Origin of the sequence: Paenibacillus sp. Pae15, assembly GCF_024519685.1 — a bacterium.
Lineage (GTDB): Bacteria > Bacillota > Bacilli > Paenibacillales > NBRC-103111 > Paenibacillus_G > Paenibacillus_G naphthalenovorans.
The window spans coordinates 288,357-346,027 of the sequence record NZ_JALJRM010000001.1 but is presented as its reverse complement, the minus strand read 5'-3'; the positions used below and the strand labels follow the sequence as shown (position 1 = coordinate 346,027).

63 protein-coding genes (2 of these 63 cut by a window edge) are annotated in these 57,671 nt (G+C 50.7%); 62 read left to right on the top strand and 1 reads right to left on the bottom strand.

Going from position 1 to position 57,671, the window contains the following annotated elements; translation table 11 throughout:
• From fabG to NR121_RS01565, 25 genes are all read left to right on the top strand, one after another.
• A protein-coding gene (fabG, locus tag NR121_RS01685) for a 3-oxoacyl-[acyl-carrier-protein] reductase (RefSeq protein ID WP_054818955.1) crosses the window boundary here: on the top strand, positions 1-399 show its 3' portion. 342 nt of this gene lie to the left of the window's left edge; 399 of the gene's 741 nt are visible here — the last part of the coding sequence; the start codon falls outside the window, past its left edge; the stop codon is at positions 397-399.
• Positions 400-565: 166 nt separating this feature from the next.
• Positions 566-799 carry an acyl carrier protein gene (gene acpP, locus NR121_RS01680; protein ID WP_010501107.1) on the top strand — a complete coding sequence of 78 codons (234 nt, stop codon included), beginning with the start codon at positions 566-568 and terminating at the stop codon, positions 797-799.
• Between the two features lie 127 nt (positions 800-926).
• Entirely contained in the window at positions 927-2,165 is a 1,239-nt protein-coding gene (gene fabF, locus NR121_RS01675) for a beta-ketoacyl-ACP synthase II (RefSeq protein ID WP_074728128.1), read from the top strand.
• Between the two features lie 87 nt (positions 2,166-2,252).
• Positions 2,253-2,957: a ribonuclease III gene (gene rnc / locus NR121_RS01670; protein ID WP_054818956.1), complete on the top strand. Its 705-nt coding sequence runs from the start codon at positions 2,253-2,255 to the stop codon at positions 2,955-2,957.
• 120 nt (positions 2,958-3,077) lie between these two features.
• Positions 3,078-6,653, top strand: a complete 3,576-nt coding sequence (smc, locus tag NR121_RS01665) for a chromosome segregation protein SMC (RefSeq protein WP_256830269.1) — start codon at positions 3,078-3,080, stop codon at positions 6,651-6,653.
• A 73-nt stretch (positions 6,654-6,726) separates the two neighbouring features.
• A complete protein-coding gene (gene ftsY, locus NR121_RS01660; protein WP_062407914.1) occupies positions 6,727-7,731 on the top strand; it encodes a signal recognition particle-docking protein FtsY in 1,005 nt (334 codons plus the stop codon).
• Positions 7,732-7,887: 156 nt separating this feature from the next.
• A complete protein-coding gene (locus tag NR121_RS01655) occupies positions 7,888-8,238 on the top strand; it encodes a putative DNA-binding protein (protein ID WP_062407917.1) in 351 nt (116 codons plus the stop codon).
• A 29-nt stretch (positions 8,239-8,267) separates the two neighbouring features.
• Positions 8,268-9,635 carry a signal recognition particle protein gene (gene ffh / locus NR121_RS01650; RefSeq protein WP_054818957.1) on the top strand — a complete coding sequence of 456 codons (1,368 nt, stop codon included), beginning with the start codon at positions 8,268-8,270 and terminating at the stop codon, positions 9,633-9,635.
• Between the two features lie 32 nt (positions 9,636-9,667).
• Entirely contained in the window at positions 9,668-9,943 is a 276-nt protein-coding gene (rpsP, locus tag NR121_RS01645; RefSeq protein ID WP_054818958.1) for a 30S ribosomal protein S16, read from the top strand.
• A 22-nt stretch (positions 9,944-9,965) separates the two neighbouring features.
• A complete protein-coding gene (locus tag NR121_RS01640) occupies positions 9,966-10,196 on the top strand; it encodes a KH domain-containing protein (RefSeq protein WP_062407918.1) in 231 nt (76 codons plus the stop codon).
• Between the two features lie 70 nt (positions 10,197-10,266).
• Positions 10,267-10,791, top strand: a complete 525-nt coding sequence (gene rimM / locus NR121_RS01635; protein ID WP_054818959.1) for a ribosome maturation factor RimM — start codon at positions 10,267-10,269, stop codon at positions 10,789-10,791.
• Entirely contained in the window at positions 10,788-11,552 is a 765-nt protein-coding gene (gene trmD / locus NR121_RS01630) for a tRNA (guanosine(37)-N1)-methyltransferase TrmD (RefSeq protein ID WP_054818960.1), read from the top strand. The genes rimM and trmD overlap by 4 nt, the downstream gene beginning before the upstream one ends.
• Positions 11,553-11,840: 288 nt before the next feature.
• A complete protein-coding gene (locus NR121_RS01625; protein WP_171005856.1) occupies positions 11,841-11,981 on the top strand; it encodes a hypothetical protein in 141 nt (46 codons plus the stop codon).
• A gap of 15 nt (positions 11,982-11,996) precedes the next feature.
• On the top strand, positions 11,997-12,146 hold the full coding sequence (locus tag NR121_RS01620) for a hypothetical protein (RefSeq protein WP_160327349.1): 150 nt from the start codon (positions 11,997-11,999) through the stop codon (positions 12,144-12,146).
• Positions 12,107-12,304 (top strand): hypothetical protein, encoded by a 198-nt coding sequence (locus NR121_RS01615; protein ID WP_054818962.1) that lies wholly within the window; start codon positions 12,107-12,109, stop codon positions 12,302-12,304. Before NR121_RS01620 ends, NR121_RS01615 begins: the two co-directional genes overlap by 40 nt.
• 9 nt (positions 12,305-12,313) lie before the next feature.
• On the top strand, positions 12,314-12,784 hold the full coding sequence (locus tag NR121_RS01610; RefSeq protein WP_171005858.1) for a hypothetical protein: 471 nt from the start codon (positions 12,314-12,316) through the stop codon (positions 12,782-12,784).
• Positions 12,785-12,966: 182 nt separating this feature from the next.
• Positions 12,967-13,308 (top strand): 50S ribosomal protein L19, encoded by a 342-nt coding sequence (gene rplS, locus NR121_RS01605; protein WP_054818963.1) that lies wholly within the window; start codon positions 12,967-12,969, stop codon positions 13,306-13,308.
• 71 nt (positions 13,309-13,379) lie between these two features.
• Entirely contained in the window at positions 13,380-13,958 is a 579-nt protein-coding gene (gene lepB / locus NR121_RS01600) for a signal peptidase I (protein ID WP_062407920.1), read from the top strand.
• A 43-nt stretch (positions 13,959-14,001) separates the two neighbouring features.
• Positions 14,002-14,886: a ribosome biogenesis GTPase YlqF gene (gene ylqF / locus NR121_RS01595; protein ID WP_174350629.1), complete on the top strand. Its 885-nt coding sequence runs from the start codon at positions 14,002-14,004 to the stop codon at positions 14,884-14,886.
• 152 nt (positions 14,887-15,038) lie between these two features.
• The gene (locus NR121_RS01590) at positions 15,039-15,398 is read left to right on the top strand and encodes a hypothetical protein (protein WP_054818964.1); all 360 of its coding nucleotides are present in this window, start codon (positions 15,039-15,041) and stop codon (positions 15,396-15,398) included.
• Between the two features lie 342 nt (positions 15,399-15,740).
• A complete protein-coding gene (locus NR121_RS01585) occupies positions 15,741-16,841 on the top strand; it encodes a DUF3626 domain-containing protein (protein WP_256830263.1) in 1,101 nt (366 codons plus the stop codon).
• 117 nt (positions 16,842-16,958) lie between these two features.
• Complete coding sequence (locus NR121_RS01580; RefSeq protein ID WP_256830262.1) at positions 16,959-17,654, top strand: ribonuclease HII; 696 nt, start codon at positions 16,959-16,961, stop codon at positions 17,652-17,654.
• Positions 17,655-17,763: 109 nt separating this feature from the next.
• The gene (locus tag NR121_RS01575) at positions 17,764-19,362 is read left to right on the top strand and encodes a hypothetical protein (protein WP_256830260.1); all 1,599 of its coding nucleotides are present in this window, start codon (positions 17,764-17,766) and stop codon (positions 19,360-19,362) included.
• Entirely contained in the window at positions 19,359-19,655 is a 297-nt protein-coding gene (locus tag NR121_RS01570; protein ID WP_054820183.1) for an EscU/YscU/HrcU family type III secretion system export apparatus switch protein, read from the top strand. Before NR121_RS01575 ends, NR121_RS01570 begins: the two co-directional genes overlap by 4 nt.
• Positions 19,652-20,026, top strand: a complete 375-nt coding sequence (locus NR121_RS01565; protein WP_235594267.1) for a YraN family protein — start codon at positions 19,652-19,654, stop codon at positions 20,024-20,026. The genes NR121_RS01570 and NR121_RS01565 overlap by 4 nt, the downstream gene beginning before the upstream one ends.
• Here the strand turns inward: NR121_RS01565 and NR121_RS01560 are convergent.
• Complete coding sequence (locus NR121_RS01560; protein WP_074728487.1) at positions 20,023-21,603, bottom strand: YifB family Mg chelatase-like AAA ATPase; 1,581 nt, start codon at positions 21,601-21,603, stop codon at positions 20,023-20,025. The genes NR121_RS01565 and NR121_RS01560 overlap by 4 nt on opposite strands.
• Positions 21,604-21,777: 174 nt before the next feature.
• On the opposite strand from NR121_RS01560, the gene NR121_RS01555 reads away from it, so the two are divergent.
• From NR121_RS01555 to NR121_RS01375, 37 genes are all read left to right on the top strand, one after another.
• Positions 21,778-22,035 (top strand): hypothetical protein, encoded by a 258-nt coding sequence (locus NR121_RS01555; RefSeq protein ID WP_054820182.1) that lies wholly within the window; start codon positions 21,778-21,780, stop codon positions 22,033-22,035.
• 366 nt (positions 22,036-22,401) lie between these two features.
• Positions 22,402-23,562 (top strand): ADP-forming succinate--CoA ligase subunit beta, encoded by a 1,161-nt coding sequence (gene sucC / locus NR121_RS01550; RefSeq protein WP_062407934.1) that lies wholly within the window; start codon positions 22,402-22,404, stop codon positions 23,560-23,562.
• Positions 23,563-23,620: 58 nt separating this feature from the next.
• Positions 23,621-24,553 (top strand): succinate--CoA ligase subunit alpha, encoded by a 933-nt coding sequence (gene sucD, locus NR121_RS01545; protein WP_062407936.1) that lies wholly within the window; start codon positions 23,621-23,623, stop codon positions 24,551-24,553.
• Positions 24,554-24,659: 106 nt separating this feature from the next.
• Complete coding sequence (gene dprA / locus NR121_RS01540) at positions 24,660-25,763, top strand: DNA-processing protein DprA (RefSeq protein WP_062407938.1); 1,104 nt, start codon at positions 24,660-24,662, stop codon at positions 25,761-25,763.
• 41 nt (positions 25,764-25,804) lie between these two features.
• Complete coding sequence (gene topA / locus NR121_RS01535) at positions 25,805-27,904, top strand: type I DNA topoisomerase (RefSeq protein ID WP_062407940.1); 2,100 nt, start codon at positions 25,805-25,807, stop codon at positions 27,902-27,904.
• Between the two features lie 51 nt (positions 27,905-27,955).
• A complete protein-coding gene (gene trmFO / locus NR121_RS01530; protein ID WP_062407942.1) occupies positions 27,956-29,284 on the top strand; it encodes an FADH(2)-oxidizing methylenetetrahydrofolate--tRNA-(uracil(54)-C(5))-methyltransferase TrmFO in 1,329 nt (442 codons plus the stop codon).
• Positions 29,285-29,408: 124 nt separating this feature from the next.
• A complete protein-coding gene (gene hslV / locus NR121_RS01525; protein ID WP_062407945.1) occupies positions 29,409-29,954 on the top strand; it encodes an ATP-dependent protease subunit HslV in 546 nt (181 codons plus the stop codon).
• 20 nt (positions 29,955-29,974) lie between these two features.
• A complete protein-coding gene (gene hslU / locus NR121_RS01520) occupies positions 29,975-31,372 on the top strand; it encodes an ATP-dependent protease ATPase subunit HslU (protein ID WP_054818878.1) in 1,398 nt (465 codons plus the stop codon).
• A gap of 23 nt (positions 31,373-31,395) precedes the next feature.
• Complete coding sequence (codY, locus tag NR121_RS01515; protein WP_062407947.1) at positions 31,396-32,169, top strand: GTP-sensing pleiotropic transcriptional regulator CodY; 774 nt, start codon at positions 31,396-31,398, stop codon at positions 32,167-32,169.
• A 239-nt stretch (positions 32,170-32,408) separates the two neighbouring features.
• Positions 32,409-32,807, top strand: coding sequence for a flagellar basal body rod protein FlgB (gene flgB, locus NR121_RS01510; RefSeq protein WP_054818879.1), 399 nt, complete (start codon positions 32,409-32,411; stop codon positions 32,805-32,807).
• Positions 32,808-32,810: 3 nt separating this feature from the next.
• On the top strand, positions 32,811-33,266 hold the full coding sequence (flgC, locus tag NR121_RS01505; protein ID WP_054818880.1) for a flagellar basal body rod protein FlgC: 456 nt from the start codon (positions 32,811-32,813) through the stop codon (positions 33,264-33,266).
• Positions 33,267-33,289: 23 nt separating this feature from the next.
• Entirely contained in the window at positions 33,290-33,589 is a 300-nt protein-coding gene (gene fliE, locus NR121_RS01500) for a flagellar hook-basal body complex protein FliE (protein WP_062407951.1), read from the top strand.
• 54 nt (positions 33,590-33,643) lie between these two features.
• On the top strand, positions 33,644-35,236 hold the full coding sequence (gene fliF, locus NR121_RS01495; protein WP_054818881.1) for a flagellar basal-body MS-ring/collar protein FliF: 1,593 nt from the start codon (positions 33,644-33,646) through the stop codon (positions 35,234-35,236).
• A gap of 13 nt (positions 35,237-35,249) precedes the next feature.
• A complete protein-coding gene (gene fliG / locus NR121_RS01490; protein ID WP_062407953.1) occupies positions 35,250-36,266 on the top strand; it encodes a flagellar motor switch protein FliG in 1,017 nt (338 codons plus the stop codon).
• Entirely contained in the window at positions 36,259-37,080 is an 822-nt protein-coding gene (locus NR121_RS01485; RefSeq protein WP_062407955.1) for a FliH/SctL family protein, read from the top strand. The genes fliG and NR121_RS01485 overlap by 8 nt, the downstream gene beginning before the upstream one ends.
• A 4-nt stretch (positions 37,081-37,084) precedes the next feature.
• Positions 37,085-38,404, top strand: coding sequence for a flagellar protein export ATPase FliI (gene fliI / locus NR121_RS01480; RefSeq protein ID WP_062407957.1), 1,320 nt, complete (start codon positions 37,085-37,087; stop codon positions 38,402-38,404).
• An 8-nt stretch (positions 38,405-38,412) separates the two neighbouring features.
• The gene (gene fliJ, locus NR121_RS01475; RefSeq protein WP_054818883.1) at positions 38,413-38,853 is read left to right on the top strand and encodes a flagellar export protein FliJ; all 441 of its coding nucleotides are present in this window, start codon (positions 38,413-38,415) and stop codon (positions 38,851-38,853) included.
• 24 nt (positions 38,854-38,877) lie between these two features.
• Positions 38,878-39,789: a MotE family protein gene (locus NR121_RS01470; protein WP_256830250.1), complete on the top strand. Its 912-nt coding sequence runs from the start codon at positions 38,878-38,880 to the stop codon at positions 39,787-39,789.
• 22 nt (positions 39,790-39,811) lie between these two features.
• A complete protein-coding gene (locus NR121_RS01465) occupies positions 39,812-41,425 on the top strand; it encodes a flagellar hook-length control protein FliK (protein WP_256830249.1) in 1,614 nt (537 codons plus the stop codon).
• A 41-nt stretch (positions 41,426-41,466) separates the two neighbouring features.
• Positions 41,467-41,910 carry a flagellar hook assembly protein FlgD gene (gene flgD / locus NR121_RS01460; protein ID WP_062407963.1) on the top strand — a complete coding sequence of 148 codons (444 nt, stop codon included), beginning with the start codon at positions 41,467-41,469 and terminating at the stop codon, positions 41,908-41,910.
• Positions 41,911-42,288, top strand: coding sequence for a TIGR02530 family flagellar biosynthesis protein (locus NR121_RS01455; protein WP_054818885.1), 378 nt, complete (start codon positions 41,911-41,913; stop codon positions 42,286-42,288).
• Between the two features lie 98 nt (positions 42,289-42,386).
• Positions 42,387-43,220 (top strand): flagellar basal body rod protein FlgG, encoded by an 834-nt coding sequence (gene flgG / locus NR121_RS01450; protein WP_062407966.1) that lies wholly within the window; start codon positions 42,387-42,389, stop codon positions 43,218-43,220.
• A 57-nt stretch (positions 43,221-43,277) separates the two neighbouring features.
• Positions 43,278-43,499, top strand: coding sequence for a flagellar FlbD family protein (locus NR121_RS01445; protein WP_062407968.1), 222 nt, complete (start codon positions 43,278-43,280; stop codon positions 43,497-43,499).
• A gap of 24 nt (positions 43,500-43,523) precedes the next feature.
• Entirely contained in the window at positions 43,524-43,979 is a 456-nt protein-coding gene (locus NR121_RS01440; protein WP_171005859.1) for a flagellar basal body-associated FliL family protein, read from the top strand.
• A gap of 51 nt (positions 43,980-44,030) precedes the next feature.
• Positions 44,031-45,029 carry a flagellar motor switch protein FliM gene (fliM, locus tag NR121_RS01435; protein WP_054818887.1) on the top strand — a complete coding sequence of 333 codons (999 nt, stop codon included), beginning with the start codon at positions 44,031-44,033 and terminating at the stop codon, positions 45,027-45,029.
• Positions 45,019-46,338, top strand: a complete 1,320-nt coding sequence (fliY, locus tag NR121_RS01430) for a flagellar motor switch phosphatase FliY (protein ID WP_062407970.1) — start codon at positions 45,019-45,021, stop codon at positions 46,336-46,338. The genes fliM and fliY overlap by 11 nt, the downstream gene beginning before the upstream one ends.
• 30 nt (positions 46,339-46,368) lie before the next feature.
• Positions 46,369-46,731, top strand: a complete 363-nt coding sequence (locus NR121_RS01425; protein WP_054818888.1) for a response regulator — start codon at positions 46,369-46,371, stop codon at positions 46,729-46,731.
• A gap of 221 nt (positions 46,732-46,952) precedes the next feature.
• A complete protein-coding gene (locus NR121_RS01420) occupies positions 46,953-47,432 on the top strand; it encodes a flagellar biosynthetic protein FliO (protein WP_062407972.1) in 480 nt (159 codons plus the stop codon).
• On the top strand, positions 47,429-48,190 hold the full coding sequence (fliP, locus tag NR121_RS01415) for a flagellar type III secretion system pore protein FliP (RefSeq protein ID WP_054818889.1): 762 nt from the start codon (positions 47,429-47,431) through the stop codon (positions 48,188-48,190). The genes NR121_RS01420 and fliP overlap by 4 nt, the downstream gene beginning before the upstream one ends.
• Before the next feature lie 23 nt (positions 48,191-48,213).
• Entirely contained in the window at positions 48,214-48,483 is a 270-nt protein-coding gene (gene fliQ, locus NR121_RS01410; protein WP_054818890.1) for a flagellar biosynthesis protein FliQ, read from the top strand.
• Positions 48,484-48,493: 10 nt separating this feature from the next.
• Entirely contained in the window at positions 48,494-49,273 is a 780-nt protein-coding gene (fliR, locus tag NR121_RS01405; protein WP_062407974.1) for a flagellar biosynthetic protein FliR, read from the top strand.
• Between the two features lie 20 nt (positions 49,274-49,293).
• Positions 49,294-50,385: a flagellar biosynthesis protein FlhB gene (flhB, locus tag NR121_RS01400; RefSeq protein WP_062407976.1), complete on the top strand. Its 1,092-nt coding sequence runs from the start codon at positions 49,294-49,296 to the stop codon at positions 50,383-50,385.
• A 24-nt stretch (positions 50,386-50,409) separates the two neighbouring features.
• Entirely contained in the window at positions 50,410-52,443 is a 2,034-nt protein-coding gene (gene flhA / locus NR121_RS01395; RefSeq protein WP_062407978.1) for a flagellar biosynthesis protein FlhA, read from the top strand.
• Positions 52,440-53,726 carry a flagellar biosynthesis GTPase FlhF gene (gene flhF, locus NR121_RS01390; protein WP_054818891.1) on the top strand — a complete coding sequence of 429 codons (1,287 nt, stop codon included), beginning with the start codon at positions 52,440-52,442 and terminating at the stop codon, positions 53,724-53,726. The genes flhA and flhF overlap by 4 nt, the downstream gene beginning before the upstream one ends.
• Positions 53,723-54,598 carry a MinD/ParA family protein gene (locus NR121_RS01385; protein WP_054818892.1) on the top strand — a complete coding sequence of 292 codons (876 nt, stop codon included), beginning with the start codon at positions 53,723-53,725 and terminating at the stop codon, positions 54,596-54,598. The genes flhF and NR121_RS01385 overlap by 4 nt, the downstream gene beginning before the upstream one ends.
• A 50-nt stretch (positions 54,599-54,648) precedes the next feature.
• Positions 54,649-55,731, top strand: coding sequence for a protein-glutamate methylesterase/protein-glutamine glutaminase (locus NR121_RS01380; protein WP_062410877.1), 1,083 nt, complete (start codon positions 54,649-54,651; stop codon positions 55,729-55,731).
• A 46-nt stretch (positions 55,732-55,777) separates the two neighbouring features.
• Positions 55,778-57,671, top strand: partial view of a chemotaxis protein CheA gene (locus tag NR121_RS01375; protein ID WP_062407980.1) — the 5' portion only. The gene runs 161 nt beyond the window's last position; only the first 1,894 of its 2,055 coding nucleotides appear in the window; it begins with the start codon at positions 55,778-55,780; the stop codon falls past the right edge of the window.

Sequence of the window (57,671 nt, the reverse complement as noted above, 5' to 3'; positions counted from 1 at the left end):
AAGGGCGTGTTTAACTGCCTCAAGGCGGCAAGCCGTCCGATGATGAAGCAGCGTTCCGGACGGATCATCAATATTTCGTCTGTGGTCGGAGCGCTTGGCAATGCCGGTCAAACCAACTATGTAGCAGCCAAGGCAGGGGTTATCGGCATGACGAAAGCAGCGGCCAAAGAGCTTGCCTCCCGCGGAATTACAGTAAACTGCGTGGCTCCCGGATTTATCGAAACCGATATGACCGACAAGCTGTCGGGCGAGATGAGAGATCAACTGCTTCAGCAAATCCCTCTTGCCCGGCTGGGTCAGCCGGAGGATATCGCCAAGGCGGTTCGTTTCCTGGCTTCCGAGGATTCCTCGTACATGACCGGTCAAACGATTCACGTCGACGGCGGCATGTATATGTAACCCTTCCCGGGGCAACTACTAGACAGTGCGACCTGTGAAATTTCGGGTGGGTTGAACCCGGTTGAAGGCGGGAAAAGGCGTGAAATTGTTTTTTTTCGTGTCCCCAATGCTGACTATGGCAATTTGTCCATAAGTTAAGTATAATACCAAAGAGGAGGTGAACCGGATGTCCGATGTATTGGATCGTGTAAAACGTATCGTCGTTGACCGTCTTGGTGTGGATGAGGCGGAAGTGACGCTTGAAGCATCTTTTAAAGATGATTTGGGTGCCGATTCTCTCGATGTCGTAGAATTGGTTATGGAATTGGAAGATGAGTTTGATATGGAAATCTCTGATGAGGATGCAGAGAAAATTACTACTGTAGGTCAAGTAGTTGAGTACATAAAATCTCATACTTAATCATTCTAAGTCCCGTTTCTTTATGTGACGGGACTTATCTCCATTCCGAACCCCGGGAAGCTTCTCTTTACGCTTTTTTATAAAGAAATAAATAACGAAAGTTATTTTAAAATAGAGGTGGGTTAAAGTGAAACAAAGAGTCGTAATTACGGGTCTCGGCGTGATGTCCTCGCTCGGGCGCGATCTTGAAACGTTTTGGGCAAGCCTGCTCGCCGGCAAGTCCGGAATAAGCCAGATTGAGTCCTTCGATGCATCCGAATATCCTACTCGAATTGCTGCGGAAATCAAAGACTTTAATCCTGAGGAATACTTCGACAAGAAGGAAGCCCGCCGAATGGACCGATTTGTGCAGTTTGCCGTGGCGGCCACTCTGATGGCATTGAAAGACTCGGGACTGAATATTAAGGAAGATACCAATCCCGAACGTGTAGGCGTTTATGTAGGATCGGGCATCGGCGGTCTGTCCACTTGGGAGGAGCAGCATAAAATCCTGCTTGAAAAAGGACCGAAACGCGTGAGTCCTTTCTTCATTCCGATGATGATCGCGAATATGGCTTCGGGTCAAATCTCCATGATTACGGGAGCCAAAGGGCCCAACAGCACGGCAGTCACCGCCTGTGCCACAGGTACGCACTCCATTGGCGACGCATTCAAGAAGATTCAGTACGGCGATGCGGATGTCATGATTTGCGGAGGTGCGGAAGCTACGATCAGCCCGACCGGGGTCGCCGGCTTTTGCGCGCTGCGCGCGATGTCGACACGCAATGACGAGCCCGAGAAGGCGAGCCGCCCTTTTGATACCGGACGCGACGGCTTCGTTATGGGCGAAGGCGCAGGCATCCTCATTCTTGAATCGCTTGAGCATGCTTTGAAGCGCGGCGCCCGGATTTACGGCGAGGTTATCGGTTACGGCATGAGCGGCGACGCTTACCATATGACAGATCCCGATCCGAACGGCGCAGCCCGCTGCATGGCAGCAGCGGTGAAAGACGCAGGCATTTCGTTTGAAGCGATCGATTACATTAATGCGCACGGCACCTCGACACCGGTCGGCGATAAATCTGAAACCACTGCGATCAAGACAGCTTTTGGCGATCACGCTTATAAGCTGGCTGTCAGCTCCACCAAGTCGATGACAGGCCATCTTCTTGGCGCTGCGGGCGGAGTGGAGGCGCTGATCTGCGCGCTTGCATTGAAGCACGGAACGATCCCGCCGACGATCAATCTGGACGATCAGGATCCGGAATGCGATTTGGATTATGTTCCGAATGTGGCGCGTCAAGCGGATCTTCATGTCGTGATGTCCAACTCGTTCGGCTTTGGAGGCCATAACGCCACCGTCATTCTCAAGAAATTCGAAGCATAAAATGTTCTCGTGGTTGTCTATACTAAAATATTGTTTCGTGGAACCACGGTTCCACGAAGCCATCCGCCCACACGAAGGTGATAAGATATGCATCGCAACCTGAAGCAGCTCCAGTCGGAATTGCGCTTGCCCTTTAATAATCCTGATCTTCTTCGACAGGCATTTACGCATTCCTCTTATGTGAACGAACACCGCGTAGGTCATTACAAGGATAACGAACGGTTGGAGTTTTTAGGGGATGCTGTCCTGGAACTGACGGTATCGGAGTACTTGTTTGAGAAGTATCCTGACCGTCCGGAAGGAGAACTGACCAAATTAAGAGCTTCGATCGTCTGCGAGCCCTCGCTTGTCGGCTTTGCCGAACAGCTCGATTTCGGATCTTATGTGCTGCTCGGCAAAGGAGAAGAGCTGACCGGAGGAAGAACCCGTCCGGCCCTGCTCGCAGATGTGTTCGAATCGTTTATCGGCGCCTTGTATTTGGATCAGGGGTTGGAAACGGTAAGGACGTTTTTGCAAAAGCATATGTTTCCTCATCTGCCTCAGCAGGGGCGTTTGCTTACGGCTGATTTTAAAACGTTTTTGCAGGAGCATACGCAGCAGCGTAATCTGGGTCCGCTGGAATATAAGATCGTAGACGAACGGGGTCCGGCGCATGAGCGGGAATTTGTTGCGGAGGTTTATCTTCACGATCAACTGCTGGGTCAAGGGACCGGGCGTTCCAAAAAGGAAGCGGAGCAGCAAGCGGCGGCAGAAGCATTAGACACACTGCAGGTAAAGGTTCAGAAGCCATAACGGAAATGGGAGTGGAAGTGGCGGCCGGTGTAACAGGTCGTCGCTTTTTTTATGCGTTAAAGGCAACTGTATCTACTAAGTCTAGGGAATATGTTACAATAGCCGTAAGAGGTGAGCGAATTGTTTTTGAAACGTATCGAGCTTTCGGGCTTTAAATCGTTTGCGGACCGCACCGAACTGGAGTTTGTTCAGGGGATTACCGCGGTGGTCGGACCCAACGGCAGCGGGAAAAGCAATATTTCCGACGGCATTCGCTGGGTGCTGGGGGAGCAGAGCGCCAGGTCGCTGCGCGGAGGCAAGATGGAAGACATCATTTTTGCCGGCAGCGACGCCCGCAAAGCGGTTAACTACGGGGAAGTGTCGCTGACGCTGGATAATACCAGCCAATCGCTGCCGCTCGATTATAATGAAGTGACGGTGACCCGCAGAGTTCACCGAAGCGGCGAGAGCGAATACCTCATCAATAAGCAGCCTTGCCGGCTGAAAGATATTACCGAGCTGTTCATGGATACGGGGATCGGGAAAGAAGCCTACTCGATCATTGGCCAAGGGCGAATCGAGGAAATTTTGAGCACGAAGTCGGAGGATCGCCGGGGGATATTTGAGGAAGCTTCGGGGATTGTGAAATATAAATCGCGCAAGAAAGAAACGGAAAAAAAGTTGCAGGAAACCGAACAAAATCTGCTGCGGATACACGATCTCGTGACGGAGCTGGAGGACCAATTGGAACCGCTGCGAATTCAATCGGAGAAGGCTGTTCGATTCAAAGAATTGAAAGAGCAGCTGAAATCGAGCGAAATCGCAATGTATGTATACCAGATTGAGCAGATCCACGCAACATGGTCTGAAACCAATGCCAAGCTTGAAGAGCTGCGTCAGGCCCAGCTGGAGTTGTCCGGCTTTGTAAGCGTGCACGATGCCCAGCTTGAAACCGACCGTCTGGAAATGAGAAAGCTGGAGGAGAATATCGAGCAGCTTCAGCAGCAGCTGCTGAAGCTCAGCGAGGACTTCGAGAAGTGCGAAGGTCACGGAGAAGTATTAAAGGAGCGGAAAAAGAACTACGCCGCCAACCGGAATCAGCTTGAGCTGACCATAAGGCAGCAAGAACAGCGTCTTCTCGAAAAAGAAGCGGAAATTACTGCGCTGCGGGACAAGCTTGGGGAGATTGCCAGCCGTCTGTCCGAAACGGAGGCGCTCCTGAAGGCGGAGGAAGACCGTCTGCTGGGCGTTGCTGGCGGAACCAGCAACGCCGAGGAGGACAGGCTCAAAAGCGAGCTGCTGGAGGTGTTGAACGCTTCGGCCAACGCGCGCAACGAAGCGAGGTATGCCGAGCAGCAGCTTGAGGCACTGACCCGCCGGATGGACCGGCTGGGCGACGAGCATAGGAAGTGGGCCGAACAGCAGGAGAGCATTGCCGAGCGCAAGGCGAAGCTGGAGCACAGATTGCAGCAGGTCGTCGATGGAATTGCCGAAGTGCGCAACCGGTATTTAGATTTGAGCCAAGGTCTGAAAGAAAAGCAGACGTTGTTGGAAGAGGCTCAGGCGACCGTGCGCAAATGGGAGCAAAAGCTGGACGCCATGGTGTCCCGGCGCGATACGATGCGTGAGATGGCAAACGATTACGACGGCTTTATGCACGGCGTTAAAGAGGTGCTGAAAGCAAAGAAACGCGGTGATTTGCGCGGTATTCACGGCGCTGTCGCCGAGCTGGTGAAGGTGCCTGCACATGTGGAGCTTGCCATGGAGACGGCGCTGGGCGGCGCGCTTCAGCATATCGTCGTGGATAACGAGGCGAACGGGCGGGAGGCGATTGCTTTCCTGAAGCGCCGGCAGCTTGGCCGTGCTACATTCCTGCCTCTGGATGTCATCCGGGGACGGTCGATTCCGGACAGCGAGCAGCGACAGGTGCAGGGAATGGAAGGGTTTGTCGGGATTGCCGTCGATCTGGTGCAGTTCGACGAGTCTTATCGCCAAATTGCCTCAAGCTTGCTGGGCAATGTTATTATCGCGCAGACGCTGGAAATGGCTAACCGGATTGCGGCCAGGGTGCAATACCGCTATCGCGTTGTCACGCTGGAGGGCGATGTGGTCAATCCCGGAGGGTCGATGTCTGGAGGAAGCCAGCAAAAGAAAACGGCCAGCTTGCTTAGCCGGCAGCGTCAGATTGAGGAAATGGACAAAGAAATCGCTCAATCCGAATCCCAGCTTCGCAGTCTGCGTGCAAAAGCGGAACAGATGCGGCGCGAGATCGGGGAAGCGTCGAAAGAATTGGACGAGCTGCGGGCGCTTGGCGAAAACCGGCGGATTGAAGAGCAGCAGATCCGGGCATCGCTGGAACCGCTGGAAAACGAGGCAAAGCAGGTCGCTCAGCAGCTTGAGCTCTATGGAGCAGACGGGCAGTCGCTTGCGGAAGAGCGGGCTGAGCTGGAGAAGCGCCGGATCAGCGCGCTTGAGGCTTTAGAGCGCCTGCAAGGCGAAGAGACGGCCCTGCAGGGAGCGATTCGCGAGGCGGAAATCCGCCGTAAAGCGAGCGAAATGGCCAAGGAGGAGCTGCAAACCCAGCTGACCGATCTGAAGGTAACCGCAGCCTCCCAGTCGCAGGAAAAGCAGTCGCTGCAGGAGCAGGATCGCCGCTTGCGGGCAGAGTTCGACGCGCTGAAGGCAGAGTTGGAGGTCAATCGGGAGCTGCAGCGGCAGCAGGAGTCGGATATGGCGAACCACGAGCAGGAAAGCGTGCTGCAAATCGAGCAGCTCAACGATTTGAAGCTGAGGAAGCAGCAGTGCGCCGAGCAGTTGGATATGAAGCGCGCTAAACGTTCGGAATGGATCGCGAAGCTGGAAGCGGAAGAAAGCAAAACAAAGGATCAGCGGACGAAGCTTCGCCAAGTGGAGGAACAGTTGCACCAGACGGAAGTGCGCGTAAACCGCTTGGACGTGGAACTGGAGAATCTGCTCAAGAAGTTGTGGGATGACTACGAGCTTAGCTACGAGCTGGCGAAGGTGCGCTATCCCGTTCCTGAGGATGTGCTGGGTACGCAGAACAAAGTCCGCGAGCTCAAACGCGAAATCGCTATTCTCGGCGAGGTGAACCTCGGCGCGATCGATGAATATCAGCGCGTCAATGAGCGTTATCAATTTTTATCCGAGCAAAAGAATGACCTTGTGGAGGCGAAGACCGCGCTGTATGCTGTGATCCGCGAGATGGACGAGGAGATGGGAAGACGGTTCCGCTCGACCTTCGATGCGATTCGTTCACACTTTGTTGTTGTCTTTGCAAAGCTGTTCGGCGGCGGCCGGGCGGATCTCATCCTGTCCGAACCGGATCGTCTGCTTGACACGGGCATTGAGATTGTGGCGCAGCCTCCGGGCAAAAAGCTGCAAAATCTCCAGCTGCTTTCCGGCGGCGAACGGGCGCTTACAGCCATCGCGCTGTTGTTCTCGATCATTCGCGTCAAGCCGGTGCCGTTCTGCGTGCTCGATGAAGTGGAAGCGGCGCTGGATGAGGCCAATGTAGCCCGCTTTGCCGAGTACTTGCGCGAATTCTCGCAGCAAACGCAGTTTATCGTCGTGACGCACCGCAAAGGGACGATGGAGGAAGCGGATGTCCTGTACGGCGTAACGATGGAGGAAGGCGGCGTATCCAAGCTCGTCTCCGTTCGCTTGGAGGAAGACGAGGCGATCATGGAGGCCGGTTGACCGGCAGCGGCTGTGCCGCAATACATTCGGGCTCACGTATAGTTATATTGATCATAAAGGCAGGTGCTCAGCAGTGAGCTTTTTCAAACGTCTGAAGGAAACGATCTCGACCAAGACCGAATCGGTAACCAATAAGTTTAAAGAAGGCTTGGCGAAAACAAGAGATGTGTTCGTCGAGCGGGTGGAGGACTTGTTCTCGCGCCGCAAAAAAATCGACGAGGATTTTTATGAGGAGCTTGAGGAAATTTTAATCGGCGCCGATGTTGGCGTGAATACGGTTTTGAAGCTGATCGACGACCTCCGAAGCGAAGTTCGCAAACGCAAAATCGAAAATCCGGGCGAGCTCCAGCCGATTTTGTCTGAAATGCTGATTGCGCTGCTCAAGGCCAGCGAGCAGGCGGAGCTCAAGATGGCGGAGAACGGACTGACGGTCATCTTGTTCGTCGGCGTGAACGGGGTAGGCAAAACGACCACGATCGGCAAAATGGCGCATAGGTTGAAGTCGCAGGGCAAAAAGGTGCTGCTTGCGGCTGGCGATACCTTCCGGGCAGGCGCGATTGAGCAGCTGGAGGAATGGGGACGCCGCGTCGGTGTGGACGTCATCAAACAGCAGGCCGGCTCCGATCCGGCGGCTGTGATGTACGATGCGCTGCAGGCGGCCAAATCGCGGGGGGTTGACGTGCTGCTGTGCGATACGGCCGGGCGGCTGCAGAACAAAGTGAACCTGATGGAGGAGCTAAACAAAATTTATCGCGTCATTCGCCGCGAAGTGCCGGAAGCGCCGCATGAGGTGCTGCTCGTACTGGATGCGACGACGGGACAGAATGCGATGACCCAGGCCAAGCTGTTCGACGAGAAATCGGGGCTGACCGGCCTTGTTTTAACGAAGCTGGACGGAACGGCCAAAGGCGGCATCGTCGTGGCCATCCGTCAAGAACTGAAGCTGCCGGTCAAATTCGTCGGTCTTGGGGAAAAGATGGACGATCTGCAGCCCTTCGATTCGGATCAGTTTGTACATGCCCTGTTCAGCAAATGGATTGCGGAATCGGATAAGGACCAGGAGCAGGCGGAGAGCTGACGCTAGGCTTACCGGTAAGGCAAAGGCTCTCTGGATCCCGTTCTGACAGGCATTTATGCTGACAAGGAGAAAATCTTGACAACGATCTGCGAATTCAGTATGATAGGTGATGTTGCTTGCTGTAAAGTGTTTTACCTTAACGGAGGTGAGGCACGAATGACGGAGGAAACCGTCCTTTCGAAGACGACCCGGATCAATTTGCTGTTCGATTTCTACGAACGGCTGCTGACGGAGAAGCAGCAGATTTTTTTGAAGCATTATTTTCATGACGATTATTCGCTTGGGGAGATTGCGGCCGAATTCGGCATCAGCCGCCAAGCGGTATACGAACATATTAAACGGGCCGAATCCGTGCTGGAGGATTATGAATCGAAGCTGCAACTGCTCGCCAAACATGAAGAGCGGCGGAAGCTCCTTCAGCAGCTTGAGCTTGTAGTCCGGGACTTGCCCGCAGCAAAACAAGCGGAAGTCAGGGCTATAACGGAACACCTGTATGAACTTGACTAATATTCCCTTCGCAAGGTGGTGAAGCCCTTATGGCATTCGAAGGATTATCCAGCCGACTGCAAAGCGTATTCAGCAAGCTTAGAGGAAAAGGAAAACTTACGGAGGACGATGTCAACGAGGCGCTGCGCGAGGTGCGCCTTGCTCTGCTGGAAGCGGACGTGAACTTCAAGGTCGTCAAAGAATTTGTCGCGAAGGTGAAGGAACGGGCGATCGGGCAGGAAGTGATGCAAAGCTTCACGCCGGGCATGGTCGTAGTCGACATCGTAAACAAGGAGCTCACCGCCTTGATGGGCGGCACACAGAGCAAGCTGGTTCGTGCAAGCAAGCCGCCGACGGTCATTATGATGGCGGGTCTGCAGGGGGCGGGAAAAACGACGACCTCCGGCAAGCTGGCCAAGCTGCTGCTGCAGCAAAATCACAGACCGCTGCTTGCGGCGGCGGATATTTACCGTCCGGCAGCGATCAAGCAGCTGCAGGTGCTTGGGGAGCAGCTCAAAATCCCGGTATTCTCGCTCGGCGATAAAGTAAGTCCGGTGGAGATCGCCAAGCAGGCGCTACAGCATGCGAAGGATCATAACAACGATTATTTGATCATCGATACTGCGGGTCGCTTGCATATTGACGAAAGCTTGATGGACGAGTTGAAGCAAATCGCGGAAGCGGTGAATCCAAACGAAATTTTGCTTGTCGTCGACGCGATGACCGGACAGGACGCCGTCAATGTAGCGGAAAGCTTCCATAAACAGCTTGAGCTTACCGGTGTTGTTCTGACAAAGCTGGACGGCGATACGCGTGGCGGGGCTGCGCTGTCGGTTAAAGCGGTCACAGGCTGCCCGATTAAGTTCGCTGCGATGGGCGAAAAGATGGATGCGCTGGAGCCGTTCCATCCGGAACGGATGGCTTCAAGGATTCTCGGCATGGGCGATATGCTGACCTTGATCGAGAAAGCACAGGCGACCATTGACGCCGATAAAGCCAAGGAGATGGAGCGCAAGCTGCGCACGGCCGAGTTTACGTTCGATGATTTTCTTGATCAGATGGAGCAGGTCAAAAAGCTCGGTCCGCTTGATCAGCTGCTCGACATGCTGCCCGGCGCAGGCAAGATGAAGGGGATGAAGGACCTCAAGGTGGACGACAAGCAAATGTCGCGGGTCGCTGCAATCGTCAAATCGATGACGAAGGAAGAAAGGCAAAACCCGGATCTGCTGAATCCGAGCCGGCGCAAGCGTCTGGCGGCGGGCAGCGGCAATTCCATCCAGGACGTCAACCGTTTCATCAAGCAGTTTGAAGACATGCGCAAAATGATGAAGCAATTCTCCGGCATGATGGGCCCCAAAGGGGCCAAGCAGTTGAAGCAGCTCAAGAAGCTCGGCCGCGGGATGAAGTTCCCGTTTTAAAGATTTTTGATTCTATTGGGGAGGTGATATGCATGGCAACTCGCATTCGTCTGAAGCGTATGGGTGCTCACAAGGCTCCTTTTTACCGCGTAGTGGTTTCGGATTCCCGTTCTCCGCGCGACGGTCGCTTTATCGAAGAGATTGGCACATACAATCCGGTGGCTCAACCGGCCATTGTCAATATTGACGAGGAAAAAGCACTGAAATGGCTTCAAACTGGTGCTCAAGCTTCCGATACTGTTCGCAGCTTGTTCAGCAAAGCCGGAATTATGACTAAGTTTCACGAATCCAAACTGCAGAAGAAGTAATCTGTAAGATTCGGAGGGTACGATGAAGGATCTTATTACCGTTATCGCTAAGGCGTTGGTGGATCATCCCGAAGAAGTACGCGTGAATACGGTGGAAGATGAACGCACCATTACGTTCGAGCTGTCCGTTCACCCGGACGATGTCGGGAAAGTGATCGGCAAGCAGGGACGTATTGCCAAAGCGCTTCGCACCGTAGTCACATCTGCTGCAGTGAAGGAACCCAAACGGGTTTCGGTTGAAATCGTATCGTAATGGAAAAGATGAGGGTTAGGAGCTGCTCCTAACTCTTTTCTTCTATATAAAGCAGGCTCCGGAGGTAACGATGAGCGAAAAGTTATACACGGTCGGCAAAATTGTAAATACGCACGGCATTCGCGGCGAGCTCAAGATCGTGCCGCAGACCGATTTTTTGGAAGAGAGGTTTGCCAAGGGCAGCAAGCTCGTGTTTTTTAATCCTGAGAACGGTGACACCCTTCCCGTTATCGTTGAATCGTCGCGGGATCACAAAAATATGATCATTGTCCGGTTCCAGGGCTACAACAATATCAATGAAGTGGAGAAGTACAAAGGGTGGCTGCTGAAGGTCGAAGAACAGTACTTGTCCGAGCTGGGGAATGATGAATTTTATTACCATGAAATCATCGGCTGCCGCGTCTTTACCGAAGAGGGGGAGGAGCTTGGGACCATCAGCGAAATATTATCCCCCGGCGCCAACGATGTGTGGGTGGTGGAGCGCTCTGCAGGCAAACCGCTGCTGCTTCCTTACATCGATGAGGTCGTTTTGAAAGTGGACGTGGAGCAAAAAAGAGTGACGGTGCATCTGATGGAAGGTCTGTTGGAGCTATGAAAATCGACGTACTGACCCTATTCCCGGAGATGTTTGAGGGCGTGTTTTCCTCCAGCATATTAGGGAAGGCACAAGAGAAAGGGCTGTTGCAGCTCGGCACGGTGAATTTCCGGGATTATGCAAACAACAAGCATAACACCGTCGATGATTACCCCTATGGCGGGGGCGGCGGCATGGTGCTCAAGCCCGAACCGATTTTCACAGCGGTGGAGGAGTTGACCTCCGTCCTGGAGCAGCGTCCCCGGATCATTCTGATGTGTCCCCAGGGCGAACCCTTTACGCAAAGGAAAGCGGAAGAGCTTTCACGCGAGAAGCATCTCATTTTTATTTGCGGTCATTATGAAGGCTACGACGAACGGATCCGGGAGCATCTGGTGACGGACGAGCTCTCCATAGGCGATTACGTGCTTACCGGGGGCGAGCTTCCTGCTATGGTGGTCATCGACAGTGTGGCACGCCTGATTCCGGGTGTCCTTGGCAACGAAACGTCGGCTGTTACCGATTCGTTCAGTACGGGACTTCTCGAATATCCGCACTATACGCGTCCGGCCAAATTCCGTGACTGGGAGGTACCGGACATCCTGATATCCGGACATCACGGCAACATTAAGGATTGGCGGCGAAAACAATCGCTGCTGCGAACGTGGAAAAAGCGACCGGATCTGCTGGAGCATGCAGTGCTGACGGAAGAAGAGCGACGCTGGCTGGAGGAACAAAAGGCGAAAGAAGCTGTCCGGCAGCGCTCTGAAGGTCATGAGTGACTCTCTGATCAAGCGTATGGTTGCGAACAAAAATTTTCCTAATATTTGCATTTTTAATAGAAATATGATAAGATCTAACCAACAAAAGAAACGTGCGGAAGAACCGCCTTATGTCATGCTAGTTTTGCATGCATAAGGCGGTTTTTGCGTTTAGGGTTGGCTCATTCCATTCCGGAACCCGTACGTTGACAGGATACAGAAAGGAGGGGCATGCGTGTTCCGCACAAAATGGAGAAGAAAAGTGTTCCACTGGCTGAAGGAGCTGCGAATTCCGATAAGGAGGCACACATGTCAAAGATCATAGTAGCGGTGCTCATGGCCGTTCTGCTCTCGGGAGCCGCGCTCTATGTTCTTGGAGCACAGATTGTTCCGGCCGCTGGTTCGGCGGGAAACCAGACGAAAGCACAAATCCATGACGCATTTCAATGAGGAGAGAGTGGACCTATGGGGAAATTAGAGATTGCCTGCCTTATTGCCGTACGGCTTGAAGGGGCGGCCATGTTTTTATCGGGGGCCCGGACGGAGCCGTCGCAACCGAAGGGCATCCAATCTGAATGCCGGCATCACAGCGGCTGCGGCTCGATAAGACGATGAGCAAGCTGATCATTACTTGCTTGAGTGTCGTTCTGATCTTTGGTATTTGCGTCTATATTTTTCGTCCGGCAGGCGGACAAGGGATGGGAGAGCAAATAAAAGACGGCCATAGGAGGATCACAGAGAATGTCCGCGGTTTTGATTACATCACCGACTGACAGGAGGGCATGATGGCAAGACGGGTTTCTATCTTGCGGGACGAGGAAGGGATGGCCAATGTCCTTGTTACCTTATTCATTATACCGGTCATGCTGTTCTTATGCTTTGCGGTCGTCCCTTTTTTTGTTTATGTGATGAAAGCAAACCATTTGAATACAATCGCCAATCATGGATTAAAAGAAGCCGAAGCGGTAGGGTATGTAAGCCCGCTTATAGAAGCGAACATGAACGCCAGATTAGCGGCGCTGGGGATGGGCCCGGTGGTGGTGGACAGTACCGCTTACCCGACTTATGAAGGAAGCACCAGAACGAAGGTATATCGGGATGCGGCGGACCCTACGATTACTTTGGTGCTAAAATATCCGGCTCCCGGTTTATCCAGAATGCTGGGTGCATTGGGAGGTGGAAGCGGAGGTACGGCGGCGCATGACGGATTTTACTATTTGGTTTTATACGGCAAAAGCGAAGCTTATGAATAAGTCTGCAGTATCATTTTGCTATTGCGGGAAATCCTATTCTTGAGTTTCTATGTTATTTATGCTATGATACATATCGTTGTGGCATTTTTGCTTGAATACGGTGGTCCTCTGCTCGTGACAACGAAAGAATCATACATCTGAAGAGGCGGCAAGAACACCTGTGTGGAAGGAGGGAGTCATCTATGAATTTGATCCAAGAGATTACGAAGGAACAGCTTCGCACCGACATTCCGAATTTTCGTCCTGGCGACACGCTGAAAGTGTACGTTAAGGTTATCGAGGGTTCGCGCGAACGGATTCAGCTGTTCGAAGGCGTGGTTATTAAGCGCCGCGGAGGCGGTGTCAGCGAAACCTTCACAGTAAGAAAAATTTCTTACGGTGTCGGCGTTGAAAGAACGTTCCCGATTAACACTCCAAAGATCGATAAGATTGAAGTGGCTCGCCGTGGTAAAGTCCGTCGCGCGAAGCTCTACTATCTTCGCGGTCTGCGCGGTAAAGCAGCTAGAATTCAGGAAATTCGATAAGAAACAGGAGGGGCTTGCGAACCAAGCTCCTTTTCGTTTTCTCTCACATTGGCGAAAGGACAGGAGAGCATATGGAGCAGGATCAGACAGTAGAAAAAGCGAATCCGATCAAAAACGAAGTTTGGGAATGGATCAAAGCGCTGCTGATTGCAGCCGCTCTCGTGTTTTTTATACGCTGGCTCATTTTCGCCCCGTTCATTGTGGAAGGGCCTTCGATGGAACCAAACTTTCATACTGGGGAGCGCCTCATCGTCAATAAGTTAACATACAGGTTCGGTAACCCGGAACGCGGGGAAGTCCTTGTGTTCCATGCAACCAAAGACAAGGATTACATAAAGCGCGTCATTGCATTGCCGGGCGAGAAAGTTCGGGTGGAAGGCGATCAGGTGTATGTTAACGGACAATTGCTGGATGAGCCGTACCTGAAGCAGGCTTTGGATGAAGCGGCGAAACAAGGGATACCCTATAACACAAGAAATTATCCGGAGCAAACCGTACCGGAAGGAAGTATATTCGTCATGGGGGACAACCGGTCCAACAGCTCGGATAGCCGGGACAGTACTGTAGGCTTTGTTAAATACGAACAGATTGTCGGACGCGCCGATTTGATTTTCTGGCCGTTCGATAAAATAAGTCTGGTTCATTTCTAGAGCGTAACATAGATGAAAGGTGTAAAGTTGAGGTGACCTGCCAATGACAATCCAATGGTTTCCGGGTCACATGACGCGGGCGCGGCGGCAAATTCAGGATAAGCTGAAGCTGATCGATCTGGCGATCGAGCTGCTGGATGCGCGTATTCCTTTGTCCAGCCGCAACCCGATGATCGATGAGATTTTGCTGCAAAAGCCCCGTTTGGTGCTGCTGAATAAAAGCGATCTGGCCGATCCGGATGTGACGAAGCGGTGGATCGATTATTTTGCGGAGCGGGGACTTCGGGCGCTTCCGATCGATTCTGTTCAGGGCAACCCGGTGAAAGAGATCATGCAGCGAAGCAAAGAGCTTTTGGCAAGCAAAATTGAAGCGCAGCAGCGTAAAGGAATCAACCCGCGTGCGATTCGCGCTTTAATCGTAGGCATTCCCAACGTCGGAAAATCGACATTGATCAACCGTATGGCAGGCCGTAAAATAGCGGCTACCGGTGACAAGCCGGGGATAACGAAAGGCCAGCAGTGGATTAAAGTGGGAACGGAGATGGAACTGCTGGATACGCCGGGCATTTTGTGGCCCAAGTTTGAAGATCAGACGGTCGGCTTACGGTTAGCAGCCACCGGAGCGATTAGAGAGGAAATTTTGCATCCGGAAGAGATAGCGTTTTTTGCCGTGCGTTATTTGGCCGGGCACTATGGGGAAGCCTTGAAGGACCGGTTTGGTTTGGACGAACTGCCGGAGAATCCCGAAGATTCGGATGCGATCGTCGAATTGATGGAAGCGATCGGCCGCAAACGCGGTGCATTAATGAGCGGCGGAAGGGTAGACCTGGAGAAAGCGTCGCTTACCCTATTGCGCGAGCTTCGTGCCGGTAAGCTGGGAAGAATCAGTATGGAAACGCCGGATGAAATGACGGCAAATACGGAATAAGGAAGAAGCGGAACCGCCGTCCGGGGTTATCCGCTTCTTTTTCATCATGATCATTGCTTCTCATGCGAAAAGGCCGGCTGTTCATGAAAATGCGTACTTTTATGGTATGATGGCTGCAGAAAAATATGAGTTTGGAAGAGAGGTGTAAGAAGGTGGGAAGAGAGATCCGGTTTGGTGATGCAGAGTTTGTTCTAAAGCTTACGGGGCTCACCTGTATCTTTGCATTAAAACGGCAAGTCGTTATCCCCTATCCAAAGATCAAAAGGGTTGTTGTGGATTACTTTGATGCCCCTATGTGGATGCTCCGGATGCCCGGAACTTCGATCGCGCCGCTTCATATTTATGAGGGGAGCTTTAAATACGCCAACGAATGGTATTTTCTTTCTTATGAGAAAAGGGAGCCTCTTGTCATACTCGAATTGGAGGGACACGAAAAATATACCTATGTCATCTTTCAAATCGATCATCCCTCAGAGGTTGCCTCGGCACTGAGCAAAAGGATCAGAGATTGATGCTGTGCGCATGTAGATTTTTTCTCCCATGTGCATTCTCCACAAAATGCGATTTGCCGGACAAATCCTTTTTTCTTCACTCTCGTTATGTCCTGGCAGGAGTCCTGCCCAGAAAAAAATACTGCCCCCCCTCCCCGGAAACCGTTTATTAATTGTTCCGCCATTCCGGCAGTGATGCCGGGAATCAATCTAATCGTTCCCCACCGTCCTGAAAAGGGGTTACGCTTTGTGCGGCCCTTTTTACATAGTCTAATATTTGAGTTCAAAGAAACAGGTGGCGAGGTCAATATATTCGAGTTGGGATAAGCCCGATGTCGGGTTATTTCAAGGAAGGTGATGCAAATGTCAGGTAAGAGAGCGTTATCAAGTTCACAGCGCTTGGCAATTGAGCACATCACACAGTACGCCAGAGCCCGAAAATGCGATGCTCAAAAGTCAATTAAGGAAGTTCTTCAGATGTCAAATATCCCTTGGAATACATTTGAGGAGGCCGCCGCCAAACTGCTGGCGAACGCGAGGGTTTCGCTGCATTTTCATCCCGACCGGCCAATGGCGGACATGAAAAGTGTAGCTCAGGCATTGCTTGAGCAGGGAATCTATAAGAGTCAGTTCGAAACTCAAATTTCCAATGGCAGCGTATCGGCCTATCCAGGCGGCGCACGGGATCTTTGGGAGAAAAAGATGTTTGGCGGCGCTTATCAGTCGGCTGGCATGACCAAGAGTCAGCGCCCGAAGTACGGGGCCTTAAATGTAATGCTGCATCCGGATGGACCGGCTCCACGGTTCGGGTCATGCTACTTCCTTCTCTCACCCAAGGTCTCCTGTCGCTGCACGTACACTTATTTGGATTCTCATCAGGATCCGAAGGAAAAGGGAACCTATGATGAGTTTGACGACATTTTGGCAGCGATGTTGAAAGATGCTTTTTTTCGGAATGATGCAATTGGCGAGAACGATCTGACACCGCGGAAATGGATCGATCATCTCTTGTATCATCTTGAATGCCCATTAAAGGATCCTTCAAAGTGTGAGCCCAAACGAAACCTTAACCACTATATCGAGGCCCAGGTTCATGGTGATATTGTTTTAAAAGATGACGTAGAAGCGCTTGTTGCCGATCCTTCGTTCAAAGGCACATACATAGGAGAAATTTTAGAGCAAATAGGCTTGAAGTATTCCATCGAACTTTATTGGCATATGGGATTTGTCATGCACGCGGAAGAAATACCCATGGATTTTAGGGGGCCGGCCATGCCTTCCCTGGCCAGGCGGATAGCACGGAATGATCATATCGACGCCAGTGTGATCGGGGCGGTCGTCAACGATTTGAAACGTAATCCGGCACAATGGAGTGACAGAGGGAACTATGAAGAGGTGCTTCAGGAATTAAAATACATGTGGCATATTTTAGTTCGATTTGGTAAACCGTTTGCGCGTGAATGAAGGACTTATTGTTTGAGATGGCGGAAATCCCGGGATTTTATTCCTTATATCTGCCAGCTTGTGTGGAGGCGACGTTGGGATACCACCCTGACATCCCCTTTTTCAGGGCCATTGGACATGCCTGGTTTGGGGATAGGCAAGATTCACCGGGTGAGGTATAATGTTACATCATGGCAGAATGTACAACAATTGCAGGTGAAACGGATGCTGGAATACGAACGTGAATTATGGGAGCAAGGGAAGCTTTATATTGCAGGGATGGATGAAGTCGGGCGCGGCTGTTTATTCGGTGATGTGGTAGCTGCCGCGGTTATTTTGCCGCAAGGGCTTGTGCTTGAGGACGTGAACGATTCCAAGCAAATCAGCGAAAAAAAACGGGAGGCACTGTATGAGATCATCATGGAGAAGGCTCTCGCCGTTGGCGTCGGTATTGTCGATGTAGCCACGATCGAAAGAATTAATATTAAGCAGGCGGCACGGCTGGCCATGAAAGAAGCTGTGGAAAAGCTGAATTTGACTCCCGATATGCTGTTGGTGGATGCGGAAAAAGTCGATGTGCCCATAGAGCAGCTTGCGATCATTCACGGAGACGCACGGAGTCAATCGATCGCAGCGGCTTCGATTATCGCAAAAGTGACGCGGGATCGGATGTGCTTCCAATGGGATGTGGAATATCCGGAGTACGGGATCGCTATACATAAAGGTTATGCAACCAAAAAGCACCGGGAGGCCATTCAGGAGTACGGACCTTCACCGATGCATCGAAAGACGTTTCTTAAAAAGATCGTTTATGAGCAGCAGCTGTTGTTTTAGTGAAAGGACGGGAGTGTTTTTCCGATATAAACAATAACCGGAAAAAGAAGCCGGCGGGGAGCGTGCGGACGAACCCAAGCCGGCTTTGCGTTTGAAAGGGGCGGCATCGATGAATATTAGCGGTATGATCCGCGGCTTGATCGGAGAGACGCAATTGTCCGAGCCCAAGTCGCTTGAGCTCAAGGCAGGACAAGTCGTCAAGGGGAAGGTGGTACAGCTCCTGTCCGATAAGGAGGCTTTGGTTCAAATTAACGGTGTACAGGTCCGGGCGCAGCTGGAGGCGCCTTTAAAGCAGGGTGAGGTCACCATGCTTCAAGTTCAGCCTGAATCCTCGGGCGGACAAGTGATGCTAAAGCCCCTGCAATCGTCCACGGTACAGATTGCAGATGTGTCGTTAGGGGATGTATTAAAAGGAATAGGACTTCAAGATACCCCGGCGAACCGGCAGTTGGTCCAAATGCTGCACCAAGCGGGGGTACAGCTGACCAGGGATCATGTCTATGCATTCGTGCAGCTGCGGTCGGGCATGCCGGCGCAGACACCGCCGGAAGACTGGGTACCGGCGGCTGTGATCGCTTTTCAAAAGGGGCTGCCGCTGACGTCGGAGTCAGTGGCTTCCTTACGCCAGGCCGTGCAAGGCCCCCCTTTCCATAAAGCGTTGGAAAACATAAGCCTGCTGGCTCAGCAAGAGCTGGATGGCCGGACGGAGTATTCTCCACAGACCCGTGCGCTGCTGGAAGGCGTGCGCCAATTAGTTCAGCAGCTGCGCGAGACGGCCGGACAGCTGCTCGGCCGGGCCGCTGACGGAGGCGAAGCGGTGCAGGGCGCAAGCAGCAGCGGCGCAGCGGGCGCAGGGGCGCAGCAGGCGGCGGCAGCGCAGGGCGCAAGCGGCAGCGGCGCAGCGGGCGCAGGGGCGCAGCAGGCGGCGGCAGAACAACCTCCAGCCGCGATGGCGCAGGCACAGACATTGTCGGAGCAACAGGAAGACGGGCCGCTGCTGGGGAGACTGATGAAGGCGCTCGGGATGAATCATGAGCATCAGGCGATAAAGCATCTTGAGCAGAATTTGCAGGAGCAGAGATTGCATGCAGGCTCATTGTCCGCGGGCTCGCCGGGGGAGGCGGCCGAAGCGGCCGATTCGTTGAAAAGCGTGCTGATGCAGCTTTCGCAAGCGATGGATGCGCCCCAAGACTTAAAGGATGCTGCTCGGCAGGCGGTTCAGCAAATTACGGGGCAGCAGCTGCTGCTGAGTCAAGATCGGGGCGCCATGTTTTCGCATGTGACGTTGTTTGTCCCGTTGATTCATGCCAACGGAGAGCAGACAGCGGCCATTCACATTCAGTCCCGGAAAGGGAGAAACGGCAGCCTGGACGAGAGCAACTGCCGGCTTGTTTTTGACTTACGGATGAAGGCTTTGGGGGATACCCTGGTCGATGTCCAGGTCGTTAACCGCATCGTCAGTTTACATGTCCATAATGATTTGCCGTTTACTCGGGAGCTTTTGGATGCTCATAAAGACGACATAGCCCAGGGTCTGCATTCGATCGGTTATCAGTTTATTTCCATGAAATGCAGTCCTTATCCCTCCAAGGCGACGGAAAATATCGAATTCTCCGAATCATCGGGCCCGGCGTCGGTGTTAAGGGAAGGCAGCCTGGAGTCCATCTATGCACAACGACGTTATAAAGGTGTGGATATCCGCGTATGACCCAGAAGACACAGGGAATCAAGAAGGCGGTAGCCTTAAAATATGCACCCGATATCTCGGCGGCTCCCAAGCTTATTGCTAAGGGGAAGGGCAGACTTGCCGAGTCCATCATGGAAAAGGCCAGGGAGAACGGTGTACCGATCCAAGAGGATCCCTCTCTTGTTGAGGTATTGTCTAAACTGGATTTGGATCAGGAAATTCCGCCGGAGCTTTACAAGCTTGTAGCTGAGGTGCTGACCTTCATTTACCGTTCTGACCAGAAAGCCAAACAATGGAGGGGGGAAGGCGGTTGACGCAATCGCGGCTGAAACGCAAAGAGCTTGGAGCCGTCGGTGAAGCGGCGGCAGAACAGCGGCTGAAGGAGCAGGGGTTTCGGCTGCTTGCACGCAATTGGCGGTGCAGAACCGGGGAGATCGATATCATAGCCATGGACGGCGAGATCTTGGTATTTGTCGAAGTGCGCACCCGCAGTGGAAGAGGCGCATTCGGAACCCCCCTGGAATCGGTGAATGCCCGGAAGCAAAGGCAAATTATTGAGACGTCGCAGGTTTACATGCATCAGCAGCGGCAGCAGGTCCGGCAGGTCCGCTATGATGTTCTGGCCGTGCAGACGGACCCGACGGGAGTTGTACTGCATATCGAACAAATCCGCAACGCTTTTTAACCCAAGAGCGTGAGCGGATTTATTTTTTTGTCCAAAGCCCGGTATTGCAGCGCCTCGGCGGCATGCTCGGGTAAAACGTCGTCCTTCCCTTCCAAGTCGGCGATCGTACGGGCAATTTTTAAAATCCGGTCATGTGCCCGTACGCTTAACCCCAATACCTCAAAAGAACGCTCCAGCAGCTTTGTCGTCGCCTGGTCGATCCGGACATGCTCCCGCAGCATTTTTCCGCTTAGCTCGCTATTAAACAGGACTCCGGAGCCATGGTATCTGCGAAGCTGAATTTGATGCGCGTGTTCTACAATAGTGCGCATTTCGGTCGATGTCATCTGTTTTTGTTCGGGAGCGAGATGCTTATACTCGATACGAGGAACCTCGACATGAAGGTCGATACGATCGAGCAGCGGACCGGAGATTTTGGAGCGGTAATGTGCTACCTTCACAGGACTGCAAATACAGCCTTGCTGCTCGGTTCCGGCTCCCCAAAAACCGCATGGACACGGATTCATAGAAGCCGCAAGTAAAACATGCGCAGGGAACTTGTATACGGCCCGGGCACGACCGATGGTAACCCACCGGTCTTCCAACGGCTGGCGCAGCACTTCCAATGCAGCTCTGGAAAACTCGGGAAGCTCATCAAGAAAAAGTACGCCGCGATGCGCCAAGCTCACTTCCCCCGGCTTGGGAATGCCTCCGCCTCCGATTAATCCGGCGGCGGAAATCGTATGATGGGGCATGCGAAAAGGCCGTTCGCGGACTAGCTGTCTCCGGTCCGCAAATTTTCCGGAAGCGCTGTAAATTCGGGTCACATCGAGCGATTCCTGTTCATTCATCTCCGGCATGATCGAAGGGAGGCGCTTGGCCAACATGGTTTTGCCTGTGCCCGGCGGACCGATCAGGAGCACATTGTGCATTCCGGCGGCGCATATCATCAAAGCCCGTTTGACATGCTGCTGCCCGTATACATCGGCATAATCCTCTTGAGCGGTTAAAGGCTTTGAATGCAATGCTTGAGATGAACGATCAATGGATTGAATTGCATTCGCCGTATGCACCGGATGGCTGTTCCCGTTGTCCCTTGGATCGGCGACGAGCTCGCTTAAATGCCGGATTCCTACGATCTCACAGCCTTCAAACCACCGGGCTTCTTCCGAATTGTCCTCCGGCAAAACGACACGAGTGATGCCGTGCTCTTTGGCCGACGCGATCATGGACAATACGCCGGGAATCGCCCTGACCGAACCATCCAGGGCAAGTTCGCCGATCAGCAGCGTCTTCATAATGCGCTCCTGCCGGAGTTGTCCGCTGGTGGAAAGAATTCCTGCGGCTATCGCCAAATCGAACGCGGACCCTTCTTTGCGTATATCCGCAGGCGCCAAATTGACCGTGATACGCTGCAGCGGAAAGGTGAATCCGCAGTTTTTAATGGCGGCGCGCACCCGTTCCATCGACTCTTTAATTGCGCTGTCGGGCAGCCCGACGATAGTCATTTGGGGCAAACCGTTGCTCAAATCAACCTCGACATCCACCAATTTGCCATCAATGCCGTGCAAGCATGCGCTGATTACTTTTCCATACATAAATAAAAACACCTTTCCCATCATTTTCATGGCCAAAGGTGCTTCCTTATCCGCTCATGTCTATAGGATTATTGTAGTTCATTTGCCGTTATTAGGCAACCCGGCATAATCTTTCCTTGATTCGGGGTTACACAGCGGATCCCTTGGCCATAATGATACCAGAGGTGATGAAAAATGGAACAAAAACCTTATTTTTGTCCAAATTGCCGTTCCAACCGTGTAAAATTCAGCGTGATTTCAAGCTACTCTCAACGATTTTTGAAGGATGCGATCACCGGTTCCGTACAGGAAGTAAGCGACCCGGAGCAGTTGGAGGAAAGCGAACCGACGATTCAATGCCAGGTATGCAGTTTTACAGGAAATGAGATGCGTTTCATCAAACAAGCGGAGCGTGAGCCCAGAACGGCTACACAGATAAACCCGAACTATTAACAAATTCAATTGAACGCGGCGCATGCTTCCCGTTACGGGAGGTAATGCGCTTTTGTTTTAAATAGGCAAAGCGTTCATAACAGATCCTTGACCTTGGCCGCTAAAGATGTGAGTATTTTGTTGAATCATGTCATAAGGCGAACGTCGGAAATAACTGATACTATCGTGTCTTATAAAAAAGATAAATCGCGTCATTAACAAAAATAATAAGGAAACTGGTCGAAAAAAGTGATACAATAATAAAGGTTTGTCAATCCGGACATGCTAGGGTTTGGCAGACGGATGTTTGTAGCGGTTGGCTTTTACCGGAAAAGGCAAAGGCTAATACCATATAGGAAGTCATTCATGATAGGAGGATTTTGCTAAATGAATATCCATGAGTATCAAGGCAAAGAAGTGCTGAAGCAGTACGGGGTTGCCGTACCGGAAGGGAAAGTTGCTTTTACGGTGGACGAGGCCGTTGAAGCGGCAAAATCGTTGGGTACGTCCGTAGTAGTGGTGAAGGCGCAAATTCATGCCGGCGGCCGCGGTAAGGCAGGCGGGGTTAAGGTAGCCAAAAACCTCGATGAAGTCCGTACATATGCTAGTGAAATTTTAGGTAAAGTTCTCGTTACGCATCAAACAGGACCTGAAGGTAAAGAAGTTAAGCGTTTGTTGATCGAGCAGGGCTGCGACATTAAGAAAGAATATTATGTCGGCGTTGTGGTTGACCGCGGTACAGGCCGTGTCGTCATGATGGCTTCCGAAGAAGGCGGCACCGAGATTGAAGAAGTAGCTGCCCGCACTCCTGAGAAAATTTTCAAGGAAGTAATCGACCCGGCTATCGGTTTGCAAGCGTTTCAAGCGCGCAAGCTGGCTTATGCCATCAATATTCCGAACGAGCTTGTCAATAAAGCCGTGAAGTTTATGATCGCGCTCTATAACGCATTTGTAGATAAGGATTGCTCCATTGCCGAGATCAATCCGCTCGTTGTTACGGGCGACGGTAATGTAATGGCGCTCGACGCGAAGCTGAACTTTGATTCCAACGCGCTGTACCGCCACAAAGATATTGTGGAGCTTCGCGATTTGGAAGAAGAAGACGAGAAGGAAATCGAAGCCTCCAAGTATGATTTGAGCTACATCGCGCTTGACGGCAACATCGGCTGCATGGTTAACGGCGCAGGTCTGGCTATGGCTACCATGGATATCATCAAATATTACGGTGGAGAACCGGCCAACTTCCTCGATGTAGGGGGCGGTGCAACGACGGAGAAAGTAACGGAAGCCTTCAAAATCATTCTTTCCGACCCAAGTGTAAAAGGAATCTTCGTTAACATTTTCGGCGGAATCATGAAATGCGACGTCATTGCCAACGGTGTCGTCGAAGCCGCCAAGCAAGTAAGTCTTGACAAGCCGCTTGTTGTGCGTCTGGAAGGTACGAACGTAGACCTCGGCAAAAAGATTTTGAATGAATCCGGACTGAACATCGTAGCTGCCGACTCGATGGCGGACGGCGCCCAGAAGATCGTTGCTCTCGTGAAATAATTGCGGGTTTCCATTTGACTTTTTTCTTCAATAATATTAAGGGATGTGAACATAGATCATGAGTATTTTGGTCGATAAAAATACAAAAGTCATTACACAAGGGATTACCGGTTCCGTAGGGATGTTCCATACAAAGGGCGGACTTGATTACGGCACACAAATGGTAGGCGGCGTCACTCCAGGCAAAGGCGGCACAAACGTCGACATCGCGCTGGAAAACGGTACAACCGTCTCGATTCCTGTATTCAACACGGTAGCTGAGGCAAAAGCGGCAACAGGTGCAACCGCGTCCGTTATTTACGTTCCGCCGGCTTTCGCGGCAGATGCGATCATGGAAGCCGTTGATGCTGAGCTGGACCTGGTCATCTGCATTACAGAAGGCATTCCTGTTCTCGACATGGTTAAGGTAAAGCGTTATATGGAAGGCAAGAAGTCCCGTTTGATCGGACCAAACTGCCCTGGCGTCATTACTCCGGGCGAATGCAAAATCGGTATTATGCCCGGCTATATCCACACTCCTGGTCATGTCGGCGTCGTTTCCCGAAGCGGAACACTGACTTACGAAGCCGTTCATCAACTGTCTACACGCGGCATCGGTCAATCGTCGGCCGTTGGTATCGGCGGAGACCCCGTGAAGGGCTCGGAGTTTATCGATATCCTCAAGCTGTTCAATGAAGATCCGGACACCTATGCGGTGATCATGATCGGTGAAATCGGCGGCTCCGCAGAAGAAGAAGCGGCCGAGTGGATTGCAGCCAACATGAAAAAACCGGTGGTCGGCTTCATCGGCGGACAAACGGCGCCTCCTGGAAAACGTATGGGCCATGCCGGCGCGATCATCTCCGGCGGTAAAGGCACGGCAGCAGAGAAAGTCGCAACGCTGGAACGCTGCGGCATTAAAGTAGCTCCGACCCCTTCCGAGATGGGTTCCACCCTGGTCAGTGTTTTGGAAGAAAAAGGCCTGCTTGAGAAATGCATCACTAAAAAGTAAGCCATTCATAAAGTCGTATTGAGATAGGCAAGAAGCCTTTCATATCCGTGTATTCAGCGGATTTGAGAGGCTTTTTTGCATCTGAGCGAAGGAGTGTATATACTATATGAACAACCGCCTCGTGCTGTTTGCGCTGCATCAAATGCAGGGTATAGGCTGGAAAACCGTCGCTGGCCTTGTGCGGCAGTTTCCTGAACTGAGTGATATCATGATGCTGAAATATGTGGATTGGCTGGAGCTGGGTCTTACTCCGGTCCGCTCCGAACAGGTGATAAAAGGGATGCGGGAGCTTGAATCCGGACAAATGGACAGGAAGCTCAAGCTTTACGAAGACCGGCAGATTGGATGGACTTGTCTGTGGGATGCAGATTATCCCGGGCTGCTGAGGGAGACGGCTGCACCGCCATGGATCCTGTATTACCGCGGCCGTCTTGAATTGGCTCATCGACCGTGTATTGCCATGGTCGGAACGCGTAATCCTACAGCCTATGGTAAAGTCACGGCACAGCGGCTATCCGCATCGCTCTCGTCGGCGGGTTTGTGTGTGGTCAGCGGATTAGCCCGTGGAATAGACAGTGCGGCCCATGAAGGAGCCCTGAGGGAGGCGGGCGGCACGATCGGGGTGCTAGGATGCGGCATGGAACAGGTGTATCCGCCTGAAAACAAGCTGCTTTATCGAAGAATATCAGAGGACGGCCTGCTTCTGTCGGAATATCCGCTTGGCACCAAGCCCCGCCCGGGACTGTTTCCGCAGCGCAATCGGATCATCGCAGGATTAAGTCTTGGCGTGGTCGTCGTCGAAGCGGCGCTGAACAGCGGTTCGCTGATCACAGCGGACTTGGCGTTGGAAGCCTCTCGCGACGTGTTCGCTGTTCCAGGGCCGATTACTTCTCCCAAAAGTCAGGGGACCCTCCATTGGCTGAAGCTTGGAGCCAAGCTGGTTACCGGTCCTGAAGATATATTGGAGGAGTACAGAGTCCGGATATCCTTTGACCAAAAAACAAACATTAAACCTATGGTGGATACGGGATCGGTTTTGCCTGCGGATGAGCAGCGGATTTACGATTTGCTCAGCTTAAAACCGATGAATATTGAAGAATTATTGGCGCAAAGTCAATATAAATTTGGACATTTGCATTCAGTTCTGATAAATTTACTAATGATGCAGCGAATCGTCGAGCTTCCAGGTTCAGTCTACACAGTACCTTGATGATCATACATATTTCATTTGTCGAAGGGGGAAGGACACCTATGGCCGATTCGTTAGTCATTGTGGAGTCACCCGCAAAAGCCAAAACGATCAGCAAATATTTAGGAAGTAAATATATTGTTAAGGCCTCCATGGGTCATATTCGCGATCTGCCTAAAAGTCAGATCGGGGTTGAAGTCAAAAAAAACTTTGAGCCGAAGTATATTACGATCCGGGGCAAGGGATCTGTTCTCAAAGAGTTGAAGGATGCCAGAAAAAAAGTCAAAAAAGTATATCTGGCAGCGGACCCTGACCGTGAAGGGGAAGCCATCGCCTGGCATTTGGCGCATTATTTGGAACTGTCCGACCAGGAGGATTGCCGTGTCGTTTTTAACGAGATCACGAAACAAGCGGTAAAGGATGCTTTCAAGACGCCGCGCAAAATCAATAAGGATTTGGTTAACGCCCAGCAGGCGCGGCGCATTCTGGACCGGCTTGTCGGCTACAAAATCAGTCCGCTCTTATGGAAAAAGGTAAAGAAAGGACTGTCCGCCGGTCGGGTACAGTCGGTTGCCGTGAAGCTGATCTACGACCGTGAAAATGAGATTAAAGCGTTCGTTCCGGAGGAATATTGGTCGATAACCGCCAAGCTCGCTGCCGGAAAAGCGGAGTTTGAGGCGAAATTTTTCAGCAGCGGCGAGAAAAAGGAATTGAAGACCGAGGCCGAAGTCAACGAAATCCTCGCCGCATTAAACAAATCCGAGTTTGTTGTAAGCGAGGTCAGGGAGAAGGAGCGCCAGCGCAATCCTTCCCCTCCGTTCATTACCAGTTCGCTACAGCAGGAAGCCGCCCGGAAATTGAACTTCCGCGCCGCGAAGACGATGTCCGTAGCTCAGCAATTATATGAAGGAATCGATTTGGGCAGCGAAGGAACGGTCGGTTTGATCACCTATATGCGTACGGATTCTACCCGGATTTCACCAGTGGCGCAGGAAGAAGCCAGGGAATACATCCTGCAAAAATATGGGGAAGCCTACTATCCTGAAACGCCGCGCAGTTACTTGAAAAAGAATGCCAACGCGCAGGATGCCCATGAAGCGATCCGACCAAGCTCCGTCCTGCGTGAACCGGATCAGATCAAGGAGTATCTAAGCCGTGATCAACTCCGGCTGTATAAGCTGATATGGGAACGGTTTGTGGCGAGCCAAATGGCTTCCGCCGTGATGGACACGATGACGGTCGATCTGACTGCAGGTCCGGTCGTATTCCGCGCCGTTGGCTCTAAAATCAAATTTCCAGGCTTTATGAAGGTATATGTCGAAGGAAGTGACGATGCCGCAGCGGATAGCGGGGACGAAGAAAAATTGCTGCCGCCGCTTAAACAAGGAGATCATGTGATTAAAAAGCAGATCGACCCGAAGCAGCATTTTACACAGCCTCCTCCCCGTTATACCGAGGCGCGTTTGGTCAAGGCACTGGAGGAAATGGGCATCGGCAGACCCAGTACGTATGCGCCGACACTGGAGACGATTCAAAAGCGCGGCTACGTTGCCATCGAGGACAAAAAATTCGTGCCTACGGAGCTCGGTGAGCTCGTGATTCAGCAAATGATTGAATTTTTCCCTGAAATTTTGGACGTGGAATTTACGGCTCAAATGGAGGAGGATCTCGATCATATCGAGGAAGGCAAGGAAGATTGGGTTCAGGTGCTCAGCGAATTTTACGAGTCGTTTGAGAAGCGGTTGGAAGTAGCGGAGGAAGAGATGGAGAAGGTGGAAATCCAGGACGAGGTTTCCGATGATATTTGCGAGAAATGCGGTAATCATTTTGTTTACAAAATGGGACGCTTTGGCAAATTTCTGGCTTGCTCCGGTTTTCCTGATTGCCGCAACACCAAGCCGATCGTTAAAAATACCGGCGTGACTTGTCCCGGTTGTCATAAAGGTCAGATTATTGAACGCAGGAGCAAAAAAGGCCGGATATTTTATGGCTGCGACCGTTATCCCGATTGTGAATTTGTTTCCTGGGATAAGCCGGTGGACCGCCCTTGTCCAAAGTGCGGAAGCATGCTGGTGGAGAAGCGTAACAAATCAGGCACCTTTATTCAATGCGTCGCCTGTGACTATAGAGAAGAAGCGAAGGAAGAGCAGGATCGCGATTAATCCTGCTCTTATATCGGCTTTGTGCAGAAAGCCACGAGGAGGAACACAGCAGTGACTGAAGTACCGAAAGTGACCGTGATCGGCGCCGGGCTTGCAGGCAGCGAGGCCGCATGGCAAATTGCAAGCCACGGCGTTCCGGTCGTGTTATACGAAATGCGTCCGGTAAAAAAAACACCGGCTCACATCTCCGATCAATTCGCTGAACTGGTTTGCAGCAATTCGCTGCGCGCGAACGGCCTGACGAATGCCGTCGGGGTATTAAAGGAAGAAATGCGGATATTGAACTCCCTGATTCTGCGTGCTGCCGACAAGCATGCTGTGCCTGCGGGAGGAGCGTTAGCGGTTGACCGGGAAGGCTTTTCCGGAGAAGTGACCGCAATACTGCGCAACCATCCGCTGATCGAAGTCCGTAACGAAGAGCTGGAATCGCTGCCGGAAGGCATCGTGGTCGTCGCGACCGGTCCGCTGACGTCGCCTGCTTTGTCGAAGCATTTGCAGGAGCTTACGGGAGAAGAGTATCTGTATTTTTACGATGCGGCCGCGCCGATTGTGGAAAAAGATTCCATCGATATGAGCAAGGTGTATCTTGCTTCCCGTTACGATAAGGGCGAGGCGGCCTACTTAAACTGTCCGATGACCGAAGAAGAATTTAACCGTTTCTACGAAGCTCTGATCACGGCAGAGAGTGCACCGGTCAAGGAATTTGAAAAGGAAATTTATTTCGAAGGCTGCATGCCGATCGAGGTGATGGCAAAGCGGGGGCGGCAAACCGTGCTGTTCGGACCGATGAAGCCCGTTGGACTGGTGAATCCGCACACGGGTGAGCTGCCCTTTGCCGTCGTCCAGCTGAGGCAGGATAACGCGGCCGGGACGCTTTACAACCTGGTAGGCTTCCAAACCCATTTGAAATGGGGCGAGCAAAAGCGGGTGTTCTCGCTCATCCCGGGTTTGGAAAATGCGGAATTTGTGCGGTATGGAGTCATGCATAGAAATACGTTTATTAATTCTCCAAGCCTGCTTCATCCGACATACCAATTCAAAAGGCGGGATAATTTATTTTTTGCCGGTCAAATGACGGGCGTGGAAGGGTATGTAGAATCCGCGGCGTCCGGTCTGATCGCAGGGTTGAATGCGGCCAGGTACGCAAAAGGGCTGGAGTGCCTTGTGCCACCGCCGGATACGGCTCTGGGAAGTATGGCACAGTACATTACGACCGCCGACTTTAAGCATTTTCAACCGATGAATGCCAATTTCGGCTTATTTCCTCCGCTAGAGGAGAAAATCAAAAACAAGAAGCTCAAAAATGAGAAAATCGCCTTAAGAGCAATTGAGAAAATTCAGAATTTTTCACAAAACATATACAATTCGACTTGTAAATAAAACATGTACTATGGTACGATATACCCGTCTATATTGCTCTGTCTAAGTGTATACACCGGAATTACCATCAAACTAAGCTTGAAACAGCTTAGTTTTCGTCATGATTGGAGGAGAATTGGCGATTATGGAGCAAACGTTTCACGCTACGACGATCTTTGCTATCAGACATCAGGGCAAGGGAGCCATTGCCGGTGACGGTCAAGTGACGTTCGGTAATAGTATGGTGATGAAGAATCATGCCAAAAAGGTTCGAAGGCTTTATCGCGGAGGAGTCATCGCCGGCTTTGCAGGTTCTGTCGCCGATGCGATCACACTGTTTGAAAAGTTTGAGGCGAAGCTGGAGGAGCATCATGGGAATCTTCAGCGTTCCGCCGTGGAACTGGCCAAGGATTGGCGCTCGGATCGGGTGCTCCGCCGTTTGGAAGCCATGATGGTCGTGATGGACCGCACCGGCTTGCTGCTCATTTCCGGCAATGGAGAAATCATTGAGCCCGACGATGGTATTCTGGCAATCGGATCCGGCGGCAGCTTTGCTCTTGCAGCGGGGAGGGCACTTCACCGCTATGCGCCGCAGATGAGCGCTAAGGAGATTGCTCATGCGTCACTAACGATGGCCGCAGAAATTTGCGTATTTACGAACCATAACATCATTGTAGAAGAGATCGAATGATTCCAAGGAGGTTATGACACTTGAAATCGAACGCTTTGACCCCCAAAGAAATCGTAGCCGAACTGGATAAGTATATCGTCGGGCAAAAGCAGGCGAAAAAATCAGTTGCCGTCGCTCTTCGCAACCGGTATCGCAGAAGTCTGCTCGACGAGTCGATTCGTGATGAAATTGTGCCGAAAAACATCCTCATGATTGGACCTACCGGTGTAGGGAAGACGGAAATTGCCCGCAGGCTGGCTAAGCTCGTTGGGGCGCCTTTTATTAAAGTGGAAGCGACGAAATTCACCGAAGTAGGATACGTGGGCCGGGATGTGGAATCGATGGTCCGGGATTTGGTGGAAACATCGATTCGAATGGTAAAAGCGGAAAAAGCGGATAAGCTCAAGGATCGTGCCGAGCAAATGGTCGTCGACCGGCTGGCTTCCATTTTGGTGCCCAGTCCTTCCAAGCAGCGCAGTCAACGGAATCCGCTGGAGATGATCTTCGGTCAGCAGAATGCCGCGCAGCCGGAACAGGAGCAGGAAACCGACGCTTCCGTTCTTTCACGCAGACAGCAGGTCAAGGAGCAGCTGCTTAGAGGCGAGCTTGAAAATCAGGTGATTGAAATTGAAGTGGAGGACAATACCCCCTCCATGTTTGACATGCTGGCGGGGCAGGGTAATGAACAGGCCGGCATGAATATGCAAGAGCTGTTCGGAAGCCTGATGCCCAAACGAACCAAGAAGCGGAAGCTGCCTGTGAAAGAAGCGCGCAAGGTGCTGCTGCAGGAAGAAGCGCATAAGCTGCTCGATATGGATGAAGTCATACAGGAAGCGGTAAAACGCGCAGAGCAGGCCGGCATCATATTTATTGACGAAATTGACAAGATTTGCAGTTCCAGCAGAGGGAGCGGACCCGATGTATCCCGGGAAGGGGTGCAGCGCGACATTCTTCCGATCGTGGAAGGTTCCACGGTGATGACAAAATACGGTTCTGTCAAAACGGATTATATTTTGTTTGTAGCGGCAGGCGCGTTTCACATTGCCAAACCTTCGGATTTGATTCCCGAGCTGCAGGGGCGCTTTCCGATTAGGGTTGAGCTTAACAGCTTGACGCAGCAAGATTTTGTGTTGATTCTGAAGGAGCCTCAGAATGCGCTGACAAAACAATACACAGCTCTGCTTGAAACCGAAGGGATTCAAGTGGAGTTTTCCGATGAGGCCATTCATGAGATCGCCCGAATCGCTGCAGACGTGAATCAAAGCACGGATAATATCGGGGCTCGCCGGCTGCATACGATTTTGGAGAAGCTGTTGGAGGATTTGTCCTTTGAAGCGCCAGAAATAACGCTTGAGAGAATCGTCATCTCTCCCGAGTATGTGAGGGAAAAACTGTCTGGTATCGTACAAAACAGAGACCTCAGCCAATATATTTTGTAATCGCTCAAGTTGGAGGCAAGATCATGACATTGTTAATGAAGACCAGAAGGCTAAACAAGCTGCTGCAGAAGGAGGCTGGGAATCCGGTAAGCTTCATGGATATGGCCGCGGTGCTCAGTGACCTGCTGAATGCCGATATTTATGTGGTTAGCCGGAAGGGTAAGGTGCTTGGCAGCGCGTACTTATCTTCAGCCCAGGATATCCTGGTAAACAGCTCTGTCCTGCAGGAAAACAGGTTTCCGCCGGAGTACAACCAACTGCTTTTGAAAGTGGACGAAACCTCTTCCAATCTGGCCGCCGGCAGTCCTTTCGACGTATTTGGCGACCATTCCGCGGACGCGTCATTCTATATTACGATTGTTCCGATCATTGGCGGAGGAGATCGACTGGGAACGCTTATTCTAACCAAGAGAGACGGCGAGTTTATCGACGACGACCTCATTTTGGCGGAGTACGGGTCCACTGTGGTTGCCATGGAAATTTTGAGAGAAAAAGCGGAACAAATTGAGATCGAGGCGCGTTCAAAGGCGGTAGTTCAAGTGGCGGTCGGCTCTTTGTCATTTAGCGAGATGGAGGCGGTTGAACACATTTTTGAGCAGCTGGAGGGGATGGAAGGTCTTCTCGTTGCCAGTAAAATTGCAGATCGTGTCGGAATTACCCGTTCGGTCATTGTGAACGCGCTCCGCAAACTGGAAAGCGCGGGAGTGATTGAAACTCGTTCGCTCGGCATGAAGGGTACCTACATCCGGGTGTTGAACGATCAACTGCTAAGCACGATTCAAAGTGCAGAATCCTGACACATTTATGTCTTTTTTGTAAATATTTAAGAAATGGTGGCCCTATATGAAAATATAGGGCTTTTTTCTCATTGTAATCATTTCCAAAATTCTTCAATATAAATATAGTCCTACACAAGTGCAAATTATCCCAGCACTGCTATATTTTTTTGAAGAAAATGTCGAACAAAGGAGGATTTGTTCTAGCCTTGTTGAATAATTAGAAAATCAGATCATTGCGGGAAAGTGGGAAATTGTCCATGAATATCTTGAGTAAACCCTCGTTCCGACTGCTGGAACAATCTCTCAATGCAGCTACACTTCGACAGAAAGTGATAGCGGATAATGTCGCAAATGTTGACACGCCCTATTTTAAACGATCGGAAGTCCGGTTTGAGGAGCTTCTACAGCAGGAGTTGAATGGCGGCGAATTGCAGGGCTATCGAACGGATCCTAGGCATTTTTACATAGGTCGTTCTTCAGATCCTCGGCCGCAGATTGTTCGTGATAACCAATCGATGATCAATAACAATTTGAACAATGTGGATATTGATTATGAAATGGCGCTTATGGCCAAAAATCAGCTTCGGTACAATACGATGGTACAGCAGGTGAGCAGCGAGATTAATAAGGTCAGGACGGCTATAGGGAGGATGTAACGGATGAAGCTGACCAACGGATTTGATATTAGCGCTTCCGCTCTGACGGCGCAGCGTTTTCGCATGGATGTCATTTCGTCCAATATTGCCAACAGCGATTCGACAAGAGCAAGGATGGTCAACGGCAAATGGGTTCCTTACCAACGCAAGCTCGTTACGATAGAACCGAAGCAGTCTAACTTTGCGGAGTCGCTTCAGAATGCTATGGCCGGTCAAGCAGGCGGAGCAGGAGAAGGAGTACGCGTTACCAGAATCATTGAAGATACTTCTCCCTTTAAGCAGGTCTACAATCCGACACATCCGGATGCCGACGAGAACGGTTTTGTCATGCTGCCGAATGTTGACGTGCTTAAAGAAATGGTCGATATGATTTCCGCCACCCGTTCATACGAAGCGAATGTAACGGCTCTGAACGCTACTAAAGCCATGGTCGGTAAAGCGTTGGAAATCGGAAGATAAATACATAAAAGGGGCTAGTTAAAATGATTGACTTCGTTAATGTACAGCCGCAGAAAATCACGGAAAGCATTCAGCCCAAGAACATAAGCGCTGCAGAAGTATCTGATCAGTTTGGAAAGTTTTTAAATGAGGCGATGGCTAATTTAAACGACCAACAAGCTGCGGTCGACAAACTGAACGAAGGGTTCGTTAAAGGGGAAATTTCCGACGTCCACCAATTGATGATCGCTTCACAGAAAGCTTCCTTGGGATTGGAATTGACAGTACAAGTGAGGAACAAGGTCATTGAAGCTTATCAAGAGATCATGAGAATGCAGGTCTGATCTGATCTTGATCTTGATAAATTCTGGTGACGGTCAATCGGATGGGGTGAAACAGTGAACGAGAACCTACTCCAATATTGGAATAGAGCGAAGCAATATTGGACTCAGTTTAGCAAAACGCAGAAATTAACATTAATCGCAACTGTGATTATTGTCATACTTACGATTGGAATCATCAGTTATAATTTATCCAAAACGGAATATGCTCTTGCTTATACGAATTTGCAGCCGAGCGATGCGGCAGCGATCAAAGCGTATTTGGACGAGGCCAAGATTCCTTACCAGCTTAGTGAAGACGGGAAGAGCATCGGAGTCCCGAGAAGCCAGGTGGCCGATGTTAAATTAGGCGTTGAGTCCCAGGGGCTGAACAAGAATGGCAACATCGGCTATGGCTCCTTCAACCAAAGCAGCACGTTTGGGACGACGGACCGGGAATTTGACGTCAAGTACCTGAATGCAGTTCAAGGCGAACTTCAGCAGTTGATCAATTCCAACACGGCCATTAATAGTTCAAAAGTACTAATTAATTTGCCGAAGGAAAGCGTCTTTCTGCCTGCCGGCGGAGAACCGGAGAAAGCATCCGCCTCGGTTGTGCTGGATATCAAGCCGGGGTACTCGCTGGATCAGGCCAAGATCGATACGATGTACAATCTGGTTTCCCACAGCATCAAAGATTTGCCTATTGAAAATATTACTATTTCCGATCAGAACGGTAATTTGCTTGAATATTCCAAAGGCCAGAATCAAATCAACAATGCATCGAACATGGCCATGCAGCAGTTTGAAATTAATAACAAATTCCGAAATGACGTACAGCGGAATGTTCAACAAATGCTCGGAGGAATCCTCGGCAGAGATAAAGTGATCGTCAGTGTCTTCTCGACGATGAATTTTGATCAGACCAGACGTAAGGAACAATTGGTAACCGCCCCGAACACGGTAGATCAAACCGGTCTGGACATCTCCATTCAGGAGATTCAGAAAAATTATACAAGCGACGGTGCTCAGCAGGGCGGGGTGCCGGGAACGGGAGCAACGGACGTGCCGGGTTATCCGGGCACCGCCAATAACGGAAGAACCAATTCCGAGGAGCTTCAAAGAACGGTCAACCGCGAGGTCAATCGAATTACGAACGAAATTGTACTCACGCCTTATGTTGTCAAGGATTTAACCATCAATGTGGGCATTGAACCTCCAGACCCGCTGGATATCAATTCATTGACTCCGCAGACGATTGAAGCTGTCCGACAAATCCTGGTGAACATAGTCCGGGCCGCATTGGCGGATAGCGGAACCGCGTTTACGGAAGAAGAATTGGCCAGGAAAGTCACCGTGTTCCCCCAAACGTTCGCTAGAACGAACGATAATCAGGGGGTAAACGCGAATTCGATGCTGCTTTACGGTGCTCTTGGCGGCTTGGCCCTTGCATTGCTCGGGGGCGGCGCTTACTGGTGGATACGCAGACGCAGAGCCCAGCAAGAGGTTGACGAAGAGATTGTGGACGAAACACCAAAAGTGGAGTTTCCGACGATTGATATCGATAATGTAAACAATGAAAATCAGGTGCGTAAACAGTTAGAGCAGTTAGCCAAGAGGAAGCCGGAAGAGTTTGTTAATCTGCTTCGTACTTGGTTAGTAGAAGAATAGAGGTGTACATGGCTTGGCTAAAGTGCAGCAAGCGACTTTGACGGGCCGACAAAAGGCCGCTATTTTATTAATCAGTTTGGGACCGGAAGTGTCCGCTCAAATTTTCAAGCATCTTCGTGACGAAGAAATCGAGCAGCTCACTTTGGAAATAGCCAATGTCAGGAAAGTGGATAATGTCGAGAAGGATGCCATATTGGCTGAGTTTCACCAAATTTGTCTGGCGCAGGAATTCATTTCTCAGGGCGGTATCGCATATGCCAAGGAAATTTTGGAGAAGGCCTTAGGGTCACAGAAGGCACTCGATATCATCAACCGATTGACGGCGACGCTTCAGGTCAGACCATTCGACTTTGCGCGTAAAGCGGATCCGGCTCAGATATTGAATTTTATCCAGAATGAAAATTCCCAGACCATCGCCCTCGTGCTCTCCTATTTGCAGCCGGAGCAGGCTTCCATTATTTTATCGTCGCTGCCGCAGGAAAAGCAGGCCGATGTGGCGAAGCGGATTGCGCTTATGGACAGCACCTCGCCGGAAGTCATCAGTCAAGTCGAGCGTGTGCTGGAACAGAAGCTTTCCGCTACGGTGACCCAGGACTATACGAATGCGGGTGGGATCTCGGCGGTAGTCCAAATCTTAAACGGTGTTGACCGGGGGACCGAACGTACCATTCTGGATTCACTTGAAATTCAGGATCCCGAATTGGCGGAGGAAATCAAGAAACGGATGTTCGTCTTTGAAGATATTGTCAATATCGACAACCGTTCGATTCAGCGCATTATACGCGATATCGAGAATGCCGATTTGCAATTGGCGCTGAAAGTTGCCAGTGAAGAGGTGCGTGAAGCGATCTTCAAGAACATGTCCAAACGGATGGCTGAAACATTCCGGGAAGAAATGGAATATATGGGTCCCGTTCGGCTGCGTGATGTGGAAGAAGCCCAAACACGCATTGTAGCCACGATAAGACGTTTGGAAGAAGCCGGTGAAATTATCATCGCTCGCGGCGGAGGGGATGATATTATTGTCTAATGTCATCAAACTATTTCAGTATGTAGCTGTCGAAGACACGAAAATTGTCGAGCCTCCGGCTGCTTCTGTTCTTAAACAAGAACATCCGGAAGAGACAGAAGATCATCTGCCGGAACATCATCAGGAATTAAACGATCTGCTGCAGATGAAAGAACAGATTCTGCATGATGCCGAGTCGTTTGCTGAAGAACAGGTGCGGGCAGCCATGGAAGAGGCGGCGGCCATCAGACAGCAAGCGCAAGCCGAGATCGAAGCGTGGTGGCATGAACGCAGGCTCAAGGACCAGGAAGCCTTGAACGAAGCGAGAGACCGGGGCCATGCTCAAGGCTATCAAGAAGGAATGGCACAGGTCGAGATGGAGCTTCGTGAGCAATATGAAGCAACGCTTCAGGAAGCATCGCAGATTCTGGAGCAGGCCTATCTGTTGAAGCAGCAAATTATTCAGGAAGCCGAACCGTTTCTGATCGAGCTTAGCTGCTCCATTGCAGAGAAAGTGATCGGGCGCCAGTTGACGCTTGAACCCGAATGGATCATCGATTCCATCCGAAAAGTGCTTTCCCGGCGGAGGGAGAAGGGAATCATTACGCTGTGCGTATCCCCTGCCCAGTTCTCATACATACAAGATGCGCGTGAAGAGCTTTTGCTAGCTATCGATTCGCAGGCGGAACTGCAAATTATACCGGACGCCTCCGTATTGGATCAGGGATGCGTAGTCCGGTCAACCTTTGGGAGCATTGACGCGAGAATCGATACCCAACTGAAAGAAATTAAAACTGCGCTCCAGCAGTTGGCTGTGCGAAACGAGGGATCTTAAGCTTATGCAGGCGCCAAGCGCTCAAAAGTATATCGAACACCTAAATCAAATGGACACGATCCGGGTGAACGGAAAAGTGACGCAGGTGATCGGGCTGACGGTAGAATCGGAAGGACCCGATGCAAGCATAGGCGATGTTTGCTATATTTATCCATTGAAGTCGAACACGCCGTTAAAAGCCGAAGTCGTAGGTTTCAAGAACAATAAAGTCATTCTGATGCCGCTCGGCGAGCTGCAGTCCATAGGCCCTGGCTGTGATGTAGTCGGCACAGGCAAGCCGCTCACTGTACAGGTAGGACATGAACTGCTCGGCAAGGTGCTCGACGGCTTGGGCCAACCGCTCGACGGGACCTATTTACCGTCCCGGATGACGCATTACTCTACCAATAACATGCCTAGCAACCCGTTAATTCGTCCGCGTGTCTTGGAACCGATCAGCGTCGGCGTACGATGCATTGATGGTCTGCTGACGATCGGTAAAGGACAGCGTGTAGGGATTTTTGCCGGGTCAGGCGTTGGTAAAAGTACGCTGATGGGCATGATTGCGCGCAATACGTCTGCGGATGTGAACGTGATTGCACTCATTGGCGAACGGGGCAGGGAAGTGCTTGATTTTATCGAACGTGACCTCGGTCCGGAAGGATTGGCCCGTTCCGTGGTCATTGTCGCAACGTCCGATCAACCTGCTCTCATTCGGATTAAAGGCGCATTGATTGCTACGAGCATTGCCGAATATTTCCGGGATCGCGGCTTGAATGTCATGCTGATGATGGACTCGGTAACCCGCTTCGCCATGGCTCAACGGGAAGTGGGACTGGCCGTAGGCGAACCTCCTGCCACGAGGGGATACACGCCGTCCGTTTTCGCGGCATTGCCGAAACTGCTCGAAAGGTCCGGAACGGGACCTAAAGGTTCCATCACTGCATTTTATACCGTGCTTGTCGACGGGGATGACATGAATGAACCGATTGCCGATGCGGTCCGCGGAATTTTGGACGGGCACATCGTTCTCGACCGGAGCATTGCCAACCGTGGCCATTACCCGGCCATTGATGTATTGTCCAGCGTTAGCCGCGTCATGAAAGAAATTGTTCCGGCAGAACAACTGCTTGCAGCGGAGAAATTAAAGATGCTGCTGTCTACATATAAAGATTCGGAGGATCTCATCAATATTGGGGCGTATCAAAAAGGCTCCAATCCGGAAATTGATCTGGCAATTGATTCCATCCAGTCGATTTGGGATTATACCAAGCAGCGGGTAAACGAGAAGCTGACTTTTGCTGACGCACAAGAGCGATTAATTCGAGAATTTTACAGGGGATGAGATGAAACATGCGTTTTCAGTACGCTTTTCAAAAAATCGTTGATCTTAAAACGAATGAAAAGACTCAAGCGGAATGGATGTTATCTCAAGCGATCGTAAAACTGCGCGAAGAGGAATCGACTCTGGCTAAGCTGGAGGATGCGAAGAAGGAGCTGCAGGAAAAACTGCATAAAGTTTCCGAAAATCGTACAACCGTTTCGAACCTGCTGCTGCTGCAAAGTTACGTTGATCATATCGATCTGCGCATAAGAGACAAGCATCAAGATTTGCATACGGCCAAGACGAACGTGCAGATCAGGCAGGACGATTTGACCGGAAAATTGCTGCAAGAAAAGGTGTGGACGAAAGCCAAGGAAAAAGCTTATCAAAAATTTTCCGCCGGCGTGCTGAAAGTTGAACAAAATCGGTTAGACGAAATGGCGACAAACCGATATCAAAGGCTATCATAGTCATAATTTGAAGGAGGTGAGGTCATGGCAAACGCAAATACGGAGCAATCGTCGTCTTACGGAGCCATGGAACGGTTTCTGATCTGGTTCCTCATTCCTTTTGTTTTTACTGCTGTACTGTTAGGCGTGCTGATGACCATCTTCGGCTATGATGTCATGAGTAATGCTGTGCGTACAGTGAGCAAGATTCCGGTTATAAATTCGATCCTTCCAATAACCAATGCCGAGGAAGGGAATCAAGATCCGCAGCAGACGCAGGGTGAGGCCGTACCCGGGCAAGAGCCGACGGCTGCAAATTATGCTGAGCAGCTTGAGCAAAAGGAGCAGGAGCTGAAGCAAGCTGAAGCAGCGCTTCAGCAGCGTGATCAAACGATCAAAGATCTGCAATTGAAAAACAGCGGTTTAGAAGAACAGATCAAGACCAAGACGATTTCTGAAGATGAGTACACGGCTCAAATTCAACAGTTGGCCGGGATGTATGCAAAAATGTCACCCTCCAAGGCTGCACCGATCCTGGAGAATTTGACCAAAAACGAATTGGTGCTGGTTCTGGGAATGATGAAACCGGATGAACGGGTCAAAGTTTTGGAGCGCATGGATCCGGCGAAAGCTGCCGAGGCTTCTATTCTGTTAAAAGACCAAACCAGCGTAAGGGATACGCAAATTGCCGCCCTTCAGGAAAGGCTGAATCAATCGGTCTCTGCGACGTCACAAGCGGACACCCATTTAAGCAAAGATGATCTTGGGTCTACATTTGCGAATATGACGCCCAAAAGCGCCGCAACGGTTTTAATAGAGATGCAAAAGTCAAATCCGGACAAAGTTCTCTCCATATTAAAGTCGATGGACAGCATGGGGCGTTCGAGGGTATTGTCCGCTGTCTCCGAGCAATCCAAAGAGACCGCTGCTTTGCTTTCTGCACGACTCGTTCAATAAACCCGAAAGGAGGTGAAATAAAATGGAAATTACAGCCCAAACATCAACAGCCGGATCTGTCGGTACAACGGCCGGTGGAACGGCAGGAGCGGTTAATTCGGGAACCGGCGGCTCCGGTTTTTCCACGACGCTCAACGGGATGCTGATTTCAGCCCATCCGCAGGCAGGTAAGGATTCGGCTTCAGCCGCGACCGGCCTTTCGGTTTTGACGGGCCTGATTACCCCTATTCTGATGGCTGCTGTTCAAACAGACGAATCTGCAGCAGCGCTGACAGGCGAGCAAATCCAAGGCTTAATTCAACTGCTGGAGAAACCGCAGGACGGTGAAGAGGAACATTCCTTATTATCGAACCCTGATCTGCAAGCATGGCTCGTTCAGCTTCAGTCGATCCTGGCGGCTCTTACCCCGAACCCACAAAATGGTACTGACGACGGCACATGGGAAGGCGGTTTGGCTCCGGTGTCTCAGGCTAACGATCATTTGGAAGAAGCATTAAATCCAATGCTGTTTATTCCGCTGATTGCAGCTGCGCCCACTGCGGAGAATCAAGGAACGGAAGGGGAGAGCAGCAGTACAATACAGGCAGGAATCTCCCTTTCCGAGGCGGTTCAAATGTTGAATCGGTTGAAAGAAATGATTGAACAAGGCCATAAAGACCCGCAGCTTCAGCAAACGTTGAAGGAGCTTTCTGCGGTCTTGGTTTCTGCAGCAGCAAGCGAAAGCCATCTGCGTAAAGAAGCCGAGCGTGCGGATCGTCCGTCTCAACCGTCGCTCATCGTAAAACCGACAGCGGATGTGGAGACTTCCGGGACACAAGAGACCATCCGGGTGGCCGCTAACCCGCTGAGTAAGCTTGAAATGCTGGCAGCTAAGCAATCGGTTGCCAAGCTTTCTGCGGAGCAGCCGGCAACGGATGTGGAGACCTCCGGGACACAAGAGACCGTCCGGGTGGCCGCTGCCCAGTTGAGTAAGCTTGAGCTGCTGGCGGTGAAGCATACGGTTGCCAAGCTTTCTGCGGAGCAGCCGGCAATCCAGGATCAACCCTTATTCGAACCGTTGGTGCCGGCTGATTCCGAACCGGTAAACGGACAGCATCCCGTGATGACCGTGCAGGATTGGATGAAGGGAGCTCAAGCGGGAAATGCGATGCCGAAGCATCCGGTACTGCATATGTCCGCTGGTACATTTGCCAATGATATGACGCAGTTTGTCGTCAGCTCGTTTTCTCTTGCCACGTCCGCAGACGGTTTAACCGAAGCCAAGATCTCATTGTTTCCGCAGCATCTTGGACATGTGGAAGTGAAACTGACGATGCACAACGGCATGCTGGTAGCCCAATTCATGGCGGACAGCTTGTCTGGTAAAGAAATGCTTGAAAGCCAGTTAACCCAGCTTCGGACGACATTGCAAAACCAAGGCATTCAAGTCGAAAAGCTCGAGGTCGGCCAGAGTCAGAGCTTCCAGTCCGGCATGTTCCAAGAAGATCGGCGGCAGCAGTCCTCCGGTCAATCCTCCAAGCAAAACAAATCGGGCAGAGGCAGTGTAGAGAGCATGGAGGAAGAACAGCCGATAAACATATCTGCTAACTTGAATAAGGCATTGAACGACAAGGGCTCCATCGATGTGACGGCATAAACCGTCTTATCGGATCATAACGGCCAGCAGGAGGTGATTCCGTGACAGACTCGAATATCAGTACCCGAAACGTATGGCCTTATTACGCCAAAGAAAATGTTCAGCGCGCAGGCTCTGAAGACAAGAATCAATTGGGCAAAGATGAATTTTTGAAAATTTTGATCGCCCAATTAAAAAATCAAGATCCGACCCAGCCATTGCAGGATAAAGAGTTTATCGCCCAAATGGCTCAGTTCACCTCGGTGGAACAGTTGACCAATATGGCCGGTGAAATGAAAATGCTCCGACAATCGCTCGGATTTGCATCCGGATTGATTGGGAAGAGCATTACTTGGACTTATGTGGATAGTAATGGAGACACACAAACGAAATCCGGCATAGTCGAGTCCATCACGGTAAAAAAGGGCGAGCAGTTTGCAAAGGTAAATGGAGAGGAAGTTACGCTCGATAAAATCAGCCAAATTTCGAATCCGGAGGAAAGCTAAATGACGGAGCGAATAACGATTGGCCGTCTTTATCCGAATGTGGTGACTCCAAACCACTCCATTAAGACAGCGGCATCCCCCCCAAACGGTAACTTATCGTTTGATAAAATTTTACAAAAACAAACGCTGCGTTTCAGCCATCATGCCGAAGAACGATTGCGACAGCGGGGGATTCAGTTCCAGCCCGAACATCTGGCCAAAATCAATTCGGCCATCGATAAAGCTGCGAGCAAAGGCATGAAAGAATCGCTTATGCTGATCGATGATACGGCCTTGATTGTGAATATTAAGAGTCGTACCGTGGTTACGGCCATGGACGAAGCCTCTATGAAAGACAACTTGTTCACGCAAATTGACAGTGCCATCATCATTTCTTAAATGTTTAGGCCGGCCCGCTGCGCGGAGGCCTCGGTTGTGGATCGACTGAAACAACCGGCATTTCAGTACATATTCGCATTCAGGGAGGAAATCTAACGATGTTAAGATCTCTGTATTCTGGCGTATCAGGTATGAGAGGATTTCAAACCAAGCTGGACGTCATCGGCAATAACATTGCCAACGTCAATACGGTTGGTTTTAAGGCCGGCCGTGTCATGTTCAAGGATATTCTCAGCCAAACCGTCTCCGGCGTGTCGGCACCTACGGACGAACGTGGCGGCGTCAACGCGAAGCAAATCGGACTTGGTGTTACCGTCGGTGCCATTGACACATTGCACACGCCGGGCAGCGCCATGACGACGAACGTCGTAACGGACCTGAGAATTGACGGTGACGGCTTCTTCATGCTGAGAGCAACGGAAGATCAAGAACAGCCTTTTTTGAGCCGTGCGGGGAATTTCACGCTGGACTCCAACCGCAGGCTGGTCAACGCTGACGGACTCTTCGTGTCGGACAGCGAGGGAGGGATTATCCAGCTTGACGATACGGTGACGGCCTTTTCAATCTCACAGTCGGGCGAGCTGATCACTGTAGGAGAAGATGGAACAGCGACTCCGAGCGGTGTCTTTATTGGCGTCGTAAAGGTAGTTAATCCTTCCGGGCTCGAGAAAATCGGCGGTAACTTGTACCGCGTGACGCCTAACGCGATGCCGCCAGACGCGCAAGAGCTGCCTACCGGGGAAGAGGCTCAGGCGAATAATCCGGTTACCGGCACCGGCGCCATTATCTCCGGACAGCTCGAAATGTCCAATGTCGATTTGACCTCGGAGTTTACCGAGATGATTATTGCCCAGCGCGGATTCCAGTCTAACTCCAGAATTATCACGACTTCGGATGAAGTACTTCAAGAGGTCGTTAATCTGAAACGATAATCTGAGGGATGGGGGAGGATTTCCTCCCCCAATTACTAAGTATACCGGAGGTAGCTGATGATTCGCTTGACTCGGCTTAACGGAAAGCAAATTACGATTAATGCTCTCCTGATCGAAACGATCGAGGAGACACCGGATACAATGATTACTCTAGTAACCGGTAAGAAAATAATGGTGCTGGAAAAAGTGGATGATACTGTTGCCATGGTTCAACGATTCTTGCAGTCGGTTGGGCTTGTAGGCAGTATGATAAAAAGCCTGGATTCGGAGGGGTCGTAATTGTTTAGGAGTAAAATATTCATCATGGTGGTGGCCGTCCTCATCGCCATTACATTAATTTTGACGGCAGCTTTCATCCTCTGGAATTATATGGATAAAGCTAACGGCACCCTCCGGGATCAGGCGCAGCAATCGGCCAGTGAAGTCAAGTCGGGCAAGAAGCTTACTCCGGATGAGGTGCGGGACAACACCTTCAGCATGAAGGATGTGTTGACCAACCTTTCTGGCGGAAACAACAAGTTCATTAAAGTAAGCTTTGCCTTTGAACTGGAAAATAAGAAGGCGAGGGAGGAGTTTGAAAAGCTGGAAACGCAGATGAAAGCGATCGTGATCCAAACGCTCGCCGATATGACCCCGGATCAAGTGTCGGGAAGCAAAGGCTTTGACAATCTCACTTCAGCCCTTATGAATAAAATGAACCCGCTTCTGCAGCAAGGAAAACTGAATCAAATATTGATTACCGACATTGTTCTCCAATAGCAGAAATCTTAATAAGGCAAGTAGAGTTACGGCACGAAGGAGGTGACGCTAATGGTAGATGTACTTTCTCAGAATGAGATCGACGCTTTGCTCGCGGCGCTATCATCAGGAGAAATGGATGCGGAAGAGCTTAAAAAAGAAGAGACGCAGAAAAAAGTCAGAGCCTATGATTTTAAGAGAGCGGTTCGTTTCTCCAAAGATCATATCCGAAGTCTTACTCGGATCCATGAGAACTTCGCGCGATATCTGACTACCTATTTTTCCGCCCAGCTCCGTACCTTTGTGCAAATCAATGTCGTACAGGTCGAGCAGCTGCCCTATGACGAATTTATTCGGTCCATACCCAAGATGACGATTCTTAACATCTTTGAAGCCGAACCTTTGGAAGGACGAATGGTGCTGGAAGTACATCCGAACGTAGCGTTTGCGATGCTGGACAGGCTGCTGGGAGGTGTGGGTACGTCCCCAACCAAAATTAATGCACTGACGGAAATCGAAACGATCGTGATGGAACGCATCTTCAGCCGGGCGTTTGAAAGTCTGCAGGAAGCATGGAAAACGGTTGTGGATTTGTCACCGAGGCTGGAAGCCTTGGAAACCAACCCGCAATTTATGCAGATTGTTTCACCTAACGAAACCATTGCACTCATTTCATTGAGTACTAAAATCGGAGATACAACCGGGATGATCAACTTGTGCATACCTCATGTCGTTATTGAGCCGATTATGCCGAGATTGTCAGTTCATCATTGGTTTGTATCCCAGAAAAAGACCAGCGCGCCGGAAGAAATGACAGCCCTTCAATCGAGGCTTCATAAAGCAAAATTGCCAGTGATTGCAGAGCTTGGCACATCCCAAATATCGGTCAGGGAATTTTTGAATCTGAACGTCGGCGATGTGATTACATTGAACCGGTCCGTCGAGGAGCCACTGCATATTCGGATCGGGGATAAGCTGAAATTTTTCGGAAGTCCGGGAACGACCCGAGGCAAGCTGGCTGTGCAAATCAATGAGATTGTCCAAGAAGGAGTAGAAGAGTATGACGAATAATAAGGATTATTTGTCTCAAGAAGAAATCGATGCCTTGTTGAGACAATCGGCTGAAGTCGATTCAGTCGGCGGTTCCGGTTTTGCTCCAAAAGTGGAAGATTATTTGTCCTCGTTGGAACAAGACGCATTAGGCGAAATCGGCAATATTACCTTTGGCAGTGCCGCTACCGCATTATCCACGCTGCTTGGAAAGAAGGTAGATATTACCACGCCTAAAGTGTCCGTCATTGCGCGAGAGGAATTGATCGAGGAATTTCCAAAGCCTCATGTCGCAGTTCATGTCAATTATGTCGATGGGTTTCACGGCATCAATCTTCTTGTCATTAAAACGCGGGATGCTCAAGTCATCGCCGATTTGATGATGGGCGGTGATGGAACAGGGCAAACCGACGAATTGAGCGAGATCCATATTAGTGCGGTCCAGGAAGCGATGAATCAAATGATGGGTTCCTCGGCTACATCCATGTCGACCATCTTTAACCGGTTTGTCAATATTTCACCGCCTGGGATTGATATTCTGAACTTGTCGGAAGGAGAAGGAACGGCTGCGCTGCCTCCGGAAGAAGTGTTCATCAAAGTTTCTTTCCGGTTAACGATTGGAGATCTGATCGATTCGACCATTATGCAGCTGCTTCCGGTCCCCTTCGCCAAAGATATGGTATCCATTCTTATGGGAGGGGGGGAATTTCAGGAAGAGACGGTTGCCGAACCGCCTGCTCCATCGGCGCCGCCCGCACCAGCTGCACCAGCGCCAGAACCGTATGCACAGCATGCAGATCATAAGCCGGTGAACGATTATTATTCAGCGCCGCCTGCACAGCAGCCGCCGCCTTACGGCCAACCGTCCCAACAGCCGATGTACGGTCAACCGCCGCAGCAGCCGCCGGTATATCAACAACCGATGTATGGCCAACCGCCGATGCCGCCAAATCCACAGGCTTATCCGTCGCAGCCTGCCGCTTACGGCATGCCGGATTCACGGAATGTCAATGTACAGCCGGCTCAGTTTACCAACTTTACACCGACGAATCTGACTCCTGCGGAAGATACGAATTTGAACCTGCTGCTCGACATTCCTCTGAAGGTTACTGTTGAGCTGGGGAGAACACACAAAGTCATAAAAGACATATTGGAGTTGTCTCAGGGTTCTATTATCGAATTGGACAAGCTGGCAGGGGAACCGGTCGATATTCTGGTGAACAACAAGCTGATCGCTAAAGGCGAAGTGGTCGTTATTGATGAAAACTTTGGTGTTCGTGTTACGGATATCGTAAATCAATGGGACAGAATTCAAAAATTACAATATTAGATTAAGCAACCTTGGGAGGACTGTGTAATTATGGCAAACCGAATTTTAATTGTAGACGATGCAGCATTTATGAGAATGATGATCCGCGACATCTTGACTAAAAATGGATATGAGGTTGTCGGTGAAGCCAATGATGGAGCTCAAGCGATAGAGAAATTTAAAGAGCTTTCCCCGGATTTGATTACAATGGACATAACCATGCCGGAAATGGACGGGATTCAAGCGTTGAAGGAGATTAAGAAGATTGATGCTAATGCAAAAGTGATTATGTGTTCTGCGATGGGGCAGCAAGCAATGGTTATTGACGCCATTCAGGCAGGGGCAAAAGATTTTATCGTAAAACCGTTCCAGGCTGACCGTGTTATTGAGGCTATTAAGAAAACCTTAGGGTAGATGATACCGAAGCGTTGGGGAGAGTCTACGAAGACGGAAGGGAATGTAGAGCGTTGACCAGACTCACAACCAAATGGTTGTTTTTCGCTGCAGTATTTTGGATACAAACAGCAGCGGCTGCTGCTGTTTGTTACGGCGAAACGGGCACGCCCCCCCATGAGCCGGGGATGCTTGATTCATCGGAGCCAATACCTGGTGTTTCACCAGGGGACACGCTTTGGATGATTGTCAAAGTCATATTGTTTCTTGTTCTTATTATCGGCATTTTCTTCATCATAATGAAGGTCATCTCGCAACAAAAAAACAAATTTTTATCGGGCCGTACGCTTCGCTCGCTTGGCGGACTGTCGCTCGGTCCGAATAAATCCATTCAAATCGTAGAAATCGGGAATGCCTTGTATGTTGTAGGCATCGGTGAAAACATACAGCTGCTTGACAAAATTACCGATGAGGCCGAGGTTGCCCATATCGCGGAGATGATGGCCAGCGGGACGGCTTTTACGGGTCCTTCCTTTGCATCGTTAGGGGAATTCATGAAAAAGCTGCGTCACAAACCGCAGGTAGACGAAGAGATGGAAGTGACCGCATCGTTTCAGCAGGTGTTTCAAACCAAAATGCAGCAGATGACAGACCGAAAGAAAATGATGGAAGAGATGCTGAAGCAAGAGAATAATTCAGATCGGTTGAATGATAAATCATGAATCACAGACGCAGGCTTTACCTGGTTCTCTTACTTTTATGCTTGTCGGGAATGTTATCCGGCCAAGCGTATGCAGCAGATCCGATTCCGGGAATCAATATCGATATCGGGACTTCCGGCGATCCGCAAGGAGCCTCGAACACGGTTACGATATTGCTGATGATCACGATCTTAAGTATAGCCCCGGCTATACTGGTTCTCATGACCAGCTTCACCCGCATCATCATCGTACTCGGCTTTGTTCGTACTTCATTGGGTACGATGTCGATGCCGCCGAATCAGGTGCTCATCGGGTTAGCGCTGTTTCTTACCTTTTTCATCATGGCTCCGACATTGGGAGAGATCAATCAAACCGCGCTGCAGCCCTACATGAGAGGAGAGCTTACACAGACAGCGGCTTTGGATAATGCATCTGTTTCTATGAAAAAGTTTATGTTCCAGCATACGAGGCAGAAGGACCTGAAGCTGTTTCTGGATTATTCCAAAGCGGCTCCGCCGACCGGCGTAGAAGATACGCCTTTGACGGCCCTCGTTCCGGCTTATGCGATCAGCGAGTTGAAGACCGCCTTTCAGATGGGCTTTATGATTTTTATTCCGTTTCTTGTTATTGATATGGTAGTAGCAAGCACATTGATGGCGATGGGGATGATGATGCTTCCGCCGGTGATGATTTCACTTCCTTTTAAAATCTTGTTGTTCATCCTGGTGGATGGCTGGTATCTGGTCGTAAGGTCGTTGCTGCTTAGCTACAACACATAGAAGGCCATCAGGAGGAGAACGATTTGAGCTCGGAATTTGTAATCAGAATAGCAGGAGAGGCCGTCTTTACGACTCTAAAGGCCAGTGCGCCGATGATGGTGCTGGCGCTGGTGGTCGGACTTGTCATCAGCATATTTCAGGCGACAACGCAAATTCAAGAGCAGACGCTGGCATTCGTGCCCAAAATTGTCGTCGTTTTGCTTGCTTTGCTCATATTCGGACCTTGGATTCTTAATACGCTGGTTGATTTTACTTATCAATTGCTGAACAACTTGTATAAATACGTGGGTTAGGTTGTGGATTATGGAATGGTTTCTCACGTATTTTCCGGGATTTCTGCTGATTCTTTGTCGGGTTACTTCATTTTTCGTTGTATCTCCCGTGTTTTCAGCGCAGCATGTACCGGCACAGTTCAAGATCGGCCTTGCGTTTTTTACAGCCTTTATCGCATATTTCGGTGTGGGAACGGCTGCGCCGGTGGCGATGGATTCGCTATATGTTTTGACCGTCATACGTGAAGTGCTTGTAGGCTTGTGTTTGGGTTTCATCGCGTACATGTTTTTTACGATTGTACAAATTGCGGGCTCGTTCATTGACCTTCAGATGGGGTTCGGTATTGCGAACGTCATCGACCCGATGACGGGAGCCCAAAGTCCGATTCTCGGCAATTTAAAATATATTATCGCTTTGTTGCTGTTTCTGTCTTTTAACGGCCACCATTATTTGCTTGAAGGGATCATGAGGAGCTACGAATGGATTCCGCTCGATAACAACTTGTTCTATTTGAATAATAATGGGCAGCTGTCCGATTTTATGATACGTACGTTTTCCAGCGTGTTCTCGATAAGCTTTCAAATCGCTGCTCCTTTGGTGGTCGCCTTGTTTCTGGCTGACGTAGGGCTTGGCCTCCTGGCAAGGGTATCGCCGCAGTTCAATATTTTTGTTATCGGCCTGCCGCTCAAAATTTTGCTCGGATTCGTCATGCTGCTCTTGTTATTTCCCGGCTATGAAACAGTCTACAAAGACATGTTTGCTTCGATGCTGGATGCGATCAGGGATTTCTTCGGATTATTCAACGAATAGGAAAGAACGGAGGCAAGGACGTGGCGCAGTTTCGTTTAAAACTCAATTTGCAGCTGTTCTCTCAAGAAAAAACGGAAGAAGCTACGCCCAAGAAAAAACAAGAATCCAGACAAAAAGGCCAGGTCGCCAAAAGTATGGATTTGCCGGCTGCCTTTATCCTGTTTTTTTCCTTCCTGTCGTTTTCCTTGTTCGGAGCCTTTATGAAGGATCGGTTGTTCGGATTGTTCCAGTCGACGCTTCATGACTTTCTCCTTCTCAATCTTACCGCAGATAACGTTATCGTGTTGTTTGAGAAGATGGCATTACAGCTTCTTCTGATCGTCGGGCCGATTTTCCTGATTGCCGTTGCGGTTGCCGTACTAGGTAATTATTTGCAAATCGGGTTTCTGCTCACCGGAGAACCGCTCATGATGAAATTTAATAAAATCAATCCGATCCAAGGTGCTAAACAGTTGTTCTCCATGAGGGCGTTAGTCGACTTCTTGAAATCGGTGCTGAAGATGTCGATTATCGGGATTGTCGTTTATACGACGCTGGTGGCGCAGAAGGATTATATCTTGAGGCTCGCGCAGATGCCGCTTGAAGAAATTGCTCTGTTTACATGGTCGCTCACCCTATCGCTAGGCCTTAAGATTGGCCTGATCTTAATCATTCTGGCGATCTTCGATTATATGTATCAGCGTTACGAGCATGGCAAGAGTATCCGGATGTCCAAGCAGGACATTAAGGACGAGTACAAAAAGACGGAAGGCGATCCGCTCATTAAAGGTAAAATTCGTGAAAAGCAGCGGAGGATGGCGCTGCAGCGAATGATGCAGGAGATTCCAAAAGCGGACGTCGTAATCACCAACCCGACTCACTTTGCGGTAGCCATTAAGTATGATGCAGGCCAAATGCAAGCGCCGACCGTCATTGCCAAGGGTACCGATTATATTGCTCTTAAGATTAGGCAGGTCGCCAAGGATAACGGAATCATTACGATGGAAAATAAGCCTCTGGCCCGGGCGCTGTATGCTCAAGTGGAAATCGGCGAATCGATACCCGCCGATATGTTCCAGGCCGTAGCTGAAGTGCTTGCCTATGTATACAAATTAAAAGGGAAAGCGAACTAAAAGTAAGGAAAGGAGGGTAATGGAGTGAAAGCCAGAGATTTAGTCGTTCTCGTAGGCATCATCGGAATCGTTCTAATGATGGTCATTCCGCTGCCATTATGGCTGCTGGATTTTCTGCTCATTATGAATATTGCTGCAGCACTGCTGATTATTTTGATTGGCATGAATACGCAGGACGCGCTTCAATTCTCGATTTTTCCGTCTCTGCTGCTGATCACGACGTTGTTTCGCTTGGCCCTCAGCGTATCCACCACGAGAAACATTCTGGCAAACGCGGATGCCGGTAGTGTGGTCAGAACCTTTGGTGAGTTCGTAGCAGGGGGCAACATCGTCGTCGGCTTTGTTGTCTTCCTTATCTTGGTCGTCGTTCAATTTATCGTCATTACCAAAGGTTCTGAGCGCGTTGCCGAGGTTTCTGCACGCTTTACGCTCGATGCGATGCCCGGAAAGCAGATGAGCATCGACGCGGATTTGAACGCGGGGATGATCAATGAGCAGCAAGCCAAGGAAAGACGGGAGAAGATAGCCCGGGAGGCTGATTTCTACGGCGCGATGGACGGAGCCAGCAAATTCGTTAAGGGAGATGCCATTGCCAGCATCATCATGTTGGTTATCAATATCATCGGGGGTTTGATCATCGGGGTGGCTATGCATGATATGTCAATCGCGGAAGCAGGCTCTCTGTATTCCATCCTGACGATCGGAGACGGTCTGGTAAGCCAAATCCCGGCACTGCTCATCTCTACAGCAGCGGGTATTGTCGTCACGCGAGCATCTTCCGAAGGCAATTTGGCCCAGGATCTTACGGCGCAGATGTTTTCTTATCCGAAGCTGCTGTATATCGTAGCCGGAACGATTGCTGCACTCGGTATTTTTACTCCGATCCATGTCATGACCACCTTTCCTATTGCCATATTGCTCGCCTTTGCGGCCTATCGCATGCAGCAGAATTTCACCCGCAAGCAAGCGGAAGAGGTTCAGCTTGAAGAGGAGCAGCAGATCGAGGAGGTCCGCAGTCCTGAAAGTGTCATCGGTTTGCTGCAGGTTGATCCGATTGAATTCGAATTCGGCTACGGTTTGATCCCTCTGGCGGATGCCCAGCAAGGGGGAGATTTATTGGATCGGATTATTCTCATCCGCAGACAGTGCGCGCTGGAGCTTGGCGTTGTCGTTCCCGTCATTCGGATCCGCGACAATATTCAGCTTAGACCTAATGAATATGTGATCAAGATTAAAGGGAATACCGTCGCTCGCGGCGATCTTCTGCTGAACCATTATTTGGCGATGAGCCCGGGCATTGAGGATGATTCCATTACAGGAATTGATACGCTGGAGCCCGCGTTCGGACTTCCGGCGCTCTGGATTGACGAGAGCACCAAAGAACGCGCGGAGCTGTCCGGTTATACCGTGGTAGATCCTCCTTCCGTTGTAGCTACTCATTTGACCGAGGTCATCAAAAAGCACGCTCACGAGCTTTTGGGCCGGCAAGAAACGAAGGCTCTTATCGAGAATGTCAAGGAGAATTATCCCGCCCTTGTGGACGACCTTATTCCCAACGTCTTATCTTTAGGCGACGTGCAAAAGGTGCTGGTCAAACTTCTTCGGGAGAAAATTTCGATTCGCGATCTGGTCACGATCCTCGAGACGTTGGCGGATTACGGCACTTATACCAAAGATACGGAAATCCTTACGGAATATGTAAGACAAGCGCTGTCCAGACAAATTACTCAGCAGTATACGACAAGCGGCGAATCTCTAAAGGTGATTACCGTGGGACCGACCCTGGAGAAGAAAATTGCGGAATCGGTCCAGCAGTCGGATCAAGGAAGCTATCTGGCGCTTGACCCTACGTCCACTCAAGTGATTTATCAGCGCATTAACGATCAGGTCACCAAGCTGATTCAAGCGGGTCAGCAGCCTGTGGTTTTGACATCGCCGACCATCCGGATGTATCTCCGTCAACTGCTGGAGCGCACCATGCAGGATATTCCGGTCCTGTCTTACAGCGAGCTCGAGCCGAACGTTGAAATTCAAAGTATGGGGGTTGTGAATCTATGAGAGTAAAGCGGTACGTCGTTGATTCCATGCCGGATGCCCTCCAAAAAATTCGGACTGATCTGGGGAATGACGCGGTCATTATTAATACGAAAGAAATTCGTTCCGGCGGTTTTCTTGGGATGTTCTCCAAAAAGAAAATCGAGGTCATTGCAGCGACGGATACCGCCATTCCCGCCGGCGGAGCGATGACTTCCAATGCAGCAACGACTGGGGCAATTCCGAAACCGGAGCTTAACGTCGTCCCCGCTGCTCCGATGAGGTTCGGCACCGCGGCTTACGGAGCTCAACGGGAGCGACGGGAACAACCGCCGCTTTCCTTTCCCGAAGTGCCGGATGTGCTGCCGGTGACGGGACAGGCGGCTGCAGCGGCCGCCCAGCCTGCGGGGGCCACAATGGTCAAACCCAGAGAAGAGCTTTTGATGGATGAAATCAGGCAAATGAAAGAAATGATGCTGAAGCTTACCCGGCAGGGCACAGTTCAGGAGGCTGTGAATCCGGTGCTGAAGGAGCTTGAAGCGCGCCTTCTCCGCCAGGAGCTGGATCCTCTTCTCGTGGAAGAACTTTTAATGAACGTATCCAAAGAGGCGGAAGCGGAAGGGGCGGAGCTTACCGAGGAGTGGGCATCTTCCTCATTGAAGAGGCAGTTGGAGGCCATGCTGTGCTCTTCCAAGAACAAATCGATCGCCGCAGATACCCGGATCGCCCACTTCGTCGGACCGACGGGTGTCGGCAAGACGACGACGATCGCCAAACTGGCTGCAGAGCAGGTGCTTAAGCATCACCGCAAGGTCGGATTTATTACTTCCGACACGTACCGAATAGCCGCCGTTGAACAGTTAAAAACATACGCAACCATTTTGAACGTGCCGCTTGAAGTTGTTTTCTCGCCGTTGGATTTGAATAGAGCCTTTGAGCAGCTGCGGGATTGCGATTTGATTTTTATGGATACGGCGGGAAGAAATTTTCGCAACGAGATGTATGTCTCGGAGCTGAATGCGCTGCTGAAATCTAACGGGAAGAGCGAGACGTATCTGGTCCTCAGCATGACGACCAAGTACAAAGATATGCAGGCTATTACACACAATTTCTGCAAATTCAAACTGGATAAGGTGCTGTTCACCAAAATGGATGAGACCGACTCTTACGGCTCGGTTGTGAACCTTATTCGCGAATTCGGACTTCAAACGTCTTATATCGCTAACGGACAGAGCGTGCCGGACGATATCCAAGAGCTGAATGAACATCAATTGATTGATTTGATTCTGGAGGCGGGCAAGTCATGAGCGATCAGGCGCAGGGGTTGCGCAATCTGATACGGAATCAAAGCGAGCCGAAAGACAAAGCGACACGCATTCTTACGGTGACAAGCGGGAAAGGCGGAGTCGGCAAATCGAACTTTACGCTTAATTTCGCATTATCCCTGCAAAAAAAAGGATTCAAGGTACTGGTATTCGACGCGGACATCGGTCTTGCCAATATCGATGTGCTGATGGGGATATCATCCAAATTCAACTTATATCACCTATTGAAAAAAGAAAAAACCATCTGGGAAATTATTCAAACCGGGCACGATGATTTGCAGTTTATTGCAGGAGGATCAGGATTTAACGATTTGATTCGCTTATCCGATGAACAGCTCGATTATTTTGCGGATCAGGTCAACCAATTAACCGGTCATGTCGATTTCATCATATTCGATACGGGAGCCGGCTTGTCCAAGGAGACGATCAAATTCATCGTGGCCGCGGAGGAGACCATCGTCGTCACCACACCGGAGCCTACATCGATCACCGATGCTTATGCCATCATCAAGATGGTTCATTCGATGAACGACCAGGTAGCGTTCCGTTTGGTGGTAAACCGGGCGACGGATTGGAAGGAGGGTCGGCAGACAGCAGACAAAATCAGCATGGTAGCCAAACAATTTCTGAATTTGGACATACCTGCGCTGGGATTTGTATTGGACGACAGCAACGTCTCCAAAGCGGTGAAGAAACAAGTTCCGTTTACCGTTGCTTTTCCGTTTAGTGCCGCTTCCAAATCAATTAGTGAATTGACAGACAATTTTATCGCCAAACAATCTCCGGCGGAGATGCAAACAGGAGCGGTCAAAGGCTTCTTAACCAAAATGATCAGGCTGTTGAAGCAAGGTTAAGGGAAGGGCTTAAAAGTCCTCTGACCGAGACAACGAAGAGGAGTGGAATGATGCCGCCGTATGATGTATTGGTAGTGGACGATTCGGTTTTTATGAGGAAAATTATTTCGGATTTTATCGGTGAGGATCCGGAGCTTCGTGTAGTGGGAACCGCCAGAAATGGGCGGGAGGCGATAGAAATGGTCAAAAAGCTGAATCCGAATGCTGTGACCATGGATATTGAAATGCCGGAAATGAACGGCCTTGATGCACTCCGGACGATCATGAGAGAGCATCCTGTGCCGGTGATCATGCTCAGCAGCTTGACTCAGGCCGGCGCAATGGAGACGATTCGTGCGCTGGATCTCGGGGCATTCGATTTCGTCGGCAAGCCTTCCGGCTCTATCTCGCTTGACTTATATAAGGTGAAGCAAAATTTGTTGGAGAAACTGCGTGTTGCCGTTAGAACGAAGGTGAAGGGCGTTCACGCTCCGATCCGCCCCGTATCGTCACAGACAGTTAAACCGGCTGTAAAGACGGAGAAAAGATCCGTGGCGCAGCCGGCTCCGCTTGAGCATCTTGTGGCGATCGGCACCTCTACGGGCGGTCCCAGGGCACTGCATCAAGTGCTGTCGCAAATACCGGACGGCTTTCGTGCTCCGGTTTTGATTGTGCAGCATATGCCGCCCAATTTCACCAAATCGCTTGCGCAGAGGCTTGATTCCGATTCCTATTTGCGGGTCGTTGAGGCGGAGCCCGGGATGGTGCTGAAGAGCGCAACAGCTTATGTGGCGCCGGGAGGTTATCATATGACGGTAGCGAGGAACGGGGCGAATTCCTACAAAATTCATTTGTCCAAAGAGGACCCGCGCAACGGTCATCGTCCTTCTGTGGATGTATTGTTCGAATCGCTGCTGCCGCTTAAGGAATTGAAGCGCCATATTGTGATCATGACGGGGATGGGCTCTGACGGTGCAAAGGGGATGTTGGCGCTCAAGCAATCAGGGGCCATAACCACCATTGCCGAAGCGGAACAAACTTGCGTCGTTTACGGTATGCCTCGTGCCGCGGTTGAATTGGGATGCGTAACCGATGTATTGCCGCTTCAGCAAATTGCCGCCAGATTGATGCAAGCCGTCGGCGGGCAGTCTTGACTGCCTGGAAGTATACATAACAACGATCAATGATGGAGGTGTGGTTATGGAAATGAATCAGTATCTCTCGATGTTTATCGACGAATCCAGAGATCATTTGCAAGCCATGAACGAGCATTTACTTAGCCTTGAGAACAGTCCGGAAGACGTGAGCATCGTCCAGCATATTTTTCGATCCGCTCATACGCTGAAGGGGATGTCGGCGACCATGGGCTTCGAGGATTTGGCCTCGCTTACCCATGAGATGGAGAACGTGCTCGATCTGGTTCGGAATCACAAGCTACAGATGGATTCATTCATATTTGATTGTATTTTTAAAAGCTTGGATGCGCTGGAAATGATGGTGGAGGATATTATTCAAGGAGGAACCGGAAAGGCGGATGTCACCGACATCGTCTCCGCGCTGAAGTCGATTGTTTCCGGGGACTATCTCAAGAACGGCTCTGCTGCCGGCGCATCGGGTTCCGCGGCTGCGAAAGCGGATAAGGCCGGGGGAAACAAAGAGCTGGACGAATTTCAATACTCCATTTTGCAGCAATCGATTGAAGCGGGAATTCCCGTTTTTCGAATCGAGGTGACCATTCGTCAGGAATGCGTGTTAAAAGCGGCCAGAGCGTATATGGTGTTTAACGTGCTGGAGCAAAACGGCGAGGTGATTCAATCCACACCTTCCGTCGAGGATATCGAACAGGAACGGTTCGAGCAATCATTCACCGTATATTATATTTCACAGTTGGCGCAGGATCAGCTTGCAAGTCAAATCGCCGGCGTTTCCGAAATAGACAAAGTAGACGTTGTATTGCTTGATCGGTCCAAGCTGGATGAGCTGATGAAAGCTCCGGAGCCGGCACCGGCTCAATCCAAGCCTGCCGCAAGCGAAGCTTCGGCGTCCCGGCCGGAAACGCCCAAACCTGAAGCGAAGAAGGCCGCCGGGGGAGGAGCGCCTGTAGCAGGACGTACCATCCGGGTGGACATCGAGCGCCTGGATACACTGATGAATTTGTTCAGCGAACTGCTCATTGATCGCGTCCGTCTGGAGCAGCTTGCCAGCGAGATCCGCAGAAGCGATCTGACGGAAACCGTGGAACATATGGCCAGAGTGAGCGGCGATTTGCAGAACATCGTCCTGAAGCTGCGCATGGTTCCCATCGATTCGGTGTTCAACCGTTTCCCCCGGATGATTCGCGATGTGGCCAAGACGCTCGATAAAAAGGTGGATCTGATCATTACCGGCGCCGATACCGAATTGGACCGGACGGTTATCGATGAGATTGGCGATCCGCTGGTCCACTTGTTAAGAAACGCCGTAGACCACGGGATCGAACCGGTGGCGGAACGCGTGCAAATCGGCAAGCCGGAGACCGGCACGATCTATCTCCGTGCCTATCACAGCGGCAACCATGTATTTATCGAAATCGAGGAAGACGGACGAGGGATTAACAGGGATAAGGTGATCAGCAAGGCCATCCAGAACGGAGTCATAACCGCAGAGCAATCCGGGAAATTGTCCGACGAGGATGTATATCAGCTTCTGTTTGCTTCGGGGTTTAGTACAGCGGACAAGATATCGGATATTTCCGGCCGCGGCGTAGGTCTGGATGTCGTTAAAACCAAGATCGAGAGTTTGGGAGGGCAAGTTCACGTCAGCGCCAATTGGGGCAAGGGAACGAAATTTACAGTCCAGCTTCCGCTGACGCTTTCGATTATCTCGGCCATGCTCATTCGGCTGGGTGATGAGAAATACGCCATTCCGCTTTCCTCCATTGTCGAAACGATGGCTGTCAAAAGCGATCAAATTCGCGTTGTGCACGGCAGTACCTTGATCAATTACCGCAGCTCCGTCATTCCGCTTGTTCACTTGGCCCAGCTGTTTGACGTACCGGGCTTTACCGGAGAGCCGGCCGCCGAAATACAGATCGTGGTGATCCGCAAGGGAGATA

What these genes read in the sequence shown, in the direction of transcription:
- fliJ (WP_054818883.1), top strand. Translation starts at nt 38,413, where the DNA reads ATGCGTTTTCAGTACGCTTTTCAAAAAATCGTTGATCTTAAAACGAAT.
- NR121_RS01445 (WP_062407968.1), top strand. Translation starts at nt 43,278, where the DNA reads ATGATTCGCTTGACTCGGCTTAACGGAAAGCAAATTACGATTAATGCT.
- sucC (WP_062407934.1), top strand. Translation starts at nt 22,402, where the DNA reads ATGAATATCCATGAGTATCAAGGCAAAGAAGTGCTGAAGCAGTACGGG.
- NR121_RS01380 (WP_062410877.1), top strand. Translation starts at nt 54,649, where the DNA reads ATGCCGCCGTATGATGTATTGGTAGTGGACGATTCGGTTTTTATGAGG.
- flhF (WP_054818891.1), top strand. Translation starts at nt 52,440, where the DNA reads ATGAGAGTAAAGCGGTACGTCGTTGATTCCATGCCGGATGCCCTCCAA.
- NR121_RS01610 (WP_171005858.1), top strand. Translation starts at nt 12,314, where the DNA reads ATGATGGCAAGACGGGTTTCTATCTTGCGGGACGAGGAAGGGATGGCC.
- NR121_RS01385 (WP_054818892.1), top strand. Translation starts at nt 53,723, where the DNA reads ATGAGCGATCAGGCGCAGGGGTTGCGCAATCTGATACGGAATCAAAGC.
- dprA (WP_062407938.1), top strand. Translation starts at nt 24,660, where the DNA reads ATGAACAACCGCCTCGTGCTGTTTGCGCTGCATCAAATGCAGGGTATA.
- NR121_RS01640 (WP_062407918.1), top strand. Translation starts at nt 9,966, where the DNA reads ATGAAGGATCTTATTACCGTTATCGCTAAGGCGTTGGTGGATCATCCC.
- NR121_RS01620 (WP_160327349.1), top strand. Translation starts at nt 11,997, where the DNA reads ATGGGGAAATTAGAGATTGCCTGCCTTATTGCCGTACGGCTTGAAGGG.
- lepB (WP_062407920.1), top strand. Translation starts at nt 13,380, where the DNA reads ATGGAGCAGGATCAGACAGTAGAAAAAGCGAATCCGATCAAAAACGAA.
- NR121_RS01455 (WP_054818885.1), top strand. Translation starts at nt 41,911, where the DNA reads ATGACGGAGCGAATAACGATTGGCCGTCTTTATCCGAATGTGGTGACT.
- fliE (WP_062407951.1), top strand. Translation starts at nt 33,290, where the DNA reads ATGATTGACTTCGTTAATGTACAGCCGCAGAAAATCACGGAAAGCATT.
- ylqF (WP_174350629.1), top strand. Translation starts at nt 14,002, where the DNA reads ATGACAATCCAATGGTTTCCGGGTCACATGACGCGGGCGCGGCGGCAA.
- NR121_RS01615 (WP_054818962.1), top strand. Translation starts at nt 12,107, where the DNA reads ATGCCGGCATCACAGCGGCTGCGGCTCGATAAGACGATGAGCAAGCTG.
- NR121_RS01625 (WP_171005856.1), top strand. Translation starts at nt 11,841, where the DNA reads ATGTCAAAGATCATAGTAGCGGTGCTCATGGCCGTTCTGCTCTCGGGA.
- rpsP (WP_054818958.1), top strand. Translation starts at nt 9,668, where the DNA reads ATGGCAACTCGCATTCGTCTGAAGCGTATGGGTGCTCACAAGGCTCCT.
- codY (WP_062407947.1), top strand. Translation starts at nt 31,396, where the DNA reads ATGACATTGTTAATGAAGACCAGAAGGCTAAACAAGCTGCTGCAGAAG.
- fliR (WP_062407974.1), top strand. Translation starts at nt 48,494, where the DNA reads ATGGAATGGTTTCTCACGTATTTTCCGGGATTTCTGCTGATTCTTTGT.
- NR121_RS01575 (WP_256830260.1), top strand. Translation starts at nt 17,764, where the DNA reads ATGAATATTAGCGGTATGATCCGCGGCTTGATCGGAGAGACGCAATTG.
- NR121_RS01580 (WP_256830262.1), top strand. Translation starts at nt 16,959, where the DNA reads ATGCCTGGTTTGGGGATAGGCAAGATTCACCGGGTGAGGTATAATGTT.
- flgG (WP_062407966.1), top strand. Translation starts at nt 42,387, where the DNA reads ATGTTAAGATCTCTGTATTCTGGCGTATCAGGTATGAGAGGATTTCAA.
- NR121_RS01570 (WP_054820183.1), top strand. Translation starts at nt 19,359, where the DNA reads ATGACCCAGAAGACACAGGGAATCAAGAAGGCGGTAGCCTTAAAATAT.
- fliI (WP_062407957.1), top strand. Translation starts at nt 37,085, where the DNA reads ATGCAGGCGCCAAGCGCTCAAAAGTATATCGAACACCTAAATCAAATG.
- NR121_RS01555 (WP_054820182.1), top strand. Translation starts at nt 21,778, where the DNA reads ATGGAACAAAAACCTTATTTTTGTCCAAATTGCCGTTCCAACCGTGTA.
- fliP (WP_054818889.1), top strand. Translation starts at nt 47,429, where the DNA reads ATGAATCACAGACGCAGGCTTTACCTGGTTCTCTTACTTTTATGCTTG.
- trmD (WP_054818960.1), top strand. Translation starts at nt 10,788, where the DNA reads ATGAAAATCGACGTACTGACCCTATTCCCGGAGATGTTTGAGGGCGTG.
- NR121_RS01655 (WP_062407917.1), top strand. Translation starts at nt 7,888, where the DNA reads ATGACGGAGGAAACCGTCCTTTCGAAGACGACCCGGATCAATTTGCTG.
- NR121_RS01425 (WP_054818888.1), top strand. Translation starts at nt 46,369, where the DNA reads ATGGCAAACCGAATTTTAATTGTAGACGATGCAGCATTTATGAGAATG.
- ffh (WP_054818957.1), top strand. Translation starts at nt 8,268, where the DNA reads ATGGCATTCGAAGGATTATCCAGCCGACTGCAAAGCGTATTCAGCAAG.
- sucD (WP_062407936.1), top strand. Translation starts at nt 23,621, where the DNA reads ATGAGTATTTTGGTCGATAAAAATACAAAAGTCATTACACAAGGGATT.
- flgB (WP_054818879.1), top strand. Translation starts at nt 32,409, where the DNA reads ATGAATATCTTGAGTAAACCCTCGTTCCGACTGCTGGAACAATCTCTC.
- rimM (WP_054818959.1), top strand. Translation starts at nt 10,267, where the DNA reads ATGAGCGAAAAGTTATACACGGTCGGCAAAATTGTAAATACGCACGGC.
- NR121_RS01470 (WP_256830250.1), top strand. Translation starts at nt 38,878, where the DNA reads ATGGCAAACGCAAATACGGAGCAATCGTCGTCTTACGGAGCCATGGAA.
- fliM (WP_054818887.1), top strand. Translation starts at nt 44,031, where the DNA reads ATGGTAGATGTACTTTCTCAGAATGAGATCGACGCTTTGCTCGCGGCG.
- fliY (WP_062407970.1), top strand. Translation starts at nt 45,019, where the DNA reads ATGACGAATAATAAGGATTATTTGTCTCAAGAAGAAATCGATGCCTTG.
- rnc (WP_054818956.1), top strand. Translation starts at nt 2,253, where the DNA reads ATGCATCGCAACCTGAAGCAGCTCCAGTCGGAATTGCGCTTGCCCTTT.
- NR121_RS01420 (WP_062407972.1), top strand. Translation starts at nt 46,953, where the DNA reads ATGATTGTCAAAGTCATATTGTTTCTTGTTCTTATTATCGGCATTTTC.
- NR121_RS01465 (WP_256830249.1), top strand. Translation starts at nt 39,812, where the DNA reads ATGGAAATTACAGCCCAAACATCAACAGCCGGATCTGTCGGTACAACG.
- rplS (WP_054818963.1), top strand. Translation starts at nt 12,967, where the DNA reads ATGAATTTGATCCAAGAGATTACGAAGGAACAGCTTCGCACCGACATT.
- NR121_RS01585 (WP_256830263.1), top strand. Translation starts at nt 15,741, where the DNA reads ATGTCAGGTAAGAGAGCGTTATCAAGTTCACAGCGCTTGGCAATTGAG.
- NR121_RS01440 (WP_171005859.1), top strand. Translation starts at nt 43,524, where the DNA reads ATGGTGGTGGCCGTCCTCATCGCCATTACATTAATTTTGACGGCAGCT.
- hslV (WP_062407945.1), top strand. Translation starts at nt 29,409, where the DNA reads ATGGAGCAAACGTTTCACGCTACGACGATCTTTGCTATCAGACATCAG.
- flgC (WP_054818880.1), top strand. Translation starts at nt 32,811, where the DNA reads ATGAAGCTGACCAACGGATTTGATATTAGCGCTTCCGCTCTGACGGCG.
- acpP (WP_010501107.1), top strand. Translation starts at nt 566, where the DNA reads ATGTCCGATGTATTGGATCGTGTAAAACGTATCGTCGTTGACCGTCTT.
- topA (WP_062407940.1), top strand. Translation starts at nt 25,805, where the DNA reads ATGGCCGATTCGTTAGTCATTGTGGAGTCACCCGCAAAAGCCAAAACG.
- NR121_RS01560 (WP_074728487.1), bottom strand. Translation starts at nt 21,603, where the DNA reads ATGTATGGAAAAGTAATCAGCGCATGCTTGCACGGCATTGATGGCAAA.